This window comes from Rhodovulum sp. PH10, assembly GCF_000293785.1.
Classification (GTDB): domain Bacteria; phylum Pseudomonadota; class Alphaproteobacteria; order Rhizobiales; family Xanthobacteraceae; genus Rhodoplanes.
In genome coordinates, this window is record NZ_AKZI01000011.1 from 1 (window position 1) to 55,866 (window position 55,866).

The 55,866-nt window shown below is 70.1% G+C and carries 54 protein-coding genes and 1 other RNA gene (1 of these 55 only partly in view); 27 read left to right on the plus strand and 28 right to left on the minus strand.

Annotated elements, in window-relative coordinates; genetic code table 11:
• Positions 1-332 precede the first annotated feature (332 nt).
• Both A33M_RS02480 and A33M_RS02485 read right to left on the minus strand, forming a co-directional pair.
• A complete protein-coding gene (locus tag A33M_RS02480) occupies positions 333-1,115 on the minus strand; it encodes a DsbA family protein (RefSeq protein WP_083850269.1) in 783 nt (260 codons plus the stop codon).
• 17 nt (positions 1,116-1,132) lie between these two features.
• Positions 1,133-2,545, minus strand: coding sequence for a M48 family metalloprotease (locus A33M_RS02485; protein WP_040619001.1), 1,413 nt, complete (start codon positions 2,543-2,545; stop codon positions 1,133-1,135).
• A 209-nt stretch (positions 2,546-2,754) separates the two neighbouring features.
• On the opposite strand from A33M_RS02485, the gene A33M_RS02490 reads away from it, so the two are divergent.
• The 3 genes from A33M_RS02490 to ispG all read left to right on the plus strand — a co-directional run bounded on the left by A33M_RS02490 (position 2,755) and on the right by ispG (position 6,084).
• A complete protein-coding gene (locus A33M_RS02490; protein WP_040619002.1) occupies positions 2,755-3,948 on the plus strand; it encodes a pyridoxal phosphate-dependent aminotransferase in 1,194 nt (397 codons plus the stop codon).
• 137 nt (positions 3,949-4,085) lie between these two features.
• Positions 4,086-4,565: a transcriptional repressor gene (locus tag A33M_RS02495; protein ID WP_008383088.1), complete on the plus strand. Its 480-nt coding sequence runs from the start codon at positions 4,086-4,088 to the stop codon at positions 4,563-4,565.
• A gap of 271 nt (positions 4,566-4,836) precedes the next feature.
• Complete coding sequence (gene ispG / locus A33M_RS02500; RefSeq protein WP_237718252.1) at positions 4,837-6,084, plus strand: flavodoxin-dependent (E)-4-hydroxy-3-methylbut-2-enyl-diphosphate synthase; 1,248 nt, start codon at positions 4,837-4,839, stop codon at positions 6,082-6,084.
• 276 nt (positions 6,085-6,360) lie between these two features.
• On the opposite strand, the gene murD is transcribed toward ispG, so the two are convergent.
• The 4 genes from murD to A33M_RS02520 form a co-directional block, all read right to left on the minus strand.
• Entirely contained in the window at positions 6,361-7,755 is a 1,395-nt protein-coding gene (gene murD / locus A33M_RS02505; protein WP_008383091.1) for a UDP-N-acetylmuramoyl-L-alanine--D-glutamate ligase, read from the minus strand.
• Between the two features lie 73 nt (positions 7,756-7,828).
• Entirely contained in the window at positions 7,829-8,914 is a 1,086-nt protein-coding gene (gene mraY, locus A33M_RS02510) for a phospho-N-acetylmuramoyl-pentapeptide-transferase (protein WP_008383094.1), read from the minus strand.
• Between the two features lie 2 nt (positions 8,915-8,916).
• The gene (locus A33M_RS02515; protein WP_008383096.1) at positions 8,917-10,356 is read right to left on the minus strand and encodes a UDP-N-acetylmuramoylalanyl-D-glutamyl-2,6-diaminopimelate--D-alanyl-D-alanine ligase; all 1,440 of its coding nucleotides are present in this window, start codon (positions 10,354-10,356) and stop codon (positions 8,917-8,919) included.
• Entirely contained in the window at positions 10,353-11,807 is a 1,455-nt protein-coding gene (locus A33M_RS02520) for a UDP-N-acetylmuramoyl-L-alanyl-D-glutamate--2,6-diaminopimelate ligase (protein WP_008383098.1), read from the minus strand. The genes A33M_RS02515 and A33M_RS02520 overlap by 4 nt, the downstream gene beginning before the upstream one ends.
• A 232-nt stretch (positions 11,808-12,039) precedes the next feature.
• Between A33M_RS02520 and A33M_RS02525 the strand changes: the two genes are divergently transcribed.
• Positions 12,040-12,435 (plus strand): hypothetical protein, encoded by a 396-nt coding sequence (locus tag A33M_RS02525; protein ID WP_008383100.1) that lies wholly within the window; start codon positions 12,040-12,042, stop codon positions 12,433-12,435.
• A 121-nt stretch (positions 12,436-12,556) separates the two neighbouring features.
• Here A33M_RS02525 and A33M_RS02530 read toward each other — a convergent pair whose 3' ends face one another.
• The 6 genes from A33M_RS02530 to A33M_RS02560 all read right to left on the minus strand — a co-directional run bounded on the left by A33M_RS02530 (position 12,557) and on the right by A33M_RS02560 (position 17,271).
• Entirely contained in the window at positions 12,557-12,907 is a 351-nt protein-coding gene (locus tag A33M_RS02530) for a helix-turn-helix domain-containing protein (protein ID WP_008383101.1), read from the minus strand.
• Complete coding sequence (locus A33M_RS02535; RefSeq protein WP_040619004.1) at positions 12,904-13,278, minus strand: type II toxin-antitoxin system RelE/ParE family toxin; 375 nt, start codon at positions 13,276-13,278, stop codon at positions 12,904-12,906. Before A33M_RS02535 ends, A33M_RS02530 begins: the two co-directional genes overlap by 4 nt.
• Positions 13,279-13,356: 78 nt before the next feature.
• Positions 13,357-15,186 (minus strand): peptidoglycan D,D-transpeptidase FtsI family protein, encoded by a 1,830-nt coding sequence (locus A33M_RS02540; protein WP_008383105.1) that lies wholly within the window; start codon positions 15,184-15,186, stop codon positions 13,357-13,359.
• Positions 15,183-15,779 (minus strand): cell division protein FtsL, encoded by a 597-nt coding sequence (gene ftsL, locus A33M_RS23400; protein ID WP_008383108.1) that lies wholly within the window; start codon positions 15,777-15,779, stop codon positions 15,183-15,185. Before ftsL ends, A33M_RS02540 begins: the two co-directional genes overlap by 4 nt.
• 2 nt (positions 15,780-15,781) lie before the next feature.
• On the minus strand, positions 15,782-16,798 hold the full coding sequence (gene rsmH / locus A33M_RS02555; protein ID WP_008383110.1) for a 16S rRNA (cytosine(1402)-N(4))-methyltransferase RsmH: 1,017 nt from the start codon (positions 16,796-16,798) through the stop codon (positions 15,782-15,784).
• A complete protein-coding gene (locus A33M_RS02560; protein WP_008383112.1) occupies positions 16,795-17,271 on the minus strand; it encodes a division/cell wall cluster transcriptional repressor MraZ in 477 nt (158 codons plus the stop codon). The genes rsmH and A33M_RS02560 overlap by 4 nt, the downstream gene beginning before the upstream one ends.
• Positions 17,272-17,499: 228 nt before the next feature.
• Between A33M_RS02560 and A33M_RS02565 the strand changes: the two genes are divergently transcribed.
• From A33M_RS02565 to A33M_RS25200, 5 genes are all read left to right on the plus strand, one after another.
• Positions 17,500-18,240, plus strand: coding sequence for a metallophosphoesterase family protein (locus A33M_RS02565; RefSeq protein WP_008383114.1), 741 nt, complete (start codon positions 17,500-17,502; stop codon positions 18,238-18,240).
• Between the two features lie 58 nt (positions 18,241-18,298).
• A complete protein-coding gene (locus tag A33M_RS02570) occupies positions 18,299-19,747 on the plus strand; it encodes a serine/threonine protein kinase (protein ID WP_008383116.1) in 1,449 nt (482 codons plus the stop codon).
• Positions 19,748-19,921: 174 nt separating this feature from the next.
• A complete protein-coding gene (locus tag A33M_RS02575) occupies positions 19,922-20,503 on the plus strand; it encodes a PRC-barrel domain-containing protein (protein WP_008383118.1) in 582 nt (193 codons plus the stop codon).
• A 304-nt stretch (positions 20,504-20,807) separates the two neighbouring features.
• Positions 20,808-21,605 carry an N-acetylmuramoyl-L-alanine amidase gene (locus A33M_RS02580; RefSeq protein ID WP_040619024.1) on the plus strand — a complete coding sequence of 266 codons (798 nt, stop codon included), beginning with the start codon at positions 20,808-20,810 and terminating at the stop codon, positions 21,603-21,605.
• Between the two features lie 126 nt (positions 21,606-21,731).
• Positions 21,732-21,863 (plus strand): hypothetical protein, encoded by a 132-nt coding sequence (locus A33M_RS25200; RefSeq protein ID WP_272943317.1) that lies wholly within the window; start codon positions 21,732-21,734, stop codon positions 21,861-21,863.
• Positions 21,864-21,929: 66 nt separating this feature from the next.
• Here A33M_RS25200 and A33M_RS02585 read toward each other — a convergent pair whose 3' ends face one another.
• Positions 21,930-22,859, minus strand: coding sequence for a LysR family transcriptional regulator (locus A33M_RS02585; protein WP_008383123.1), 930 nt, complete (start codon positions 22,857-22,859; stop codon positions 21,930-21,932).
• Positions 22,860-22,961: 102 nt separating this feature from the next.
• Here A33M_RS02585 and A33M_RS02590 point away from each other — a divergent pair, with 102 nt between their 5' ends.
• From A33M_RS02590 to A33M_RS02640, 12 genes are all read left to right on the plus strand, one after another.
• Positions 22,962-23,168, plus strand: a complete 207-nt coding sequence (locus tag A33M_RS02590) for a hypothetical protein (RefSeq protein ID WP_008383125.1) — start codon at positions 22,962-22,964, stop codon at positions 23,166-23,168.
• 315 nt (positions 23,169-23,483) lie between these two features.
• Positions 23,484-23,702: a hypothetical protein gene (locus tag A33M_RS02595; protein WP_008383127.1), complete on the plus strand. Its 219-nt coding sequence runs from the start codon at positions 23,484-23,486 to the stop codon at positions 23,700-23,702.
• Positions 23,703-23,828: 126 nt separating this feature from the next.
• An RNA gene (gene rnpB, locus A33M_RS22080) (RNase P RNA component class A) lies at positions 23,829-24,238 on the plus strand.
• Positions 24,239-24,544: 306 nt separating this feature from the next.
• Positions 24,545-24,949, plus strand: coding sequence for a DUF1236 domain-containing protein (locus A33M_RS02600; protein WP_008383128.1), 405 nt, complete (start codon positions 24,545-24,547; stop codon positions 24,947-24,949).
• A gap of 376 nt (positions 24,950-25,325) precedes the next feature.
• The gene (fldA, locus tag A33M_RS02605; RefSeq protein ID WP_008383131.1) at positions 25,326-25,808 is read left to right on the plus strand and encodes a flavodoxin FldA; all 483 of its coding nucleotides are present in this window, start codon (positions 25,326-25,328) and stop codon (positions 25,806-25,808) included.
• On the plus strand, positions 25,787-26,203 hold the full coding sequence (locus A33M_RS02610; RefSeq protein WP_040619011.1) for a DUF2023 family protein: 417 nt from the start codon (positions 25,787-25,789) through the stop codon (positions 26,201-26,203). Before fldA ends, A33M_RS02610 begins: the two co-directional genes overlap by 22 nt.
• Before the next feature lie 648 nt (positions 26,204-26,851).
• On the plus strand, positions 26,852-28,000 hold the full coding sequence (ftsW, locus tag A33M_RS02615; protein WP_008383137.1) for a putative lipid II flippase FtsW: 1,149 nt from the start codon (positions 26,852-26,854) through the stop codon (positions 27,998-28,000).
• Between the two features lie 21 nt (positions 28,001-28,021).
• Entirely contained in the window at positions 28,022-29,176 is a 1,155-nt protein-coding gene (gene murG, locus A33M_RS02620) for an undecaprenyldiphospho-muramoylpentapeptide beta-N-acetylglucosaminyltransferase (RefSeq protein WP_008383139.1), read from the plus strand.
• A 117-nt stretch (positions 29,177-29,293) separates the two neighbouring features.
• A complete protein-coding gene (murC, locus tag A33M_RS02625) occupies positions 29,294-30,706 on the plus strand; it encodes a UDP-N-acetylmuramate--L-alanine ligase (RefSeq protein ID WP_008383141.1) in 1,413 nt (470 codons plus the stop codon).
• Positions 30,707-30,740: 34 nt separating this feature from the next.
• The gene (locus A33M_RS02630; RefSeq protein WP_008383142.1) at positions 30,741-31,442 is read left to right on the plus strand and encodes a glutamine amidotransferase; all 702 of its coding nucleotides are present in this window, start codon (positions 30,741-30,743) and stop codon (positions 31,440-31,442) included.
• Positions 31,439-33,202: a hypothetical protein gene (locus A33M_RS02635; protein ID WP_008383146.1), complete on the plus strand. Its 1,764-nt coding sequence runs from the start codon at positions 31,439-31,441 to the stop codon at positions 33,200-33,202. The genes A33M_RS02630 and A33M_RS02635 overlap by 4 nt, the downstream gene beginning before the upstream one ends.
• Positions 33,203-33,323: 121 nt before the next feature.
• Positions 33,324-35,576 (plus strand): AsmA family protein, encoded by a 2,253-nt coding sequence (locus A33M_RS02640; protein WP_008383149.1) that lies wholly within the window; start codon positions 33,324-33,326, stop codon positions 35,574-35,576.
• Between the two features lie 27 nt (positions 35,577-35,603).
• On the opposite strand, the gene A33M_RS02645 is transcribed toward A33M_RS02640, so the two are convergent.
• Positions 35,604-36,338, minus strand: a complete 735-nt coding sequence (locus A33M_RS02645; RefSeq protein WP_008383152.1) for a DUF4396 domain-containing protein — start codon at positions 36,336-36,338, stop codon at positions 35,604-35,606.
• 501 nt (positions 36,339-36,839) lie between these two features.
• Here A33M_RS02645 and A33M_RS02650 point away from each other — a divergent pair.
• A complete protein-coding gene (locus A33M_RS02650; RefSeq protein WP_008383154.1) occupies positions 36,840-38,405 on the plus strand; it encodes a 2-isopropylmalate synthase in 1,566 nt (521 codons plus the stop codon).
• Positions 38,406-38,606: 201 nt separating this feature from the next.
• On the opposite strand, the gene A33M_RS02655 is transcribed toward A33M_RS02650, so the two are convergent.
• From A33M_RS02655 to A33M_RS22065, 12 genes are all read right to left on the minus strand, one after another.
• Entirely contained in the window at positions 38,607-39,224 is a 618-nt protein-coding gene (locus A33M_RS02655) for a GNAT family N-acetyltransferase (protein WP_008383156.1), read from the minus strand.
• Between the two features lie 83 nt (positions 39,225-39,307).
• Entirely contained in the window at positions 39,308-39,583 is a 276-nt protein-coding gene (gene minE / locus A33M_RS02660; protein WP_008383158.1) for a cell division topological specificity factor MinE, read from the minus strand.
• Positions 39,580-40,395 (minus strand): septum site-determining protein MinD, encoded by an 816-nt coding sequence (minD, locus tag A33M_RS02665; protein ID WP_008383160.1) that lies wholly within the window; start codon positions 40,393-40,395, stop codon positions 39,580-39,582. The genes minE and minD overlap by 4 nt, the downstream gene beginning before the upstream one ends.
• A gap of 22 nt (positions 40,396-40,417) precedes the next feature.
• Positions 40,418-41,047 carry a septum site-determining protein MinC gene (gene minC, locus A33M_RS02670; RefSeq protein ID WP_237718253.1) on the minus strand — a complete coding sequence of 210 codons (630 nt, stop codon included), beginning with the start codon at positions 41,045-41,047 and terminating at the stop codon, positions 40,418-40,420.
• Positions 41,048-41,326: 279 nt separating this feature from the next.
• On the minus strand, positions 41,327-42,694 hold the full coding sequence (gene flbD / locus A33M_RS02675; RefSeq protein WP_008383164.1) for a sigma-54-dependent transcriptional regulator FlbD: 1,368 nt from the start codon (positions 42,692-42,694) through the stop codon (positions 41,327-41,329).
• Positions 42,695-42,848: 154 nt separating this feature from the next.
• A complete protein-coding gene (fliN, locus tag A33M_RS02680; protein ID WP_008383166.1) occupies positions 42,849-43,208 on the minus strand; it encodes a flagellar motor switch protein FliN in 360 nt (119 codons plus the stop codon).
• A gap of 14 nt (positions 43,209-43,222) precedes the next feature.
• The gene (locus A33M_RS02685; protein WP_008383168.1) at positions 43,223-43,864 is read right to left on the minus strand and encodes a FliH/SctL family protein; all 642 of its coding nucleotides are present in this window, start codon (positions 43,862-43,864) and stop codon (positions 43,223-43,225) included.
• 10 nt (positions 43,865-43,874) lie between these two features.
• On the minus strand, positions 43,875-44,957 hold the full coding sequence (fliG, locus tag A33M_RS02690; RefSeq protein WP_008383171.1) for a flagellar motor switch protein FliG: 1,083 nt from the start codon (positions 44,955-44,957) through the stop codon (positions 43,875-43,877).
• A gap of 16 nt (positions 44,958-44,973) precedes the next feature.
• Positions 44,974-46,611 (minus strand): flagellar basal-body MS-ring/collar protein FliF, encoded by a 1,638-nt coding sequence (gene fliF / locus A33M_RS02695; protein ID WP_008383174.1) that lies wholly within the window; start codon positions 46,609-46,611, stop codon positions 44,974-44,976.
• A gap of 634 nt (positions 46,612-47,245) precedes the next feature.
• A complete protein-coding gene (gene sciP / locus A33M_RS02700) occupies positions 47,246-47,521 on the minus strand; it encodes a CtrA inhibitor SciP (protein ID WP_008383176.1) in 276 nt (91 codons plus the stop codon).
• Between the two features lie 593 nt (positions 47,522-48,114).
• On the minus strand, positions 48,115-48,789 hold the full coding sequence (locus A33M_RS02705; RefSeq protein WP_237718254.1) for a flagellar hook assembly protein FlgD: 675 nt from the start codon (positions 48,787-48,789) through the stop codon (positions 48,115-48,117).
• 66 nt (positions 48,790-48,855) lie between these two features.
• The gene (locus A33M_RS22065; protein ID WP_008383179.1) at positions 48,856-50,505 is read right to left on the minus strand and encodes a flagellar hook-length control protein FliK; all 1,650 of its coding nucleotides are present in this window, start codon (positions 50,503-50,505) and stop codon (positions 48,856-48,858) included.
• 338 nt (positions 50,506-50,843) lie between these two features.
• Between A33M_RS22065 and mnmA the strand changes: the two genes are divergently transcribed.
• Together mnmA and A33M_RS02720 are read left to right on the plus strand one after the other, a co-directional pair.
• Positions 50,844-52,079, plus strand: coding sequence for a tRNA 2-thiouridine(34) synthase MnmA (mnmA, locus tag A33M_RS02715; protein WP_008383182.1), 1,236 nt, complete (start codon positions 50,844-50,846; stop codon positions 52,077-52,079).
• Between the two features lie 35 nt (positions 52,080-52,114).
• Positions 52,115-52,783, plus strand: coding sequence for a class I SAM-dependent methyltransferase (locus A33M_RS02720; RefSeq protein WP_008383184.1), 669 nt, complete (start codon positions 52,115-52,117; stop codon positions 52,781-52,783).
• A 14-nt stretch (positions 52,784-52,797) separates the two neighbouring features.
• On the opposite strand, the gene A33M_RS02725 is transcribed toward A33M_RS02720, so the two are convergent.
• Positions 52,798-53,157 carry a HepT-like ribonuclease domain-containing protein gene (locus tag A33M_RS02725; protein ID WP_008383187.1) on the minus strand — a complete coding sequence of 120 codons (360 nt, stop codon included), beginning with the start codon at positions 53,155-53,157 and terminating at the stop codon, positions 52,798-52,800.
• Positions 53,154-53,615, minus strand: a complete 462-nt coding sequence (locus A33M_RS02730) for a nucleotidyltransferase family protein (protein ID WP_202801768.1) — start codon at positions 53,613-53,615, stop codon at positions 53,154-53,156. Before A33M_RS02730 ends, A33M_RS02725 begins: the two co-directional genes overlap by 4 nt.
• Positions 53,616-53,779: 164 nt before the next feature.
• On the opposite strand from A33M_RS02730, the gene A33M_RS02735 reads away from it, so the two are divergent.
• The 3 genes from A33M_RS02735 to treZ all read left to right on the plus strand — a co-directional run.
• On the plus strand, positions 53,780-54,763 hold the full coding sequence (locus A33M_RS02735; protein WP_040619014.1) for a quinone oxidoreductase family protein: 984 nt from the start codon (positions 53,780-53,782) through the stop codon (positions 54,761-54,763).
• Positions 54,764-54,838: 75 nt separating this feature from the next.
• Complete coding sequence (locus A33M_RS02740; RefSeq protein WP_202801769.1) at positions 54,839-55,315, plus strand: DUF6496 domain-containing protein; 477 nt, start codon at positions 54,839-54,841, stop codon at positions 55,313-55,315.
• 170 nt (positions 55,316-55,485) lie between these two features.
• Positions 55,486-55,866, plus strand: partial view of a malto-oligosyltrehalose trehalohydrolase gene (treZ, locus tag A33M_RS02745; RefSeq protein ID WP_052026815.1) — the 5' portion only. Its footprint extends 1,578 nt past the window's final position; 381 of the gene's 1,959 nt are visible here — the first part of the coding sequence; the start codon lies at positions 55,486-55,488; the stop codon falls past the right edge of the window.

The window sequence follows — 55,866 nt, forward strand, 5'->3', positions numbered from 1 at the left end:
TTTGTTCAGGTTGATGGATCGCCGGGTCGAAGCCCGGCGATGACGGAGGAATTTTGGAAGCCTTCGCGACTCCCATTGATACCAGCGGCGGAAAACTATGACCTCATCCCGGGGGCCGCGAAGCGACCGTCTCGAAGGACGAGGCCCGCACCGTGGCCTCGCCCTTCGAGACGCACTCCTGCGGAGTGCTCCTCGGGACGAGGTCGGACTCTGTCGCCGTTGGGATGGTTCTTTCGTCGTCTGCGTCAGCGAAAAAAAACAGCGAAAAAAAACGCGCCGGCCTTTTTTCGGGCCGGCGCGCGAAGCGAACCTTTGCGGAGAAGAGAACGCCGTCAGCAGCTGGTCTGGCCGCAGCGCGCCATGTTGATGCGCTGCGACAGCGCCTCCCGGCCGACCGCGCCCATCACCACCTCGGTGCCGACCACATAGGTCGGGGTGCCGGTGAGGCCGAGCGCCTCGGCGAGCTTCATGTTCTCCGCCAGGCTGTCGCGCACCTCCTTGGAGGCGAGGTCGCGCTCGAGCCGGGCCATGTCGAGCCCGGCGGCCTGCGCGGCGGCGAGCGCGCGCGCCTTGTCGGCCTGGCCGCGGCCGCCGAGCAGCCGCTTGTGGAAGTCGAAATACTTCTCGCCCTTCGGGTCCTGCATGCGCACCGCGACGGCGACCTTGGCGGCCTCCACCGAGCCCTCGCCGAGCACCGGGAATTCCTTCAGCACCACGCGCAGCTTGGAATCGTCGGCGATGAGCGCCTGGAGGTCGTCGAGCGCGCGCTTGCAGTAGCCGCAATTGTAGTCGAAGAATTCGACCAGCGTGACGTCGCCCTCGGGGTTGCCGACCACCACCTGGTGCGGCGAGTTGAACAGCTCGGCCGCGTGCGTCTGCACCGCGGCCTTGGCCTTGGCGGCCTCGGCGAGCGCCTGGCGCTTCTCCAGCTCGGCCAGCACCTCCTGCAGAATCTCCGGACGCTTGAGCATGTAGTCGCGCACGATCGTCTCGATCTCGGCGCGCTGCGCGGGCGTGAAGCTCTGGGCGAGCGCCGGCATCGCGGCGGCGGACGAGACGAAGGCGGCCGCCACGACCGCGAGGGCTCGTGGCGCGCGAAGCAGGCGGAGACGCATGGGGGAGTCCTCGTTGGCTAACGGTTGCCGGAGCGTGACGCGGGCGGCTTGAAGGCGGCGATGTCGTCGGCCTTCACCCAGCCCGGCGATCCGACCGGGAATCGGGTCTTAGCACGGGCGGCGAGCTGACGCGCGGTGCGCGTATCGCCGCGGGCGAACGCCGCCTGTGCCGCGGCGAGATCGGCCTGGGCGATGTCGCCCTTGCGGCCGTAGGCCTTGGCGAGATGGTCGTAGCCGTCGGCGATGTCGGGGTCGGACAGCAGCGCGCGGCGCAGATATCCGATCGCCTCGTCGGCCGAGCGCGCGTCGCCGGTCTCGATCAGCGCATGGGCGAGCAGCACCTGGATCAGCACCGGGTTCGGCGCCATCGACACCGCCTTGCGCAGCGGCGCCACCGCCGCCGCCGGATTGCCCGACTCGAGCAGCGCCTGCCCCTTCAGCTCGTAGAAATAGGGGTTGCCGGGCTCGCTCTGGATCAGCCCGTCGATCTGATCGATCGCCGTCCGCACGCCGCCGTAGCGATAGGCCGAGATCGCCCGCGCATAGCGCGCCGGCAGGCTGTCGTCGGAGCGCGGATAGAGCCGCGCCACCACGCCGGGCTGATCCATGAAGCCGTGCAGCTTGGCCCGCATCATGTCGTGGCGGAGCTGCAGCGCCGGCGGGTCCTTCTTGTCCCAGTAGGGCGTCCTCGCCATCACCTCGAGCGCGGCGATGCGGTCGGCCGCCATCGGGTGCGACTGCAGATACGGGTCCGAGCCCTGCGAGGCGAAGAGCTGCTCGTCGGCGAACCGCTTGAAGGTCTCGTACATGCCGCGCGCCGACTGGTGCGTCGCGGTGAGGAACTTCACGCCGGCGCGATCGGCCTGCTCCTCGTGCTGGCGCTGATAGGCGAGCAGCGAGCGCTGCATCATCGCGGTCGGCGCTCCGAGCGCGACGGCGGCCGGGTTGCCGCCGACCTGGCCGGAGCGGGCGCCGGCGATCGTCGCGCCGACGCCGAGCAGCATGCCGATCACCGCCATCGTGCTGGCGTGCGACAGCTCGGTGCGCAGCTTGGCGAGATGGCCGCCGGCGATGTGGCCGGTCTCGTGCGCCAGCACCCCGATCAGCTGGTTCGGCGTCTCCGACTGCATCAGCGCGCCGGCATTCACGAAGATGCGGCGGCCGTCCATCACGAAGGCGTTGAACGCCCGGTTGTTGATGATCGTCACCTCGACGTTCTGCTGGGACAGCCCGGCGGCCCGCAGGATCGGCCGGGTGTAGTCGCGCAGCAGATTCTCGATCTCGGCGTCGCGGATCACCGGCAGGCCACGCTGGGCGAAGGCCGCCTGCGGCATGCTCGCGATCACGACGGCGCAGGCCACCACGAGGGCGACCGCACGGGAGGCGCGCAGGCAGAGCCGGCGCTTGACAGGTGCGTTCGGTGCGCTCATTCCGAACCGATGCTCGGTGATGACCGGTGCTCGCAGCCCCGACGCTCGGACACGCGACGCTCGGACACCGAACGACAGCAATCCGGGGCGCGGGCGATCCGGTGCGGTTCCGTGGGCCGCGGCGCGACCCTTCCCGCCTCCAACAACCCGCAGAATGCGGCAGCAGCACGGCGTTCCCGCCGCCAGAGACCGCGATTCCAGAGACCGCCATGAGACCCGACCGTGCGAGCCTGTGCCTCCCGTCCCGGCGCAGCGACGTTCCCCCGTTCATGGTGATGGACGTGATGTCCGCCGCCGCCCGGCTCGAGCAGGCCGGCCGGCACGTCGTCCACATGGAGGTCGGCCAGCCGGCCGCACCGGCCCCTGCGACCGCCATCGCCGCGGCCGCCGCCGCGCTCGCGGGCAACGCCACGGGGGCCGCGCTCGGCTACACCGAAAGCCTCGGCATCCCGACCTTGCGGGCACGGATCGCCCGCCATTACGCCGAGACGTATGGCCACGCGGTCGATCCGGCGCGGATCGCGGTGACCACCGGCTCGTCGGGCGCCTTCGTGCTCGCCTTCCTCGCGCTGCTCGAGCCGGGCGACCGGGTGGCGCTCGCGGTGCCGGCCTATCCGCCCTATCGCCACATCCTCACCGCGCTCGGCTGCGAGCCGGTGCTGATCCGCACCCATGCCGAGACGCGCCACGCGCTCGAGCCCGAGGCTCTTCTCGCCGCTCACCGCGAAAAGCCGCTGAAGGCGGTGCTGATCGCCTCGCCCGGCAACCCGACCGGCACGATGATGGGCCGCGAGGCGCTCGCCGCGCTGATCGCCACCGCCGAGGACGCCGGGATCGCGGTGATCTCCGACGAGATCTATCACGGGCTCGACTACGCCTTTCCGGCGACGACCGCGTGCGCGGTGTCCGACCGCACGGTGGTGGTGAACTCGTTCTCGAAATATTTCTGCATGACCGGCTGGCGGGTCGGCTGGCTGGTGCTGCCCGAGGTTTTGGTGCGTCCGGTCGAGCGGCTGCACCAGAACCTCGCGATCTCGGTGCCGACGCTGTCGCAGATCGCCGCCGAGGCCGCCTTCGAGGGCCGCGCCGAGATGGAGGCGGTGAAGGCGGGGTACCTGCGCAACCGGCAGATCCTGGTCGAGGGCTTGCCGGCCTGCGGCATCGAGCGGTTCCTGCCGGCCGACGGCGCGTTCTATCTCTATGCCGACGTCTCCGAGTTCACGCCCGACAGCCACGATTTCGCCCGCGCGCTGCTCGCGGACGCCGGGGTCGCGGTGACGCCGGGGCTCGATTTCGATCCCGACCTCGGCCACCATTACGTGCGCTTCTCCTATGCCCGCTCGGAGGCCGACATGGCCGAGGGCGTCGCCCGGATCGGCGCCTGGCTCAAGGGAACCGGCTGAGAGCGTTCGACCGCCGCGCCTGGCGCCGCGCCGCCGGCGGTGGAAGGCGGCCGCAACCGGGTCGCGACCCGGCCGGAAACGGTGCAGGACGGCCGGCCGGCTTTGAAAAACGCCTGCGGACCCGATAAATAGGCGTCATGGCCGCGACCTTCCCGTCTCCCGACCACGATCACGCCCGCTGCAGCGCCGCCGTGCTCTCGCACGCCGAGGCGGTGTGTCGTGAGCGGCACGAGCGCCTGACGCCGATGCGGCGGCAGGTGCTGTCGATTCTCGCCGACAGCCACAAGCCGCTCGGCGCCTACGAGATTCTGGAGCTGGCGGCGCCCGACGGGCCGCGCCCGGCGCCGATCACCATTTATCGCGCGCTCGACTTTCTCATCGAGCAGGGGCTGGTGCACCGGATCGAGAGCCGCAACGCCTTTCTCGCCTGCGGCCAGCGGCACGAGAACGGGGCGCTGGTCGCCTTCCTGATCTGCGAGAGCTGCGGCGCGGTCGGCGAGGCGCCGGCCGAGGCGATCAGCGAGGCGATCGCGACCTCGGCGAAGAGCTTGGGGTTCTGCCCGAAGATGTCGGTGATCGAGGTGACCGGAACCTGCGCCCACTGCCGGCGGCGATGAACCGGCGGCCGGGCTCGCGGCCCGAACCGGGTGCCGGGCGGCGGGACGGGTGGCGGTACGGGTGGCGGCGCCGTCGTCGCCCGGTCACGGTCGCGGCGCCATAACGCGGGTTCGCCGCGGACGGCGGGCGCGATGAGGTGCTATAGGTGCGCGGCTCGGGACCGGGCACGGGCGGCGCGAGACGCGACGGTTCCGCCGGGTTCCAGCGGGTTCCGATTGACGGGCGGCGCGTGCCGGTGGCACTCCGCTCGCGGAAAGAATGGAGATGTCGATGAGTGAGCTGGCAGGCCCGGCGATGCGCCGCAAGACGGTGGCCGTGAAGGTCGGCGACGTCACGGTGGGCGGCGGCGCGCCGATCGTCGTCCAGTCGATGACCAATACCGACACGGCGGACGTCGATTCGACCGTCGCCCAGGTCACCGCGCTCGCCCGCCAGGGCTCCGAGCTGGTGCGGGTCACGGTCGACCGCGAGGAGGCCGCCGCCGCCGTCCCGCACATCAAGGAGAAGCTGCTCCAGCGCGGCGTCACCGTGCCGCTGATCGGCGACTTCCATTATATCGGCCACAAGCTGCTCGCCGAGTATCCGGCCTGTGCCGAGGCGCTCGACAAGTATCGCATCAATCCCGGCAACGTCGGCTTCAAGGAGAAGAAGGACCGGCAGTTCGGCGCCATCGTCGAGACCGCGCTGAAGAACGGCAAGCCGGTCCGCATCGGCGCCAATTGGGGCTCGCTCGACCAGGAGCTTCTGACGCACCTGATGGACGAGAACGCCAAGAAGCCGAACCCGATGGACGTGCGCGCCGTCACCCGCGAGGCGATGGTGCAGTCGGCGCTGCTCTCCGCCGCCCGCGCGGAAGAGATCGGCCTGCCGAGAAACCGCATCATCCTGTCGGCAAAAGTGTCGTCGGTGCAGGATCTGATCGCGGTGTATCAGGATCTGGCGGCGCGCTCGGACTACGCGATCCATCTCGGCCTCACCGAGGCCGGCATGGGCTCGAAGGGCATCGTCGCCTCCTCCGCCGCGCTCGGCATCCTGCTGCAGCAGGGGATCGGCGACACCATCCGCATCTCGCTCACCCCCGAGCCCGGCGGTGATCGCACGCTCGAGGTGAAGGTCGGCCAGGAGCTTCTGCAGACCATGGGGTTTCGGGTGTTCGTGCCGCTGGTGGCGGCGTGCCCGGGGTGCGGCCGCACCACCTCGACCATCTTCCAGGAGCTGGCGAAGGAAATCCAGGGCTTCATCCACGAGTCGATGCCGGAGTGGAAGACCCGCTATCCGGGCGTCGAGACGCTGGCGGTGGCGGTGATGGGCTGCATCGTCAACGGCCCCGGCGAGTCGAAGCACGCCGATATCGGCATCTCGCTGCCCGGCACCGGCGAGAGCCCGACCGCGCCCGTGTTCGTCGACGGCAAGAAGGTCGCGACGCTCCGCGGGCCGACGCTCGCCCAGGACTTCAAGGCGATGGTGATCGATTACATCGAGCGCCGTTACGGCGGGGCGCGGACCGCGGCGGAGTGATCCCGGCGGCGACAGCGCCGTAGGGCGGAACAGCGCAGCGTGTTCCGCCAGGTGCCTCGCGGGCGCCGCCGGCGGATCACGCCGCTTCGCGCCCGATCGGCCCTACGTCTCAACGCCTCATTCCGTAGGGCGGAACAGCGCAGCGTGTTCCGCCGTGTGCCTCGCGGGCGCCGCCGACGGATCACGCCGCTTCGCGCCCGATCCGCCCTACGTCGACGTCTCGTTCCGTTGTCTCGTAGGGCGGAATAGCGCAGCGTATTCCGCCGGCGGCCTCCGTCACCCCGTCACGCCGGGCAGGGCGCGGACGAGCTTGCGAAACACGTCGCCGCGCACCTCGAAATTCTTGAACTGGTCGTAGGACGCGCAGGCGGGCGACAGCAGCACCACCGCCTGCTGGAGGTTGGCGGCGGCGGCGTCCGCGGCGGCCTGCTCGACCGCGGCCTCCAGCGTGCCGGCGATCACGTACGGCGCCTTGCCCTCCAGGGTTTTGGCGAACTCTTCCGCCGCCTCGCCGATCAGATAGGCCTTGCGGATCCGCGGAAAGAAGCCGTCGAGCGAGGTGATTCCGCCCGATTTCGGCCGCCCGCCGGCGATCCAGAAGATGTCGGAGAAGCAGGCGAGCGCGCGCGCCGCCGCGTCGGCATTGGTGGCCTTGGAATCGTTGACGAACAGCGTCGAGCCGTAGCGCCCGACCTCTTCGATGCGGTGGGCGAGCCCCGGAAAGGTGCGCAGGCCCGCCTGGATCGCCTTCGGCTCCATCCCGAAGGCGAGCGCCACGGCCGACGCGCAGGCGGCGTTCTGGGCGTTGTGGACGCCGCGCAGCGAGGCGATGCCGCCCAAAAGCGCGATCTCGCGGGAGGCGGCGGCCTGCGCCTCGAGAATCCGCCCGGCCTCGACGTAAACGCCGTCGGCGAGCGGATGCACCACCGAGATGCGCACCACCCGCTTGCCGGCGCGGGCGATCCGGTCGGCCGCGGCCTGGCACCACTGGTCGTCGACGCCGACGATCGCGGTGCCGTCCTCCTGCACGCCGGCGACCATCCGCTCCTTGAGGCCGGCATAAGTCTCCATCGTGCCGTGGCGGTCGAGATGGTCCTCGGTGACGTTGATCAGCACGGCGACCGAGGGATCGAGGCTCGGCGCGAGGTCGATCTGGAACGACGACACCTCGATCACGTGGACGCGCCCCGCCTGCGGCGTCTTCAAGGACAGGATCGCGGTGCCGATATTGCCGCCGATCTCGACCTCGTGGCCGGCGCTCTTCAAAAGGTGGGCGATCAGCGTGGTGGTGGTCGACTTGCCGTTGGTGCCGGTGATGGCGACGAACGGCGCGTGCGGCGCATGCGCGCGGCGCTCGCGGCAAAACAGCTCGATGTCGCCGATCACCTCGGCGCCGGCGGCGCGGGCGAGCCCGACCGTCCAGTGCGGCGCGGGGTGGGTGAGCGGCACGCCGGGGGCGAGCACCAGGGCTGCGATGCGCGACCAGTCGATGTCGTGCAGGTCGGCGGTCGGGATGCCGGCGGTGGTCGCGTAGGCGATGCGCTCCTCCGAGTCGTCCCAGGCGACGACGTCGGCGCCGCCGGCGAGCAGCGCGCTCGCGGTGGCGAGCCCGGAGCCGCCGAGCCCGAACAGCGCCACCTTGCGGCCTGCGAGCGTGGTGACCGGAATCATCGGAAAACGTCCTCTTGGTGGTCCGGCGGGATGGAGGGACACCGCGCGCACCGTGCGGCGCGCGGCGCCGAGATCAGCGCAGCTTCAGGGTGGACAGGCCGGCGAGCGCCAGGATCACCGAGATGATCCAGAAGCGGATCACGATCTGCGGCTCGGTCCAGCCGAGCTGCTCGAAATGGTGGTGCAGCGGCGCCATCAGAAACACCCGCTTGCCGGTGAGCTTGAACGAGGCGACCTGGATGATGACGGAAATCGCCTCCACCACGAACAGTCCGCCGATGATGCCGAGCACGATCTCGTGCTTGGTCACCACCGCGATGGTGCCGAGCAGGCCGCCGAGCGCGAGCGAGCCGGTGTCGCCCATGAAGACCGACGCGGGCGGCGCGTTGAACCACAGGAAGCCGAGCCCCGCCCCGAGGATCGCCGCGCACAACACCGCGAGCTCGCCGGCGCCGGGGACGAAGTTGAGCTGCAGATAGTCGGCGAACACCGCGTTGCCGACCACCCAGGCGATCGCCGCGAAGCTCGCCGCGGCGATCATCACGGGGACGATCGCCAGCCCGTCGAGCCCGTCGGTGAGGTTCACCGCATTGCCGGCGCCGACGATGATGAAGGCGCCGAAGGCGATGAAGAACCAGCCGAGATCGATCACCACGTCCTTCACGAACGGCAGCACCAGCGAGGTCGCGAACGGCTCGCGGCCGAGAAACGACAGCGCGAAGCACGCGCCGACCGCGATCACCGTCTCGAGCGCGAGCCGCGTCTTGCCGGAGAAGCCGGCATGGGTCTGCTTGGTGACCTTCAGATAGTCGTCGTAGAAGCCGATCAGCCCGAAGCCGAGCGTCACGCCGAGCACCACCCAGACATACGGGTTCGACGGGTTCGCCCACAGCACGGTCGAGACCGTGAGGGCGGTCAGGATCATGATCCCGCCCATGGTCGGCGTGCCGGTTTTCGTGAGGAGGTGCGACTTCGGCCCGTCCTTGCGGATCGGCTGGCCCTTGCCCTGCTTCAGCCGCAGCGTGCGGATCAGGCGCGGCCCGAACAGAAAGACGAACAGGGCGGCCGTGACGATCGCGCCGGCGGCGCGGAAGGTGATGTAGCGGAAGACGTTGAGGCCGGTGAAGACGTCCGAGAAGTCGGCGAGCCAGTAGAACATTGTCAGCCCTGTGCAGGAGTGCCTTCGCCCGGCGCGCGGACGGGATAGCGGCGCGCCAGCGCCTTCACGATCGGCCCCATGCGCGAGCCGAGCGAGCCCTTCACCATCACGGCGTCGCCGCCGCGCACCGCGGCGAGCACCTGCGCCTCGAGCTCCTCGGCCGAGCCGGCATAGCCACCGCGGCGCTCGGCGGGAAGCGCGTCCCACAGATGCGCCATCAGCGGCCCGGCGCAGAAGACGAGATCGACGGCATTCTCCGTCACCGCCGCCGCGAGCCCCTGGTGCAGCGCGGCGCCGGAATCACCGAGCTCCAGCATGTCGCCGAGCACGGCGATTCTGCGGCCGCGCGCGCCGACCTGCGCGGTGCCGAGCACCGCCAGCGCCGCCCGCATCGAGGTGGGGTTGGCGTTGTAGCTCTCGTCGATCAGGAGCGCCCGGCCGCCGGCGACCTCGAGCGTGGTGCGCACGCCGCGCCCCGCCGCCGGCCGCTGGCCGGCGAGCGCCAGGGCGCCGAGCGCGAGGTCGGCGCCGACCAGCGTGACCGCCGCGAGCACCGCCAGCGAGTTGATCACGAAATGGCCGCCCGGCGCGCCGATCCGGTAATCGACCGGGATGCCGAGAATGTTGGCGGCGACCGTCGAGCCGTCCGGCAGCAGCACCGACTTGAGGAGCCGCGCATCGGCGCGGGCGTGCTCGCCGAACGAGACGATCTTTGCGCCCGCCTGCCGCGCCCGCCGCTCGAGTCTCTGGAAGTGCGGGTTGTCGTGGTTGAGCACCGCGAAGCCGCCGGGCTCGAGGCCGAGAAAGATCTCCGCCTTGGCGTCGGCGATCGCCGCGACCGAGGGGAAGAATTCGAGATGCACCGGCTCGACCGTGGTGACGATCGCCACGTGCGGGCGCACCAGCTTCACCAAAGGCGTGATCTCGCCCGGATGGTTCATGCCGATCTCGAACACCGCGTAGCGCGCGGTCTCCGGCAGCCGGGCGAGCGACAGCGGCACGCCCCAGTGATTGTTGAACGAGGCGCTCGACGCGTGGGTCTCGCCGTCGGCGCGCAGCGCCAGCCGCAGCGCCTCCTTGGTCGAGGTCTTGCCCACCGACCCGGTGACTGCGACGACCTTTGCCGGCGAGCGGGCGCGGGCCGCGCGGGCGAGGCTTCGCAACGCCTCCAGCACGTCGGGCACCACCAGCAGGCGGGCGTCGGCGGGCAGCGTTTCGCGCTTGTCGGCGGCGACCACCGCGAGCGCCGCGCCGCGCTCCAGCGCGGCGTCGACGAAGGCGTGGCCGTCGTGCCGGTCGCCGGCGATCGCGAAGAACGCCTCGCCGGGTCCGATGGTGCGGCTGTCGATCGAGATGCCGCCGACCGTCTCGGGCAGGGCGCCGACGCGCGCAGCGCCCATCGCGTCGGCCATCGCGGCGACGGTCCACAGCGGAGGGCTCATGCGTTCTTCTCCCGCAGCACGTCGGCGGCCACGTCCTGGTCGCTGAACGGCAGAGTCTTGCCGGCGATCAGCTGGCCGGTCTCGTGGCCCTTGCCGGCGATCACCAGCACGTCGCCCTCGCACAGCGTGTCGATCGCGTGGCGGATGGCGGCGGCGCGGTCGCCGATCTCCTCGGCGCCCGGTGCGGCGGCGAGGATGGCGGCGCGGATTTTTTCCGGGTCTTCGCTTCTCGGATTGTCGTCGGTGACGATCACCCGGTCGGCCTTCTCGGCGGCGATCGCCCCCATCAGCGGGCGCTTGCCCTGGTCGCGGTCGCCGCCGCAGCCGAACACCACGACGAGGCGCCGGCCGGCATAGGGCCGCAGCGCTTCCAGCGTTTTCGCGAGCGCGTCCGGCTTGTGGGCGTAGTCGACGAAGACCGGAGCGCCGTGGCGATGGCCGACCAGCTCGAGCCGGCCTTTGGCGCCTTCGAGGCCTTCGAGCTGGTCGAACACGGCGTGCGGCTCGCAGCCGGTGGCGATCGCCTGGGCCGCGGCGACCAGCGCGTTCTCCACCTGGAAGGCGCCGACCAGGGGCAGCCGGATCCGGTGGGTGCGGCCCTCGTGCTCGATGGTGACGGTCTGCGAAAAACCGTCGATCGTCACCTCGACCGCGCGAATGTTTGCCGGGCCGCGGCCGACCGTGAGAATGTTCACCCCCCGCGCGCGGGCGGCGGCCAGCATCGCCTCGGCGCCGTCGTGGTCGATCTCGATCACTGCGGTGCCGTCGGCCGGCAACAGCCGCTCGAACAGCTGCCGCTTGGCGGCGAGATAGGCCTCGACCGTCTTGTGATAGTCGAGATGGTCGCGGCTGAGATTGGTGAAGCTCGCCACCGACAGTCGCACGCCGTCCAGCCGGTGCTGGGCGATGCCGTGCGAGGAGGCCTCGAGCGCCAGATGGGTGATGCCGCCATCTGCCAAGCGGTCGAGCGTACGATGGAGCGCGATCGGGTCGGGCGTGGTGAGCGAGCCGTACTGCTCCTCGTCCGGCGTCACCAGGCCGATGGTGCCGATCGAGGCCGCGCGGAACCCGAGCGCCGCCCAGATCTGCCGGGTGAAGGCGGCGACCGAGGTCTTGCCGCTGGTTCCGGTGACGGCGGCGATGGTCGCCGGCTGGCGGGCGTAAAAACGCGCGGCGGCGAGCGCCAGCGTCTGTCGCACGTCGTCGACCAGAACGAGCCCGATGCCGGGCGGCAACGGCTCCGCCGGCGGCTTTTCGGCGATCACCGCAACCGCCCCGCGGGAGAGCGCCGCGGCTACGAAGGCGAGGCCGTCGGCCCTCTCGCCGGGCACCGCCGCGAACAGGAAGCCGGGCTCGACCGTCCGGCTGTCCGCCGTCAGGCCGGAGATGGGAAGATCACCGAGGGGGCCGTCGAGCCGGGCCTCCGGGCCGAAGAGATCGCGTAGCTGCATTCCGTGCCGCCGTGCCGAGGCCGAAGCGGCCGCTCCGGCGGCTTCCGTGTAGCATGTTCGCCGGAGGGGAGCAGCATTCCGGCCATGATTTTGCTGCGCTGCAACCGCGTGGTAGGATGTGGGGCTGGCCGCTGCAGGGGGACCGTGGGGGACGACCGGGCGGGCGGCACGCCGGGAGCGGGCTTCTTCGAGGTCTGATCATACCGGCGGCTCACAACAGTGGAGTTGCGCCGTGGCCACGCTCGGATCGCAGACCTTCGTCGGACAGTCGGGAACCGAGTACGAGTTCCTGCTCTTTCAGCGCGACACCGAGTTCAAGCAGGCCGGCGCCGTCTATGTCGTGACGATCCGCTACCCGTCGCCGAGCGGCGGCTTCAGCTTTCGCAACGTCTTCATCGGCGAGACCCGCGACCTCTCCGAGCGTCAGCTGAACCACCGCCGCACCGGCTGCTTCGACGCGGTCGGCGCCAATCACGTGTTCGTCTGCCTGGAAGGCAAGGAGGACCGCCGCGAGGCGATCAAGGCCGACCTGCTCGCCGCCTACGAGACGCCCTGCAACGCCAACGGCGACGGCGTGTGCGTCTACCCGAACAACGGCTGCCCGCGGGTGTGGCCGTGGGGACAATGAGTGGCGAGTAGCGAGTGGCGAGTGGCGAGTAGGGAGTAGCGAGTGGCGAGTAGCGAGTGGCGAGTAGGGTAGGGGTCGGGCGAAGAACATTCGCCATTCGCCATTCGCTATTCGCTATTCGCTATTCGCCAGTCGCTACGGGCTGCACCACCACCGACATCCGTCCGGTGCCGGCACGATCGCCGCGGCGTGTGGTCGGCTTCACGGTGATCTCGACGTCGCGGCCGAGGATGGTCAGGAACTCGATCAAGCGACCGATCGAGATCGAGGTCGGCTTGCAGCGCATCAGCGCCGAAACCTGTGGCTGGGTGGTGCCGAGAAGCGCGGCCGCTTCCGACTGGGTCGTCTTGCGGGCGACCAGCAGCCGGTGAATCTCGACCGTCAGCTCGGCTTTCGTCAGCTCGCGAGCCGAGTCCGCGAAGCCGAGATCGGCGAATACGTTGCCGCTGCTCTCCTCGAAAACCTTTGTCATGTCTCGCTCCTCCGGGCTGTGTCGCGGTGGATCGCCTCGGCCGTCCTCAGCCGCTCCTCGATCAGGTCGAGGTCGCGGCGCGGCGTCGCGATGCCGTGCTTCGATTTCTTCTGGAAGACGTGCAGAACGTAGACTGCGGTGGCGAAGCGAACGGTGTAGACTGCCCGATAGGTGCCGCTGCGATCGTCCTCGAGCAGCTCCAAGACGCCGGCTCCACCGAAACCCTTCAGCGGCTTGGCGATCGGCGGGGTGACGCCGGCCTGGGCCGCATAGAGAGCTAGGCCGAAGGTGCGCCGGACGCCCGTCGGCAGGGCCTGCATGTCGCGCCGGGTCGATGCAATCCACACCAATGTTTTCAGCGGGTCGCTCACCTGCCGATTATATAATTTATTATATAGATGCCGCAACCGGCTCCGAGCCTCGGCTCCTCCCCACTCGCTCCTCGCCCCTCAATGCCCGTGCGAGGAGCGCACCGAGCCGGTGACGTCGGCGCTGGCGGTGCGGCCGCCGCGGCCGAGGATCAGCTGGTCGGCGGGCGGCAGGTCGAAGCGCGGCTGCAGGCCGAGCAGCGGTGCGATGCGGGCGATGACCTTGCCGGCCACCGGCGCAGCGTTCCAGCCCGCATTGGCGAACCCGTAGGAGTCCGACGTCGGATGCGGTTCGTCGAGCATGATCAGCACGGCGTAGCGCGGCTTGTCGGCCGGCAGAACGGCGATGAAGTCGGTCAGCAACTTGTTGTGGGCGTAACGACCTCCGACCACCTTCTCGGCCGTGCCGGTCTTGCCGCCGACATAGTAGCCCGACACGTTGGCCTTGCGGCCGGAGCCGACCTCGGCATTGAGCCGCATCAGGTAGCGCATCGCGACCGATGTCTCGGGCTTGATCACCCGCTTGGCGAGCTTCTTTGCCTCTTCCTCGGAGCGCGCGAGGAAGGTCGGCCGGATCAGCCAGCCGCCGTTCACCAGTGCGGCGATGCCCATCAGCGCCTGCAGCGGTGCGACCGACAGGCCGTGGCCGAACGAGATCGTGATGGTGTTGAGCTCGCCCCAGCGCTTCGGCACGATCGGCTCGGCGCTCTCCGGCAGCTCGGTGCGCAGCCGGTCGAGCTGGCCCATCTTGCGCAGGTACGCCTTGTGGCCCTCGACGCCGACCGCGAGCGCCAATTTGGCCGCGCCGATGTTCGACGAATAGGTGAACACCTCGGGCAGCGTCAACGTTCGGTTCTGGGCGTGCGAGTCGTGGATCTTGAATCTGCCCCAGTGCATCGGGCCGCGGGCGTCGACGGTCGAGTTGAGCGAGAACTTGCCGCCGTCCAGTGCCATCCCGAGGGTGAGCACCTTGAAGGTCGAGCCCATCTCGAACACGCCCGTGGTCAGTCGGTTGATGCGGTCGGGGTCGAGCGCCTCCTTCGGATTGTTGGGGTCGTAGTCCGGATAGGAGACGAGGGCGACGATCTCGCCGGTGTTGACGTCGAGCACGACGCCGGCGGCCGCCTTGGTCCGGTAGCGAGCGTACGCCTGTTCCAGCTCGTCGTGCAGGGCGTGCTGGACCCGCAGGTCGACCGACAGGCGCAGCGGTTCCTGCTGGCGGTCGGAGGCGAAGCCGGCGCGGTGGAGGTCGGCGAGCCCGTTGCTGTCGAGATATTTTTCCAGGCCGGCGATGCCCTGGTTGTCGACGTTGACGTGGCCGATCAGGTGCGACACCTCGCGGCCGTTCGGATAGACGCGCTTGTTCTCCTTGAGGAAGCCGACGCCGGGAATGCCCAGCCGGTGGATCTCCTTCTGCTGCTTGGGGGAGATCTCGCGCTTCAGCCAAGCGAAGCCGCGCTTGGAGCCGAGCCGCTCGCGCAGCTCGTGGGTGTCGAGGTCCGGCATCACGGCGGTGAGCAGCTCGACCGCCTCGTCGGCATCGATCAGCCGGCGCGGCTCGGCGAACAGCGAGGGCACCTTGAGGTCGGTCGCGAGGATCTCGCCGTTGCGGTCGAGGATGTCGGGGCGGGCGGTCGCCACCGCGTCGCTGCCGCCGACCCGGCGGCCGATATGGGTGTCGGGCACCGCGGCGTACAGCACCAGCCGGCCGGCGATGATCGCGTAGATCGAGGCGAAGACGAGGGCGGCGAGGCCGATGCGGGCGCGCGCCTTGCGGGTGCGGTCGATCGAGCGGTCGTAGAGAAGGTGCTGGATGACGCGGCGGTGCCACGGCATCTGCTCGGCTTCACCGGAATGCGGGGCACCGGGATGCGGGCTGCCGGTGGCGGGCCGGGGGTCGGACGGCGTCATGGCTTTCTCCCGAACAGCGGATCGGCGGCCGGGGCGACGATGCCCGAGGCCGGCACCAGCGCATCGAGGCCGGCGGGGAGGCCGGCGGCGACGCCGGTGCTCGGCGCGGATCCGGTGGTGGGCGGGGTCGTGCCGGCGTCCGCACGCGCGGCGGGCGCGGCGGCGGAGGCGTCGTCCGGGACCGTCTCGGACGAGACCGGCCCGGCCGAGCCCGTGTCGGACGCCGCCGCGGGCGAGCCCGCGGGCCGGCCGATGCTGCCGGTGATGCCGGCGCCGGCGAGGATGTCGGCGATCGGGTCGACCGGCGGCTCGGGCGGGGCGGGGCGCATCGGGATCTTGTCGACCGGCTCCATCTGGCGGCCGTCGAGCAGCTGGAGCGTCAGATGGCGCTGGGCGAGCGCCTGGATGCGGGCGGGATTGTCGAGCTTGGCGGCTTCCGCGCGCAGCGCCGCGGCGGCCTCGCGCTCGTGGGCGATCTCGGCGCGCAGCTTGCCGACCTGCTCGGCCTCCACCGTCGCCTCGAACTTGATCTTGTAGACCCAGGCGGCGGCCGCGATCAGCAGGATCGCCACCACGAGATTGAGGAGCCGCATGGTCAGCCTCGCAAGATGTCGTCGAGGGTGGGCACCGAGGGCAGCGGGGGCTCGCGCCGCTGGGCGGCGGCGGTGGTGCGCTCGCCGGCGCGCAGCTTTGCCGAGCGCGCGCGCGGATTGGCGGCGACCTCCGCCTCGTCGGCGATCACCGGCTTCTTGGTCAGCACCGTGAAGGAGGGCGGCTCGCGCACCGCCTCCGGCTGGTGGCGCGACACGCCGGGCCCGCCGGCGCGGTCGGCGAGGAAGGTCTTCACCATCCGGTCTTCCAGCGAGTGGAACGAGACGACCACCAGCCGGCCGCCCGGCGCCAGCACCCGCTCGGCGGCGACGAGAGCCGCGGCGAGCTCGCCGAGCTCGTCGTTCACCAGCATGCGCAGCGCCTGGAAGGTGCGGGTCGCGGGGTGGATCTCGCCAGGACGGGAATGCACCACCGAGCCGACCACCTCCGACAGCGCGCGGGTGGTGCGGATCGGCGATTCCGCGCGGGCACGGGCGATCGCGCGGGCGACCGAGCGGGCGTAACGCTCCTCGCCGAGCGTCCCGATCACATGGGCGAGGTCGCGCTCGGAGGCGTTGGCGACGACGTCGGCGGCGGTCGGGCCGTCGGCGCCCATGCGCATGTCGAGCGGGCCGTCGTTGCGGAAGGAGAAGCCGCGGTCGGGGTCGTCGATCTGCATCGAGGAGACGCCGAGATCGAGCACCACGCCGTCGACGAGACCTTCGGTGACCTCGTCGAGCACGGAGAAGGTGGATTCGATCAGCGTCAGGCGGCCGCCCGAGGCGTCCACCAGCCCGAAGCCGCCGGCGATCGCGGTGCGGTCGCGGTCGAGGCCGATCACCGTCGCGCCGGGCGCGGCGTCGAGGATTTGGCGGGTGTAGCCGCCCGCCCCGAAGGTGCCGTCGATGTAGCGCCCGCCGTCGCGGACCCCGAGAAAGGAGACCGCCGCCGGGGCGAGCACGGGAACGTGGCGGACCGGTCCGCCAGCGACACCCTCGGGGGTGTCGCGGCCCGCCGTCATTCCCGTGCTCCGTCGCCCGCGGCGCGGCGCTCGGAACCCAGCCGCTTCGTCGTGGCGCGCACCGTTGCAGTGGCCTTTGCTAGATGCGCGCGGAAGGCTTCCGGTTCCCAGATTTGAAACTTGTGACCCAGTCCGACGAACGTCACCGCGTCCCGGACCCCCGCGTGGCTTCTCGCCATCTCCGTCAACACCACGCGCCCCTCGCCGTCGATCCGCAAGGTCTCGCTCGTGCCGTAGAGCGCGACCAGAAATTCCTCCCGCTCGTCCGAGTAGGGCGGAAACCGTGCGATCAGGCTGTCGATCTCGGCGAGCAGCGCGTGCCCGCCGGCGTCGACCGCCGGTCGGTCCAGACTCGGATAGCAGTACAACCCCTCGAACCCGTCGCGGGCGAGCACCGCACGGAAGGGCGCCGGAATCGACACCCGTCCCTTCGAATCGAGCCGCGCCGTGAAATTCCCCACGAAGCGGTCCATCCGAGCGCGCACTCCACTCCCGTACGACGCGTGCCCCGTACGCCCCCCGACCGCCCGCCGCGCCGGCGGAGACGGATCGACACATTAACGCTGGGTAATGTTGGGATACCATGGGACTGTATGGGCGTCAATGGATTCCCGGGTGCGCTCCCGCCGAACACGCGACACCTCGATTAGCAGCGGTTAAACTTAAGGAAGTGTTGCGGGCCGCGGGGGGCGACGGCGACCATGCGGATTGCTCTGATCAGCGACATACACGCCAACCGGGAGGCGCTCGAGGCGTGCCTCGCCCACGCGGCGCGGGCGGGCGTCGACCGCTACGTGTTTCTCGGCGATTATGTCGGCTACGGCGCCGACCCCGAATGGGTGCTCGACACGGTGATGGAGCACGTCGCGCGCGGGGCGGTGGCGGTGCTCGGCAACCACGACGCCGCGGCGATCGGCTCCAGCGAGGGCATGAACGCGCAGGCGACCGAGGCGATCGACTGGACGCGCGGGCGGCTGTCGGCCGCGCACCGCGACTTTCTCGCGAAGCTGCCGCTGACGGTGGAGCAGGGCGCCGTGGTCTATGTGCACGCCAATCCGGTGGCGCCGGCCGGCTGGGACTACGTGTCCGACCTGTTTTCCGCCTCGCGCTGCCTGATCGGCACCTCCGCCCACGTCACCTTCTGCGGCCACACCCACCTGCCGAGCCTCTTCCACATGTCGGCGACCGGCAAGTTCGCGAGCTTCGATCCGGTCGACCGGGTGGAGATCCCGCTCACCACGCGGCGGCGCTGGCTCGCGGTGATCGGCTCGGTCGGGCAGCCGCGCGACGACAACCCGGCCGCCTGCTACGCGCTGTTGGACGATTCGACCTTCGTGCTGACCTATGTGCGGGTGCCCTACGACATCGACACGGCGGCCGGAAAAATCCGCGACGCCGGGCTGCCGCTCGCTCTCGCCTATCGGCTCTACAAGGGGAGGTGAGGGTGGCACCGCCGGCCGTGCGCAACATCGTCGTCCGTAAAAGACATCCGGTGCCGTGATGGACGTGCGCTCGCTCGCGGTCGGCCGGGTGATCGACGGCTTTCGCCTCGAGGCGCAGCTCGAGCCCGGCGGCATGGCCGATTTCTGGCGCGTGTCTCGCGCGCCGTCGGCAGAGGAAAACGGCGGGGCGCAGCCGGCGACCAGTGCCAATAAAATTCCGCTCCTTATGAAAATTCCGCTGATGCGGCGGGGCGACGACCCGCTCACCATCGTCGGCTTCGAGCAGGAGCAGATGATTCTCTCGCGGCTGTCCGGCCCGCACGTGCCGAAATTCGTCGCGGCCGGCGATTTCGAGCGCCCTTATATCGTGATGGAGGAGGTGCCCGGCCGCTCGCTGAAGGCTTTGCTCGGGCAGACGCCGCTGTCGGCGGAGGAGGTCGCCCATATCGGCGCGGCGATCGCCGAGGCGTTGCACAGCATCCATCATCAGCACGTGACGCATCTCGACGTGAAGCCGAGCAACGTGATTCTGCGCGAGGACGGCACTGCCGTGCTGATCGATTTCGGCCTGTCGCGTCACGACCAGCTGCCCGACCTGATCGCCGAGGAGTTCGACGAGCCGGTCGGCACCGGCGGCTATGTCGCGCCCGAGCAGGTGCGCCGCGTGCGCGGCGATCCGAGGAGCGACATTTTTTCGCTCGGCGTCACGCTCTATTTCCTCGCCACCGGCGAGCGGCCGTTCGGCGAGCCCGAGCGCGAGGTCGAATGGCGCCGCCGGCTGTGGCGCGATCCGTTTCCGCCGCGCCGCTGGAACGCGCTGGTGCCGCCGTGGCTGCAGGAGATCGTCCTGCATTGCCTCGAGATCGAGCCCGACGCGCGCTACTCCACCGCGGCGCAGCTCTTGTTCGATCTGCAGCATCCCGAGCAGGTGGTGCTGACCGAGCGCGCGGCGCGGCGCGACCGCGACCGCCCGCTCGCGGTGTTCTCACGCTGGCTCGGCGCCCGGCATTCCGTGACCAGAAAGGCGCGCAGCATCGCCGGCGTGCTCGACCGCTCGCCGATCGTGATGGCGGCGATCGACCTGACGGCGGCCGACGATCTCGCCGACACGCTGCTGGTCGCGCTGCGCCGTCTGCTCGAGACCGAGCCGGACGCCCGGCTCGCCTGCGTCAACGTGCTGAAGACCTCGCGCATCGCGCTCGATCCGCTGGAGGACGTGCAGGGCCGCAATCCGCATCTCCAGCGTCTGGTCGAGCTGAAGCACTGGGCGCGCGTGCTGCCGCTCGATCCCGGCCGCATCACGTATCATGTCTTCGAGTCGCCCGATCCCGCCGCGGCGATCGTCGAGTACGCGCGCAACAACAAGGTCGATCACATCGTGATGGGCGCGCGCGGAAGCTCGCCGCTACGACGTTACCTCGGTAGCGTGTCGGCGCAGGTGGTCGCGCAAGCCCCCTGCACCGTGACGGTGGTACGTCGCTCCACCGCGTCCGGCGGGGCCGAGTGAGCGTTCGCCGCCGGGATGCGCCGGCGTCTTTCCGTGTGTGCGACCACTCGGTGGGACCACTTGGCGGCGACGTCGCGAAACGAGGTGCGGAACTGCCTTCCGGCCGCCGGGTTGTCTGGGCACGGGACGTGGACACGCGATCCCGTTCGGTTCATCGACCAGGAGGCAATCCATATGATCCGCACTCTCGTGACCGCCGCGGCGGTGAGTGGTCTCATGATGTCGACCGCGCTCGCGCAGGCTCCCTCGACCGGCGCGCAATCGCCGGCGGCGAAATCCGGCATGCAGAGCAGCCAGTCCGGCTCCGCCAACGCGCAGGCGATCACCCAGCAGGGCCCGAACCAGTGGCTCGCCTCGAAATTCATGGGCACCGACGTGATCGGCACCGACGACAACAAGATCGGTGACGTGAGCGACGTGCTGTTCGACAAGCAGGGCAAGGTCGAGGCGCTGGTGGTCGGCGTCGGCGGCTTCCTCGGCATCGGCCAGAAGGACATCGCGCTGCCGCTGTCGTCGTTCGACGTGATCGCCGCCAAGAGCGGCAGCAACAACACGAGCTCCGATCAGCTGCGGCTGTCCATGACCAAGGATCAGCTCACGCAGCTCGCCGAGTTCAAGAGCAAGGACGACCAGTCCTCGACCACCACCGGCTCTGCCCCGAACGCCACCGGCACCGGTTCGTCGACCGGCACCGGCACGGGCACCGGCATGGGCGCGGGTGGCGGCAGCAACACCACGACGCCGTCGAGCCGCTGATCGGGTCTCGCTCTCACCGACGATCGCGTGGGGCGGCCGGGGATGTTTCCCCGCGCCGCTCTGCGCGTTTTGGTGTGTCGAGTTCGTGTGTGGCGCCTGCGCCGCGGCCGTGGCGGCCGACGCGCGGCGGGGATAAAACGTCCGTCACGAGAGGCATCGGCGGCTCGACGAGAACGGACGTCATGATGAAAACGACGACGGTGCGCAGGCGCCTCGCCGGCCGCACGGCGGGGACGGCACAGGGGGCAGGGGCCGCGGTCGGGCGGGCAGACGTCGCGGGGGCGGAGGGCGCATCGTGTCGGTGATGCCGAACGAGCCGCCCGATTCGCCGCTCGTCGCGCGCGTCGTTCCCTCGCCCAATCGTGAGCCGCGGGTCGGCGTTTCCGCGCCCGACATTCTTCTCCTGCACTACACCGGCATGGCCGACACCGACGAGGCCCTCGCGCGGCTGTGCGATCCGGCGGCGAAAGTCTCGTCGCATCATCTCGTGCGCGAGGACGGCACCGTGCTGCAGCTCGTCCCCGAGCATTTGCGCGCCTGGCATGCCGGGCTGTCGTCGTGGGAGGGGGTGGCCGACGTCAATTCCCGCTCGATCGGCATCGAGATCGCCAATCCCGGCCACGATTTCGGCTGCCCGCCGTTTCCCGAGCGGCAGATCGCCGCGGTGATCGCGCTCTGCGCCGACATCTGCCGGCGCTGGCGCATCCGCCCCGACCGGGTGCTGGCGCATTCCGATGTCGCGCCGACCCGCAAGCGCGATCCCGGCGAGACATTTCCGTGGGAGAGTCTCGCACGCGAGGGCGTCGGGCTGTGGGTCGCCTCGGCGCCGCTCGACACGCCGGGGGCGGCGCTGTCGCCGGGCGACGCGGGGGACGCGGTGCTCGCGCTGCAGCGCGACCTCGCCGCCTTCGGCTACGGCGTGGCGCCGACCGGCCGCTACGACGATCTCACCGTCGCGGTGGTCACGGCGCTGCAGCGGCACTTTCGTCCCGCGCGGGTGGACGGAGTGGCCGATGCCTCGACCCGGCAGACGCTTTCGCGCGTGCTCGAGATGTCCGGGTCGATTCTGCGGGTGACGGAGGCCCGGCCGGGCCTTGCCTGATTCGTTGATTGCGTCCTTCGGTTCACAGGGTTCTTGCATCGCGGCATCTTTGTCGCGCGGCTGGGGACGACTAGATGCCGGGCAGCGGCTGCAATCCCCGGCAGTCGACGTCCAAGGAATGAATTGATGTCCGTAAATTCTGTCCGTACCCAGGCCGACGCCCAGAGCCGAGAGAGCAAGACGAAGGGCTGGGCGTCGCGCGCGCTCGCGGCGTTCCTGGCGTCGTCCCATGCGCATTACAACGGCCCGAACATCTGAACACCGCTCGCGCCGCGCCCGGCGATCGGCCGGGCGTGGCGGGCAGTCGGCCCGGTCGACCGCGCGTCAATCCTCCGGCCGGCTCCAGCCGCTCGCCTTGGCCCGCCACGGCGCGTCGGAGAAGCGCTCCACCAGAAAGTCGATGAAGACGCGCACCTTCAGCATGCGGTGCCGGCCCTGCGGATAGACCGCCGACAGCGGCACCGGCTCGACCAGGTGATACTGCGTCAGGAGCGGCACCAGCTCGCCGCGCCGCACCGAGTTCCCCACCAGAAGATCGCTCAGATGGACGAGGCCGGCGCCGCCGACCGCCAGCCGCAACGCCGCCTCGGCGTCGTCCACCACCAGCCGGCCGCGCGCCTCGAAGGTGCGAATCTCGTTGCCGTCGCGAAACGGCCACTGGTTGATCGACGGCACCGAGCTCAGCACGATGCATTCGTGGCCCTCGAGGTCGGCCGGCGTCTTCGGCATGCCGCGTGCCTTGAGATAGGCGGGGGCGCCGAAAATGCCGCGCTCGGTGGTCGCGAAGCGCCGCGCCACCAGCGAGCGGTCGGCGATCGGGCCGAGGCAGATCGCCACGTCGGCGTTCTCGACCAGGTTGTCGACCCGGTCGGTGACCCTGATCTCGATCTCGATCTCCGGATAGCGCGCGAAGAAGTCGGGCAGCTCGCGGGCCAGCTCGTGCAGCATGAACGCCGATCCGGAGTTCAGCCGCAGCAGGCCGCGCGGCGTGGTGCTCGCCCGTGCGACCTCGGTCTCGGCGTCGTCGATCGCCGACAGGATGTCGCGCGCGCGCACGAGATAAGTCTCGCCTTCCGGGGTGAGGGCGAGGCGCCGCGTTGTGCGGTGCAACAAGCGGACCCCGAGGCGGTCCTCGAGGCGGGACACCAGCTTCGACACGGCCGACGGCGTGAGGTCGAGATCGTCCGCCGCGGCCGAGAAGCTGCCGCGCTGGATCACCTGGACGAAGGCGCGCATGTCGGAAATCTGGTCCATAATTCGTTCCGCAAATTCGCGAATGGTTTTCTTGCGTGATGGATTATATCACGACCGTTTTCGAATACATTCTCCCCAACGACGTTATCAAGGATTTCCATCATGTCCGACACCGCATACCGGCCGACCGCCGCGCGGACCCCGCTCCGAGCCGGCAAGGCCGGCGACGCCACGCGCGCCAAGAAGGGTCTTTTCCGCACTGCAAACGACCTGCTCCACACCGCCTTCGGCGCTGCACACTACGACACCGCGACCGCCCGCAAGAACCCGCGGCCGATCCGTACCTGGACGCCGAACGGCTGGTGCTGAGCGCACGCTGATCGTCTCGTCGACCGGGCACGTCGGGCGTCTGCCCCCGCCCTCGAGGCTCGGTCGCGCGAAAGGCCCGGTGGGGTGACCCGCCGGGCTTTTTCGATTCCATGGCAGGGGCTCGGGCAGGGGCTCGCCGGCGAAGCTCTGGTTCATTGTTTCGCCGCGGCACGGTCCGGACGCGATTCGTTTCGCCGTCGGCCCATTTCGCGAAATTCGATCCGCCCGTTCCAAGATCGCTTTCCGCGCCGCACCATTGTTCTTTGCGGCCGGTGAATTATCGTAACAGTTCAGAACTTCGTCGAGGAGATCGTCATGCACCCCCGTCATCCCTTGTCTCACGCCGCGGCCCAGGGGCTGATGCATCGCGCCCGGTTCGATCAGCCGCTCGGCCTCGCCACCCTCGCCAAGACCGGCTACTGCGCCGCCGGCGAGTTCTTCCGCGACACCTTCCGGGCCGCCCATTTCGCGCCCTCGCCGCTGCGGGTGCGCCAGAAGCTCGCGACGCCGCGCATCCTCGGCCGGTCGATCTGACCCCGGAGGCGCAGGAAAAAATTCTCGGTCGGCGCGGTGCGGGCCCCCCGTCCCGCGCACGCCGGCCGAACAGGAGGGGGAGGCGCGGTCTTGACGTCGCAGCCGCGCCTCCCCATTCCTTGTCCGTCAGTCGGCCGGACGGCCGTCCCGGCCATCGCCGAAAGGCGGCCGGGGAGGAAAGTCCGGGCTCCATGGACATACGGTGCCGGATAAGGTCCGGCGGGGGCGACCCCAGGGACAGTGCCACAGAGAACAGACCGCCGCGGCGCGTTGCGTTTTTGTCGCGGTAAGGGTGAAACGGTGCGGTAAGAGCGCACCGCGCGTCCGGCAACGGAGGCGGCACGGCAAACCCCACCGGGAGCAAAACCGAATAGGGACGACGTCGCGGTGCAAGCCGCGGGACCGATGTCCGGGTCCAGTCGTCCGGGTTGGTCGCTAGAGGCGCCGGGCGACCGGCGTCCCAGAGGAATGGCCGTCGCGCGGAGCGGGTTTCCCGCCCCGCCCTACAGAACCCGGCTTACAGGCCGGCTGATCGTTTGGGGGCCCGACCGGGAGACCGGCCGGGCCCCCGCCCGTTTTCGGGCCATCTGCTTCTTTCGAGCGACCTGCTTCTTTCGAGCCACGTGCTTCGATCCCGCCTTCGCAATTCACCGTGCCGGCGGGTCGCGAACGATGCCGAACACGTGATCGCCCGATTCATGCCGCCTTCCCGTCACGGTGATGAACGCCCGTTCACGCGCGCGCTCGGTCGCCGAAGGGGGCCGGCGAATTCGCCGGGAACGACCTCCGCCGCCTCACGTTCACCCGGTGCGTATGTGCGACGCAATCCAGAGGAGGCATTCATGCACAAGCAGACGTTTGCAGCGGCGGCCCTCGCGCTCGCCCTGGCGGCGCCCTCGCTGGCGTACGCCCAGAACGATCCGGTGAGCGGCGCGGCGGTCGGCGCCGAGCGTGGCGGAACCACCGGCGGCCCGCTCGGCGCGGCGGTCGGTGCTGCGGCCGGTGCGGTCGGCGGCGCCGCCAACATGGTGCTCGGCCCGCCCCCGGCCGAGGTTCGCACCTATGTCGTGAAGGAGCGGTCTCCGTCGGTTCGGGTCGAGGAGCACATCGCGGTCGGCGAGACGCTGCCGCCGCGGGTGACGCTGCACAAGGTGCCGAAGCACACCTCGTACAGCTACGCCGTCGTCAACAACCGCCATGTCGTGGTCGATCCGCGCACCCGCCGGGTGATCGAGATCTACGACTGACGCTTTTTCGCGACCCTGTCCGGGTCGTGACACGGTGATGCGAGACGCCCGTCGGGACGCCGTCCCGGCGGGCGTTTCGTCGTATCGCGCTTTTTTCGGCGCAGCTTCGAGCCGTTCCAAACGAGCGAGCGTATTTGTCGGTTTTCGGCGCGGCGGATTGTCGGGTATCGCCTCTTTAGAAGCGTTCTTTCAGCGAACCTATTGTAGTCTGTACGGACCCCTTCGAGGTAAAAACCGGTTGAACGCCGGGCGCGTCCGAATTATCCACGGTTCCATTCAAGAGTTCTGGAAGAGAGCCGCGTCTCGACCTTGGCGCGGACCGAAGAACTGTTGCCGACCGCCGAGTTGAAGAACGACGAGTTGAAGAGCGAAAGAGATGAGCGTCAACGTGATTTTCGGCTCCGACGGTGGAGCCACCAAGGCGGTCGCCTCGCGCATCGCCAAGCGCGTCCAGGGCAAGGCGATCGACATCGCCGCCGCCACCCCGGCCGATTTCGAGAATTGCAGCCTGCTGATCCTCGGCTCGCCGACCTACGGCGCCGGCGACCTGCAGGCCGACTGGGAGGACCATCTCGACAAGCTGACCGGCGCCGATCTCGCCGGCAAGAAGGTGGCGCTGTTCGGCACCGGCGACCAGATGGGCTATCCCGACAGCTTCGTCGACGCGATGGGCATTCTCTACGACCACGTGGTGGCGCAGGGCGCGACCGTGGTCGGCTTCACCGACACCGCGGGCTACGACTACATCGCCTCGAAGGCGGAGCGCGACGGCAAGTTCGTCGGGCTGGCGCTCGACGAGGACGGCGAAGCCTCCAAGACCGACAAGAGGATCACGGCATGGATCAGCAGCCTCGCCTGAGCTCCGTCATGGGCATCTTTCAGCATCACCTCTACGAGCTGTCGAAGGGGATGCGGCCGCTGGTGCTGATGACGCTGACCGGCGAGACGGCGCCGCCGGTGGTCGCGCGGCTGAAGTCGGCCGGCATCGCCCATTACGTGCACGAGGCCTGCCACACCCGGCTCAACGTGGTGTTCGGCCGGCCGGCGGCGGTCGAGGCGGCGCGGCGCTTCATGGTGGGGCCGCTGTGCGACCTATCGCCCGAGCACGACTTCATGCTGGGCGTGCTGCTCGGCTACGACCGCGAGCAGCAGTGCCAGCGCTATCTCGCCCGCGCCGAAGCCGCCGCCGCGCCGGCCGGTCCCGGAGCGGTGGAGGAGCACGCTGTGCCCGCCGGCCCGGTGGTGATTCACTGAATCGTCGCTCGGGACGAGACGGCGAGTGGCGAGTGGCGAATGGCGAGTGTCGTCGACCCGTCATCCCGAGGTGCGAGCCGAGCGAGCCTCGAAGGATGTCCGTCAGAGCGCCCGGCCATCCGGGACGACGCCCGGGCCCCTGTGATCGGAGCGAGACCGAGAAAAGAATTCGTGACGGCCGGCATCTCGGTTCCCGCCGGTCGCACGGAGCCGGTGCCCGGACGGCGTGTTGTTCGCGCCGCTCCGGGCGACCGGCGCTGTTTTGGCAAGGAAACCAACGGCGACAGAGTTCGACCTCGTCCCGAGATCGGCACTTGTATGCCCAAGTCGGCTACAGCCGACCTGGGTGCCCGCGTCTCGAAGGGCGAGGGCACTGGCCGGGCCTCATCCTTCGAGACGGCCGCTTCGCGGTCCCCGGGACGCGGTCACAGTCTCTCGCCGTTGGCATGAGACAGCCTCCCTAGAAGTCGGCCTGCAAGAGCCAAAAAAGTCTCCATCTCCCTCGTCCCCGCCGATGCGGCGACCCAGGAGCCACACGCGCCGCCCTCCGCCGCCCCAGCTCCCGCGCCTTCGAAATTTTTCGTTAAGATCCGCGCAACCATAATGCCGCCGGACCGGCTCCGAGCGCCGGGCGTCCGAGGAGACCTCATGGTATCGCGCGCCGAACGCACCCCGTTCGCCGACTGGTGGTGGACGGTGGACCGCCTCATGCTGGCCGCGGTCGCGGCCCTCATGCTGGCCGGCATCATCTTCTCGCTGGCCGCCTCGCCGCCGGTCGCCGGCCGCCTCGGGCTCGACGCCTTCTATTTCGTCAACCGCCACATTCTCTACCTGATCCCGGCGACCGCGGTAATGCTGGGCGTGTCGATGCTCGCGCCGCGCACCATCCGCCGGGTGGCGCTGATCGTGTTCGTCGTCAGCGTGGCGATGACGGTCGCGACCCTCTTTTTCGGCGCCGAGGTGAAGGGCGCGCGGCGCTGGATCATCCTCGCCGGCGTCAACATCCAGCCGTCCGAGTTCGTCAAGCCGTCCTTCGTGATCCTGGTGTCGTGGCTGTTCGCCGAATCGCTGCGCAAGTCCGACGTGCCGGCCAACACGCTCGCCTTCGTGCTGCTCGCCACCGTGATCGTGCCCCTGGTGATGCAGCCCGATTTCGGCCAGACCCTGCTCGCCACGCTGGTGTTCTGCGCGCTGTTCTTCATGGCCGGGATGCGCTTCGTCTGGGTGCTGGCGCTGGCCGGCATCGGCGGGGTGGGCGGCTTCGTCGCCTACGAGACGATCCCGCACGTGGCGCGGCGAATCAATCGCTTCCTCGATCCCTCGTCCGGCGATACCTTCCAGGTCGACGCCGCGGTCGAGTCGTTCGTGCGCGGCGGCTGGTTCGGGCGCGGCCCGGGCGAGGGCACCGTCAAGCGGATCCTGCCCGACAGCCACGCCGACTTCGTCTTCGCGGTGGCGGCCGAGGAGTTCGGCATCGTGGTCTGCCTGATGGTGGTGGCGCTGTTCGCCTTCATCGTGCTGCGGGCGCTGCTGCGCGCGCAGCGCAGCGACGACCCGTTCGCCCGCTTCGCCGTCACCGGCCTGGCGATCCTGTTCGGCACCCAGGCCGCCATCAACATGGCGGTCAATCTCGCGCTCATCCCCGCCAAGGGCATGACGCTTCCCTTCATCTCTTACGGCGGCTCGTCGATGATCTCGCTCGCCTACGGCATGGGCATGCTGCTGGCGCTGTCGCGCGAGCAGCCGCGGGCGGAGCTCTTGAGCTCCGACCTCGCGCTGGCGGGACGGCCGCTGTGACCCGCACGAGGATTCCATGACATGCCCGACAGCGATCCGCCGCTGGTGGTGGTGGCCGCGGGCGGCACCGGGGGCCACCTGTTTCCGGCCGAGGCGCTCGCCTGTGCGCTGAAGGCGCGCGGCGTCACCGTCGACCTCGCGACCGATTCCCGCGCCTTCCGCTACGGCGGCGCGTTTCCGGCCCGCGCCACCCACATCGTCCCGAGCGCGACGCTGCAGAGCAAGCGCCCCGCCGACCTCGCAAGAACGGCTTTCACCCTCGGCCGTGGCATCCTCCAGGCGTTCCAGTTGTTCGGGCGGATCACGCCGCGGGCGGTGGTCGGCTTCGGCGGCTACCCGACGCTGCCGCCGCTGCTCGCCGCGACGCTGCGCGGCATCCCGACCGTGATCCACGAGGCGAACGGCATCGCCGGCCGCGCCAACCGCCTGCTCGCGCCGCGCGTGAGCGCGCTCGCCACCGGCTTTCCCGGCATTTTCGGCCACGACCCGCGGCTCGCGGCAAAAGCGACCCACACCGGCAACCCGGTGCGCCCGGCGGTGGTCGAGGCGGCCGCGACGCCCTATCCGGGGGCCGACCAGCCGTTCCGCATCCTGGTGTTCGGCGGCAGCCAGGGTGCCCGCATCATGGCGGAGATCGTGCCGCCGGCGCTCGAGCTTCTGCCCGTGGTGGTGCGCTCGCGCCTCGAGGTGGTGCAGCAGGCCCGCGAGGAGGACCTCTTCCCCGTCGAGGAGGCCTATTCGCGTGCGAGCATTGCCGCCGAGGTGAAGCCGTTCTTCCGCGACCTGCCGGCGCGGATCGCCGCCGCGAATCTCGTGATCTCGCGGGCCGGTGCCTCAACCGTCGCCGAGCTCGCCGCGATCGGCCGGCCGTCGATCCTGGTGCCGCTGCCGCACGCGCTCGACCAGGACCAGATGGCCAATGCCGGCATGCTGGAGAAGGCGGGCGGCGCGCTGCGCATCAAGCAGACGGCGTTCACGCCCGAAAACCTTGCCGCCGAGATCGCCCGGCTCGCCACCGAGCCCGACACGCTGCCGCGCATGGCGGCCGCCGCCAAGGAGATCGGCGTGCTCGACGCCGCCGAGCGGCTGGCCGACCTGGTGCTGAAGATTTCCGGGATTTCGGCGTCGACGCCAGCCGCTGCGAAGGCGGAGGGGGCCGCGCACAAGTCCGCGTAGTGTCGGCGCATCGAATTCGCTAAACAGCGCCGGACGCACGGCGCGTCCGCTTCCCTCTCCCCGCACGCGGGGAGGCGGGGGCGGTGCATGCGGGCGAAGCCCGCCAGGAGAAGACCCATGAAGCTGCCGCACGATATCGGGCCGGTGCATTTCGTCGGGATCGGCGGCATCGGCATGAGCGGCATCGCCGAGGTTCTGGCCAATCTCGGCTACACGGTGACCGGCTCCGACGTCGCCGAGAACGCGAACGTCAAACGTTTGCGCGGCAAGGGCATCCGCGTCGCGGTCGGCCATGCGGCGGAGAACGTCGACGGCGCCGACGTGATCGTCGTCTCCTCCGCGATCCGGCGCGACAACCCCGAGCTGGTGGCGGCGCGAGCGAAACGCCTGCCGGTGGTGCGGCGCGCGGAAATGCTCGCCGAGCTGATGCGGCTGAAGCGCTGCGTCGCGGTCGCCGGCACGCACGGCAAGACGACGACCACCTCGCTGGTCGCCTCGCTGCTCGACGCCGGCCATTTCGACCCGACGGTGATCAATGGCGGCATCATCAACGCCTACGGCACCAATGCCCGGCTCGGCGGCGGCGACTGGATGGTGGTGGAGGCCGACGAGTCGGACGGCACCTTCCTGAAGCTTCCGGCCGACGTCGCGATCGTCACCAATATCGACCCCGAGCATCTCGACCATTTCAAGACCTACGAGGCGGTGCAGGAGGCGTTTCAGACTTTTGCCGAGAACGTGCCGTTCTACGGCTTCGCGGTGATGTGCATCGACCATCCGGTGGTGCAGACCATGGTCGGCCGCATCGAGGACCGCCGGGTGATCACCTATGGCGAGAACCCGCAGGCGGACGTGCGTTTGGTGTGCCGCGATTTCGCCGACGGCCGCTCGCGCTTCGACATCGTCTTCCACGCCCGCCCCGGCAGCGCGCCACACGAGATTTCCGATCTCGTGATGCCGATGCCGGGCCGCCACAACGCGCTCAACGCCACCGCGGCGATCGCCGTCGCGCGCGAGCTGGGCGTCTCCGACGAGCTGATCCGCAAGGCGCTCGCCGGCTTCTCCGGCGTCGGCCGGCGCTTCACCCGCACCGGCACGTGGAACGGCGTGACCGTCATCGACGATTACGGCCACCACCCGGTCGAGATCGCCGCCGTGCTGAAGGCCGCCCGCGAGACCGCGAAGGGCAGGGTGATCGCGGTGATGCAGCCGCACCGCTACACCCGGCTCGAGTCGCTGTTCGAGCAGTTCTGCACCTGCTTCAACGACGCCGACACCGTGGTGGTGGCGCCGGTCTATCCGGCCGGCGAGGCGCCGATCCCCGGCATCGACCGCGACGCGCTGGTCGCCGGCATCCGCGCCCGCGGGCATCGCCACGCGGTGCCGCTCGACGGCCCGGCCGACCTCGCCGGGATCGTGCGAGGCATGGCGAAGCCGGGCGATTACGTCGTCTGCCTCGGGGCGGGCAGCATCAGCCAATGGGCGAACGCGCTGCCGGGCGAGCTGAACGCCGTGGAGCCGGCCGCCTGACGAAAAGACCTTTCCGCCGGAGGAGCGCCGAACCGTGAAGACCTGTCTCGCCGTCCGCCACGTCGCCTTCGAGGATCTCGGCCTGCTGGCGCCGCTCGTCGCCGAGCGCGGCTTTTCGGTGCGCTATCTCGAGGCCGGCGTCGAGCCGATCACCGACGAGGCGCTGGTGACGCCCGACCTCGTGGTGGTGCTCGGCGGGCCGATCGGCGTCTACGAGGAGGACGCCTATCCGTTCCTGGTGCCGGAGACCGCCGCCGTGAAGGCGCGGCTCGAGGCGGACAAGCCGACGCTCGGCGTCTGCCTCGGCGCGCAGCTGATGGCAAAGGCGCTCGGCGCCGAGGTGAAGCCGGGGCCGGCCAGGGAGATCGGCTATGCGCCGCTCACCGTCACGCCGGAGGGCGAGGCGGCCGGGCTCGGGCCGTTCGCCGAGACGCCGGTGCTGCATTGGCACGGCGACGCCTTCGCCTTGCCGGCCGGCGCGACGCGGCTCGCCTACACCGCCGTCTGCCCCAACCAGGCGTTCTCGATCGGCCCGAAGATTTTGGGGCTGCAGTTCCACATCGAGGTCGATCCGGCGCGGCTCGAGACCTGGCTGATCGGCCACACGATGGAGCTGTCCAAGGCCGGCATCGACCCGCGCACGCTGCGCGAACAAGCCCGCACCATCGGCCGGACGACCGCGGAGAAGGGGCGGGCGACGCTCGCGCGCTTCCTCGACGGAGTTTTTTCCGCGTGACGGGGCTCGTCTCGCTGCTCGGGGCGTCGGCCGCCGCGCTGACCGCCCGGAAAAACGGCCCGAGTCTCTACGACCTGTGCGACCCGCTGCTGCGCGGGGCGGGGCCGGGCGACGCGCATCTGCGCACCTTCTACAAAACGGCGGTCGCCAATCCGGCGCTGCGGCCGCTGCTCGGCCGCGCCGGGCTGCCGGTGCTCGCCGATCGCCAGACCTTTGCCGGGCTCGAGGCGGCGATCCGCTCCGCCCGCGACGACGCCGCGCCCGACTGGGCGGCGATCGGCCGCGAGGTGGCGCCGCTGATCGACGCGGTGCCGCAGCATCACCCGGTGCGCCCGCCGCTCGCCGGCACCCCGCCGATGCCGCCGCCGGCGGAGATCGAGTACGTTCTCCGCGGCTGTGCAAAACATCTCATCGACGCGCACCGGCGGCACGGCGGCTTCCTGCCGGGCTATGCCGCGTTCAACTTCGCCGGCGATCCCGATTTTCACGGCCGCGATCTCGTCACCGCGCTGACCGGGCTTCAGGCGCGCACCTACAAGAACGCGACGCTGCTGTTCAATCTCGCTCGCGCCTTCGTGCTGCCCAACCAACCGATCGCGCGCCTGTTGAACCCGCCCTGGTCCGGCTTTGCCGAGCCGATGTGGGAGCCGGTGCAGATCCGCCACCGCTGCGCCTATTACGATGCCTTCTTCGCCGAGGCCTTGATGGACTATCTCGGCTCCGGCCTCGCCCGGCCGGAGGAGACCGGCCCGGCGCGCCAGGCGATCTCCGGCATGATCGATTTTTGCCTGAAGACCAGCCGCGAGGAGGTGAAGCATCCGGACGACGGCACGCCGTTTTCGGTCGTCACCGCGCTGGTGCCGCCGCCCGACGTGCGGATGTCCGACTTCTTCTGGAAGCTCAAGCAGGACCTCGGCTTCGGCACCTATGTGCCCGACTGCGACACCACCGCCTGCTCGCTCTCGGCGGCGACCCAGTTCGGTGTCGAGGACCCGATGCTGGAGCAGCCCTTCGTCGACTTCTATGCCGGCTATCAGGTGCGGGACGGCTCGAACCGCCCGCCGCCGTCGGTCGACATCAACGCCCCCGAGCTGAACTTTTCCGGCGGCATCGTCACCTGGATCGAGAGCGCGAAGGGCGAGACGCCGTTCGGCAACGACCTCGATCCGACGCTGAATCTCGACGTGCTCGAGGCTGCGTTCCGCAACCATGCCCGCTGGGGCATCGTCGACACGCAGCGCCGCCGTGATTTCCTGCGCGATGTCCTAAGATTCCACCTGCGGCTGGTGACCTCGGGCGTCTTCACCGACCCTCGCGCGCACATCTACTACCTGCCCGAGCTTTACGCCGCCTATGTCGGCCGCTGCCTCGCCGCCTTCCGGGCGATGCCGGCGGAGGTGCGCCGCGCGGTCGACCCGGACGGCGCCTTCGAGACCATCCGGAAAATCGTGCTCGACTATGTGCAGGACGACCTCGCCGCGCACGAGATGAACCCGTTCGATGCGGCGCTGGCGCTCTTGGCGCTCGCCAAGCTCGGTGGCGAGCGCGCGGCCTATGCCGCGCCGCTCGACGTCTTGGTGAAGAGCTTTGGCGAGGGCGGCCGCAAGGCGCCCTACAAGGCCTACGAGTGGAACAAGATGAAGACGCCGACCCGCATCCTGGTCGGTGGGCCGGAGGTGACCTCGGCCTTCGTGCTGTCGGCGCTGGTGCACGCCCGCGCTGCGCTGACGGGGATGAACGTGTCCGGCCGGGCTGCGTGATCCGCGCCGGGGACCCCTCGGCGGCCGTGTGCGGAAGATCACAGTTCGGCGACAAGTCCCGGTTTATCCAGGACCGTCGTCTTATCGTCGTGTCGCGCTGCGTCGAGCAGGAGGCCCCGTCATGACACCGAGGAAGGTCGCCGCCCTCGCCGGTGGTGCGGTGGTTCTCGCCGGTCTGCTCGTGGCGATCCACGGGATTCCCGCGCGAAGTCTCGTCGAGACCGCCGTCCGGCAGCCGCTCGCCGACGAGGGGCTCACGCTCGAGATCGGCGGCGACGCCCGCCTCACGCTGTGGCCCGCCACGCTGGTGCTCGAGCGGGTGACGCTGCGCGACGAGGCGGCCGATGCCCCGCTGGTCGCGGTCGACCGCATCGAGGCCGACGTCTCGCTCGGCGCGCTGTGGCGCGGACGGGCCGACGTTTCCACCCTCACCCTCACCCGCCCGGTGGTGCGCACGCAGACGCTGTTTCGCCGTGCCGCCCGCGAGGCCACCGCCCGCTCGGACGGCGACGAGAAGGCGGGCGCGCCCGCCGGCATCGCGATCGACGCCGTTCGCGTCACCGATGGCACCATCGTGCTGCAGGATGCGGGCCGCACCGCCGAGCTGCCGGTCGATGCGCTGCGGGTCGCCACCGTGCCGGCGCCGGGTGGCCGCTCGACGCTCCATCTCGACGCCCGCTCCGGCGATTCGGCGCTGCGCCTCACCGCGCCGGCGGATGGCCCCGCCCGGCTCGGCCAGGGTGAGGCGGTGCCGATCGAGATGACGGTCGAGGCACCGAGATTGTTTCGCAGCCCCGCCACGCTGTCCGCCACGGTGCGGCGCACCGGGCCGGTGCTGCGCGCCGAGGGCGTCAGCGGCATGATCGATCAGGGCCGGCTGCGCGGCACGGTCTCGGTGAGCGTCGCCAGCGGAAAACCGTTCGTCGATGCAAAGCTCGAGTCCGAGCGACTCGACCTGTCGGGCCTGATCGCCGCCGTGCCGCCGGCCCAAAGGACCGACGCCGCCGGCACCGCCGCCGCGGCCGCCTGGAGCGAGCAAAAGCTCGATCTGTTCGGGCTCGGGCTGGTCGACGCCGATCTGAGCCTCGTCGCCCGCGAGGTGCAGGTCGATGCGCTGAAGATCGCGCCGGCGACCGTCGAGGCGACGCTGCTGTCCGAGGTGCTGACGGTGACGCTGGCGCGCGCCGGCCTCTATGGCGGGCAGGCGACCGGCACGCTGACGCTCGACCGTGCACACGGCGCGCCGGCGGTCGGCCTGAAGGCGCAGTTCGCCGATGTCGGCGCGCTGCCGTTCCTGCGCGACACCACCGGCTTCGAGACCCTCGAGGGGCGCGCCCGCGGCAGCCTCGACGTGAAGGGGGCAGGCGACAGCCCGCGCGGCGTGGTCGCCTCGCTCGCCGGGCACGCCGAGGTCGCGATCAGCGACGGGGCGGTGCGCGGCGTCGACCTGCCGGGCATGCTGCGCTCGCTGGTCGATACCATTCTGTCGGGCTGGCAGGGCGAGGCCGGCGACCGCACCCGCTTCACCACTTTCAGCGCGTCCTTCACCGTCGAGAACGGCATCGCCCGCACCACCGATGCGGCGCTCGCCGGGCCGTCGCTGGTGGCGAGCGCGGCCGGCAACATCGACCTCGTCGATCGCACGCTCGACCTGCGCGCCGACCCGCGGCTGGTGATCGTCGCCGCCGGCGACGACCGCCCCGAGCCGTGGGGCATCGGCGTGCCGGTGGTGGTGCAGGGGTCTTGGGCGGCGCCGCGCATCTATGCCGACACGCCGAACATTTTGTCCGACCCCGACGGCGCGCTGAAAGGCTTGCGCGAGGCGCTCGGCGGCAGCGCCGGCATTGCAAGGATGATCGAAGGGTTCGGCCGCGCGCTCGGCGCCTCCGGTGCGGCGGGGACGGGTGAGACGGCGTCCGGTGGGCCGGCGTCCGACGATCGCCATGGCGGCACGCCCGACGCGACGCGCCGGCCGGGCATTCTCGCCGACGAGATCATGCGCGCCCTGAAGCGGGCGCCCCACGAGGCGCCCGGTGCGGCGGCAGCGCCGCCGGTGCGCACCCGGACCATCCGCCCGATCGACGACGCCGCGGCCGAGCCCGCGGCAGAGCCCGCGCCGGTGCCGTCGCCCGCATCGCCGCCGCCGGCGCGGTCCGCCACGCGGGCGCTGCCGCAGGCGGCGGGCGGGGAGGCCGGCCCTGCGGCCTCGCGCGATGCTTCGGCCTCGGCCTCCGCTGCGGACGATCCTCCTCCTCCGCCGCGCGGCCGGCCGCGCAGCGGCGCATGGCGCGAGCCGCGTCCGCCGCCGGAGCCGACCATCCGCGAGATCGAGCAGGGCGCGCGCGAATTCTTTCGTGATCTGCTCGGGCGGTGACGGCTCGCGCGGAAGAAAGCGCGGCGATCACATGCTCTCCTTGATGCCGCGCCTGATCAGCCACCAGTTGACCGGATAGCTGGTGGCGAAGCCGGCCAGCATCGCGATCTGCATGGTGAACCAGAACTCCGGCGTGTTCGGCTCCACTCGCGTCCCGAACAGCGGCAGGAAGATCAGAAACTGCGCGATCGCCATGAAGCCGTACATGCCGACCTGCCAGGCGGTGAGCGACAGCACGTCGGCCTTGATCGCCTGCACGAGGCCCTGGCCGACCGACAGGTTCCGCATCGGCACGATGGTGAAGTACTGGAACATGATCCCGAGCGCGAAGGCGAACAGATAGTCGACGATCCACACCGCGAACATCTTGTCGGAGAACACCGTGTGCCAGCCGAACCAGACGGCGACCGCCGGCACCAGAAAGGCCAGCCACTCGGCGATGATGTCGCCGAGCGTGCAGCCGGCGCCGCAATGGGTCGCGCCCTTGCCGACTTTTACCGGGAACGGCGTCAGCGCCTTGTGGGGCGGCGTCTCGTCGTTCTTCATCGCCGGCATCGCCTTCTCGTGGGTCGCCAGCCGCCCGTATCGCAGATAGCCCCACAGCACGATCACCGTGCCGAACAGCGCGGAGAGCGGCCACACCACGTTCATGATCCCCATGTGCTGCGGGTGCCGCATCACGTCGATCGCGATGCCGATCGCGATCGCGAAGCCGGCGAGAAGCGAAACGATCGAGAGAACGTGCAGCCAGGTCGGTATCATGCGCGATGGTCGTCCGTCTTGCGGGTGAAAAGGTTCTCGAAGGGCGAACTCGAGCACCGGCGGCCTCGTTCCGGCGGCAAGCGGCGTCGGCCGTCGCTGCCTGCGCCGTTTCCGCCGATTTCGTACGCGAGCGCACGGACTCCCGGCTCAGCCGGCGGCACCGGCCTCGCGATGCGCGCGATCCGCACCGCCCCCTTGCTCTGTCCGCCGCCACACGTTACAAGAGCGCTCGCGCTGCCGGTTGACGCCTCCTTCATCTTTTCGGGCGAGGCTGGCGAGAGGGACAACGAGGATTTGGCATGACGCCGCGCTGCATTCATTGCGCGCCGTACGGGTGGGCCGCCGAGGCCCCGCCCGCGCCTGTCCTGCTGTCCGGGCTTCTTCTGCTCCTTACCAGCCCCTGAGGGCCGTCAGGGCGCGTCGCGCCTGGGCGCTCAGGGGATCGAACGGAACCCCGGACGCGCCCTCTGGCGCATGCATTTTCCCGAAGGAGCTCTTTCCATGAGCGTCGCAACCGAGTCCGAGAAGGACCGCGTCGTGATTTTCGATACCACCCTGCGCGACGGCGAGCAGTCGCCCGGCGCCACCATGACCCACGAGGAGAAGCTCGAGGTCGCCGAGGCGCTCGACGAGATGGGCGTCGACATCATCGAGGCCGGCTTCCCGATCGCCTCCGAAGGTGACTTCCACGCCGTCCACGAGATCGCCCAGCGCACCAAGAACGCCGTGGTGTGCGGCCTGTCGCGCGCCGCGCCGAAGGACATCGATCGCTGCGCCGAGGCGATCCGCCCGGCCAAGCGCGGCCGCATCCACACCTTCATCTCCACCTCGCCGGTGCACATGAAATACAAGCTCCAGATGGAGCCCGAGCAGGTCTACGAGATGGTCGTCCAGCAGGTGACGCGGGCGCGCAACCACACCGACGACGTCGAGTGGTCGTGCGAGGACGGCACCCGCACCGAGCACGACTTTCTGTGCCGCTGCGTCGAGGCGGCGATCAAGGCGGGCGCCACCACCATCAACATTCCGGACACCGTCGGCTACACCACGCCGGAGGAATATTTCGCACTGTTCCAGATGGTGCGCGAGCGGGTGCCGAATTCCGATCAGGCGCGCTTCTCGGTGCATTGTCACGACGACCTCGGCATGGCGGTCGCCAACTCGCTGGCCGGCGTGCGCGGCGGCGCGCGGCAGATCGAATGCACCATCAACGGCATCGGCGAGCGGGCCGGCAACGCCGCGCTCGAGGAGGTGGTGATGGCGCTGAAGGTACGGCACGACGCGATGCCGTACGTGACCGCCGTCGACGGCACCAAGCTGACGCGGGTGTCGAAGCTGGTCTCCGCCGTCACCTCGTTCCCGATCCAGTACAACAAGGCGATCGTCGGCCGGAACGCTTTTGCGCACGAGAGCGGCATCCATCAGGACGGCATGCTCAAGCACACCGAGACCTACGAGATCATGACGCCGGAAAGCGTCGGCGTGAAGCAGACCTCGTTGGTGATGGGCAAGCATTCCGGCCGCCACGCCTTCGTGCACAAGCTGCAGGAATTGGGCTACGAGCTCGGCCCCAATCAGGTCGAGGACGCGTTCGTGCGGTTCAAGGCGCTCGCCGACCGCAAGAAGCTGGTCTACGACGAGGACATCGAGGCGTTGGTCGACGAGGAGATCGCCACCGCGCAGGACCGCATCAAGCTGGTGTCGTTGTCGATCATCGCCGGCACGCACGGGCCGCAGCGCGCCACCATGAAGCTGGCGATCGAGGGCCGCACGGTGATCGAGGAGTGCGAGGGCAACGGGCCGGTCGATGCGACCTTCAACTGCATCAAGGCGCTGGTGCCGAACGAGGCGACCCTCGACCTCTATCAGGTGCACGCGGTGACCGAGGGCACCGACGCGCAGGCGGAAGTGTCCGTGCGCCTGTCGGAGAACGACAAGACGGTGACCGCCAAGGGCGCCGATCCCGACACGCTGGTGGCCTCGGCAAAAGCCTATCTCGGCGCGTTGAACAAGCTGATGATCAAGCGCCAGCGCACGAAACCGGAGGCGATGGTCGTCGGGCCGTGAGGCTCTCCCGGTCGTGACTTCCGCCTCGTCCCGAGGGCGCCGAAGGCGCGTCTCGAAGGACGGGGCGGCCCCATGGTTCGAGACGGCCGCTACGCGGCCTCCTCACCACGAGGCCGTGACAGCACCGAGTGCGTAGTGCGTAGGGTGCGCAAAGGCGCATCGCGCCGTGCGCACGCGAGGGGCTGTCGGCGGCCGACGTGATCAGAGATCCCGCCACATCACCAGCGCGTCGACGTAACCGTGCGTCGGGTGCGCGAATGCGCCCGGGAGGCGGCCGACAGTGGCAAAGCCCATCGCCTGCCACAGTTTGACCGCGCGGTCGTTGGTGGCGATCACGAAGTTGAACTGCATCGCGTGAAACCCGCGCGCTTTTGCGCGCTCGAGCGAGAACGTGCACATCTGCCGGGCGACGCCACGGCCGGTGGCGCCTCGCGCGACCATGTAGCCGCAGTTCGCCACATGGGCGCCGCCGCCGCTCTGGTTGGCCTTCAGATAGAACGTGCCGATTATTCTCTCGTCAGGGCTCTCCGCATCCCCGGCAGCGCCCTCGGACGCCTCGGCGTCCCCTCCGGCACCGGCCTCGGCCTCGGCCGTCCCGGCCGCCGGTCCGTCGTCGGTCGCGACAAACACCTCGTGGGCGGGCGAGAGCCAGTAGGCGAGGGCGTCTTGGCGGGAAAGATCGCGCGGCAGCGGATAGGTTTCGCCGGCGCGGATCACCGGCTCGAGGATGCGCCACAGGGCATCGGCGTCGCTCTGGCGGGCGGGGCGGATCATGGCGGCCGGCAAGAGAAAGCCGCGGCGAGCGCGGCGGTAAAACATCGGGAGCGAAGACGACAGAAACCGGCACGCCCGGGGGGGCGGGTGCCACCCGGAGCGGCCGGGCTCGACGGAGCGGGCCTATCTCACGAGGCGCGCGCGACCAGCGGCGGAGCGACCATGTTGGGGATCTCGATCTCGATCTCGAGGGTCGAAATCTGCTCCCCGCGGTCCATCTTCACCTGCACGCTGTCGGGCTCGACGAAGACGTGCCGCGAGATCGCCGCAAGGATGTCCTCCTGCAGCACGGAGATCAGGTTGGACGAACGCCCGAGCGGCGATCGCTCGTGGGCGAGCAGGATCTGCAGCCGTTCCCGCGCCACCGGCGCGGAATTGCGGCGCTTGAACAGGGTCCAGATCATGCGGCTCTCCTGCCGAACAGTTTCGTGAGCAGGCTCTTCTTCTCGGTCGGGACGACGATGTCGAGGTCCTCGCCCTCGAGCCGCCGGGCGGCCTCGAGATAGGCGCGGGCCGGGGTGCTGGACGGGTCGCTCAACACGACCGGCGTCCCCAGGTTCGATGCGCGCAAAACCTCCTGGCTCTCGGGGATGATGCCGAGCAGCGGCAGCGACAGGATCTCGACGATGTCGGCGATGCCGAGCATCTCGCCCTTGGAGGCGCGGGCGGGATCGAAGCGGGTCACCAGAATGTGCTTGCCGATCCGCTCGCCGCGCTCGGCGCGCTCGGTCTTGGCGTCGAGGAGGCCGATGATGCGGTCGGAGTCGCGCACCGAGGAGACTTCCGGATTGGTGACGATCACCGCCTGGTCGGCGTGGCGCATGGCGAGCTGGGCGCCGCGCTCGATGCCGGCCGGGCTGTCGCACAGCACCCAGTCGAAGCGGTTGCGCAGCTCGCCGATCACCTGGGCGACGCCCTCGTCGGTCAGCGCATCCTTGTCGCGGGTCTGCGAGGCGGGCAGCAGCCACAGCGTCTCGATGCGCTTGTCGCGGATCAGCGCCTGCTGCAGCTTGGCGACCCCCTGCACGACGTTGATCAGGTCGAACACCACGCGCCGCTCGGCGCCGAGCACGAGGTCGAGATTGCGCAGGCCGACGTCGAAATCGACCACTGCCACCGTCTGGCCGGTCTGAGCCAGGGCTGCGCCCAACGCGGCGGTGGTGGTGGTCTTGCCCACGCCGCCTTTTCCGGATGTCACCACGACCACGTTGGCCATCGTCTTCTTCCTCCTCCCTGCCTCAGTCGAAGGCAGCAATCAGCATGGTCTCTCCGTCGAGCCAGGCCTGCACGGGCTTGCTCCGGAGCTCCGGTTCGAGATCGTCGACGGTGCGATAGTAGCCCGCGATCGCCAACAGCTCGGCGTCGATGCGCCGGCAAAAGATGCGCGCCTTCATGTCGCCGTCGGCGCCGGCCATCGCGCGGCCGCGCAAGGTGCCGTAGACGTGGATCGAGCCGCCGGCCACCACCTCGGCGCCGGACGACACCGCGCCCAGGATGATCACGTCGCCGCCCGGATGGTAGATGGTCTGGCCGGAGCGCACCGGCAGGTCGATCATCAGCGAGGCGGCGGGCGGCGGCGCCTTGGCCTGCTCGGAATTCTCGTTGGAGGCGGCGCGGCCGCTGGTCAGCACCGGCGGCAGATCCGGCCCGGCCAGCCCGGGGGCGGCGCCTTCGAGCCCCATGATGCGGATGCCGCGGGTCTCCAGCGCTGCGATCAGGGCGACGATCTCGGCGGCCGGCAGGGTCAGGCCGGCGAGGTCGAGCACCGCCGGGCGGCCGACGAAGAACCCCGGCGAGCGCGCGATCGCGCCGTCGAGGTCGTCGAGCCAGTCGGCGACCGGCGGCTCGGGCGCCAGCGCGAACGCCATGTAGGACCGCCCGCGGAACCGGACGGGACGGGGTTTCGGTCTCATCTGAACGACGGTTCTCATGTCCGGCTTTCCCACGACGCGGAGCCCGGCGCGGGCACCCACGCACCGCGGCGTTCCGTCGTGGCCGGACCGCGCGTACCGTATCGGCGGCGAAAGACTCTGGCCGATTCGCCCCCGCTTGAAACTGAAAATACGACCGTGGCGACATCGAGTCGGTCGAATTCGACTCGAATGCCACGGTTCGGCGGTAGCGGGGTCATGATGGGGTGGTTTCGGTCAACCGGCCATGCGGACGTCGCCGCCGTGCGGGGCGGGCACCGCGACGCCGTCGGAGGCGTACTCGTTGAGCTTGTTGCGCAGCGTGCGGATCGAGATGCCGAGAATGTTCGCGGCGTGCGTGCGGTTGCCGAAGCAGTGCTTGAGCGTCTCGAGGATGAGGTCGCGCTCGACGTCGGCGACGGTGCGGCCGACCAGCGCTCTAGTCACCGCCTCGGCGGCGAGCGCCGCGTGCTCCACCGCCGCCGGCCGGGTCTGGTCGAGCCGCTCGCCGTCCGGGGTGAGGATGGCGTCCGGGCCGATCTCGTCGCCGGAGGCGAGCAGCACCGCGCGGTGAATCGTGTTCTCCAGCTCGCGCACATTGCCGACCCAGCGGTTGAGCGAGAGCTGGTGCTTGGCCTCGACCGACAGCGGCCGCACCGGCACGCCGTTCGCGTGGGCGTACTTCGTGGCGAAGTGCTGGGCGAGCTCGATCACGTCGCCCGGCCGCTCGCGCAGCGGCGGGATCTTCAGGTTCACCACGTTGAGGCGGAAGAGAAGGTCCTCGCGGAAGCTTCCCGACCGCACCGCATCGCCGAGGTTGCGGTTGGAGGTGGCGAGAATGCGGATGTCGACCGGCACCGGGCGGGTGCCGCCGACCCGGTCGATCACCCGCTCCTGGATCGCCCGGAGGAGCTTCGCCTGCAGGCGGACGTCCATCTCGGAGATCTCGTCGAGCAGCAGCGTGCCGCCGTTCGCCTCCTCGAATTTTCCGACGCGCCGCGCCACCGCGCCGGTGAAGGCGCCCTTCTCGTGGCCGAACAGCTCGCTTTCGAGCAGCTGCTCGGGGATCGCCGCGCAATTGACCGAGATGAACGGCCCGCGCGCCCGGTTCGAGCGGGCATGGACGTAGCGGGCCAAGACCTCCTTGCCGGTGCCGGACTCGCCGGTGATCAGCACCGAGGCGTCGGAGGGAGCGATCTGCTGGGCGAGCCGGACCACGTTGGCGGTCGCCTGGTCGCGATAGACCAGCTCGCGCGAATCGTCGGCGACCGCCGCCAGCACCGCCGCGATCATCTCGGGATCGGGCGGCAGCGGGATGTACTCCTTCGCCCCCGCATGGATGGCGGCGACCGCGGCGCGCGCGTCCGAGGCGACCCCGCAGGCGACGATCGGCACGTGGATGCGCTCGGCCTCGAGCTTGATCACGAGGTCGCGGATGTCGAGCGCGACGTCGACCATCAGAAGGTCGGAGCCGCGGCCGGACCGTAGCACCGCCATCGCCTGCTCGGTGCTCTCCGCGTGGGTGACGCTGGCGCCCTTGTCCATGGCGATCTTGGTCGCGACGGTGAGCTGGCCCTTCAGGGTGCCGACGATCAGGAGGCGCATGGGGTCACTCCTCTACTGGGAAATTGCCGCGCCGCCCGGCGGGGCGCGTGAGGCCGGCGGCAGCTCCACCTCTCCCCGCCTGCGGGGAGAGCGAGAGCCGACGCCGTTCGCGTTCCGGCGAACCGGGCGGTGCACTGGTTGCGGGTCGCGGTCATCAGCCGCGGTCCGCCTTGATGATCTCGGTCATGGTGATGCCGAGCTTGTCCTCGACCAGCACCACCTCGCCGCGGGCGACCAGGCGATTGTTGACGTAGATGTCGATCGCCTCGCCGACCCTGCGGTCGAGCTCCAGCACCGCGCCGGGGCCGAGCTTCAAGAGCTCGCCGACCTCCATGCGGGCGCGCCCGAGCACCGCCGACACCTGCACCGGCACGTCGAACACCGCCTCGAGATCGGCCGCCGCGTGGCTGGCCTCGGCCTCGGTGTCGGTCGCGCCGTCCTCGGCGGCGTGCTCGACCACGCCGTTCTCGGCGTCGAGATTGGGGAAGGGCACCTTGCCGTCTTCGTTCGCCATGACGGTTCCTTTCGTCACGCGGGCTCGCCGGTCCGCTCGGCGATCCAGCGGGCGACGGCGTCGGCGATCGCCGCCTCCACCGCTGCGTGATCGCGAACGATGCCGCCGTCGGCCCATTCGATGCGGCAGTCGCCGGGTGCGATCTCCGCCTCTCCCAGCACCACCAGCCGGCCGTCGAAGCCGCGGGCGCGGGCGATGTCGCCGAGCCGCTCGCGGGCGAGCTCGTAAAGTCCTTCGCCGACCCGCACGACCACGTGCGGGGTGCCGATCAGCTCGCGGAAGCAGCCTTCGACCAGCGCCGCGATCTCGGCGAAGGGCTGCGTCTCGATCAGCGCCGGGGCGAGCTTGCGTCCGACCGCGGTGGCGACCTCGACCGATTGCGTCTCGATCCGCTTCGACAGCGCCGGCAGCTCGTTCGCCAGCACCGCGAGCGAGCCGGCGATCCGCTCGAACGCCGCGGCGGTCTGCCGCTCGGCCTGGGTGCGCGCCTGCACCTCGGCGGCGGTCACGCCCTTCTGGTAGCCGCGCGCCTCCGCCGCCTTCAGCGCCGCCTCGTGCTCGGCGAGCGCCACGGTCCGTTCTTCCTCGGCCGCCGCGGCGGGTTTTGCCGGGGCAGCGAAGTCGAGGTCGAACAGGAACTTGGCCGGTGCGCTCATCGACACGTCCTCAGTACACCAGCTCTTCGTCGGCGCGGTTCTTGGTGATCATGATCTCGCCCTTGCCGGCCAGATCCTTGGCGAGGTTGACCAGGAGCGCCTGCGCCTCGTCGACCTCGCGCAGCCGCACCGGGCCGAGCGCCTCCATGTCGTCGTTGAGCATCTTCGCCGCGCGGCTCGACATGTTGGACTGGAAGAACGCCCGCACCGGCTCGGAGGCGCCCTTGAGGGCGATCGCCAGCTTGTCCTTGTCGATGTGGCGCATCAGCGTCTGCGCCGAGGCGTTGTCGAGCTTGATCAGGTCGTCGAAGGTGAACATCAGGCTCTTGATGCGCTCGGCGCTCTCGCGGTTGGTCTCCTCGAGGGCGGTCATGAAGCGCGTCTCGGTCTGGCGGTCGAAATTGTTGAACACCTCCGCCATCATCTCGTGGGCGTCGCGCCGGCGGGTCTGCGACAGCGACGACATGAACTCGGTGCGCAGCGTCGCCTCGACCCGCTCGATCACCTCCTTCTGCACCGACTCCATCCGCAGCATGCGGTTGACGACGTCCATGCCGACGTCCTCGGGGAGGATGCCGAGCACCTTGGCCGACTGCTCGGGGCGCAGCTTGGAGAGGATGACGGCGACCGTCTGCGGGTATTCGTTCTTGAGGTAGTTGGCGAGCATCTCCTCCTGCACGTTGGAGAGCTTCTCCCACATGTTGCGGCCGGCCGGCCCGCGGATCTCGTCCATGATGCCGCTGACGCGCTCGGGCGGCAGATACTGCTGGAGCAGCCGCTCGGTCGCGTCGTAGGTGCCCATCAGCGCGCCGGAGGCCGACAGGCGCGAGACGAACTCGAGCATCAGCTCCTCGACCGACTCCGCCTGCACCGTGCCGAGGCTCGACATCACCATCGACAAAGAGCGCAGCTCATCGTCGTCGAGCAGCTGCCAGATCTTCGAGCCGTACTGGTCGCCGAGCGCGAGCATCAGCACGGCGGCCCGCTCCGGGCCCCGCAGCTTGCGGGCGACGCCCTCGGCCGGCTGGCGGGCGGCCAGCGTCGCCACCACGTTCTCGATGTCGGACTTGGGCTTCGCGATCGGTGTGCTCATCGGTCCTCGGCCTGTCTCAGTTGGTCTCGTGCAGCCATTGGCGGATGATCGAGACGGTCTCCTGCGGGTTGCGGTCGGCCAGCTCGCCGACCTTCTGGATCGACTGGGCGTGGACGCTGCCCTGCACCTGCGCGAAGTCGATCATCTTGGAGGTGGCGGTCGACGCCAGCGCCTCCTCCTCGGTCACCGGCAGGCCGTGGGTCTCGCCGCTCGGCAGCGCCGCCACCAGCGGCGGCTCGGTGGCCCCGGTCAGCGCCGCGAGCTGCTCGGGAGTGACGATGCGGCGGATCAGCGGGCGCACCACCATCAGGAGCACCAGCAGGCCGAGCAGCAGCATCACGCCGAGCTCGACGAAGCGCATGATGTCGTCCTTGGTGAAGTCGAAATAAGCCATCCAGCCGGTCGGCTCGGGAATGGTGAGGTCGGGCATCTCGGCGAACCGCAGATTGACCACCTCGACCTGGTCGCCGCGCTTCTCGTCGAAGCCGATCGCCGAGCGCACCAGGGCGGCGATGCGGTCGAGCTCCTCCTTGGAGCGCTCCTGATAGACCAGCTCGCCCTTGTCGTTCTTGGTGTAGACGCCGTCGACCAGCACCGCGACCGAGATGCGGTTGACCCGGCCGCCCTCGATCACCTCGGTGCGGGTGGTGCGGGAGATCTCGTAATTGTTGATCTCCTCGTTCTTCTTGGTCTGGTCGCGCGGGCCGGCGGTCGGGTTGCCCTGGTTGGCGTTCGGCAGCTCGGTCGCGACCGAGACCTGGCCCTGCGGGTCGACCACCGTGGAGCTTTCCTCGCGGGTCTGGCTCGAGCGCAGCACGCGGCCGTCGGGGTCGTACTTGTCCTGGGTCTGGGTCACCCGGTTGAAGTCGAAATCGGCGGCGAGCTGGACGCGGGCGCGGCCCGGGCCGACCACCGAGCCGACGATCGACTCCACCTGCTGGCGCAGGTTGCGCTCGTAGGCGAGCTTGCGCTCGTCGCCGCTCGTGCCGTTGCCGCCATTGGCGTCGCCGGCGGCGCCGTCGGCGAGCAGCCGGCCGGTCTCGTCGACGATCGAGATGCGCTCGGGCTTGAGCCCGTTGACCGCCGAGGCGACCAGGTGGCGGATCGCCCGCACCTGCTGCGCCTCCAGCGTGCCGCGCACCTTCAGGACGATCGAGGCGGACGGCTCCGGCCGGTCGCGCGAGAACAGGGGGCGCTCCGGCAGCACCAGATGGACGCGCGCCGCCTGCACCCGGTCGATCTCCCGCACGGTGCGGGCGAGCTCGCCCTCGAGGGCGCGCAGATGGTTGATGTTCTGGACGAAGCTGGTGGTGCCGAGGGCATCCGACTTGTCGAAGATCTCGTAGCCGACGCCGCCGCCCTTGGGCAGGCCGCCCTCGGCGAGCTTCATGCGCAGCCGCCCCACCATGTCGCGCGGCACCATGATGATGGCGCCGTCGTTCTTCATCTCGTAGGGGATGCTCTGCCGCTCGAGGTCCTTGACGATGGCGGCGGAGTCCTCGAGCGTCAGGTCGGTGAACAGCGGGCTCATCTGCGGGGCCGTCACCCGCAGGATGATGAAGGCGAAAAAGCCGATCAGCCCCGCCGTCACCGCTCCCATGGCGGCGATTCGGGCGGGCCCGAGCGTCTTCACGAATGTGACGAGACCTTCCACCGGGTCGATCCTGGCCGTGGGGGGACTTCCAAGCCGTTATTTCGTCGAACGAAAACCGGGCCACTCGGCAAGTTTTGCCGGGTGCATGGTTTCCAATTGGTTAACGGTGGGGGGCGCCGGGCCGCCGCAGCGCAAATTTGACCGCGCCGTGGCGCCCGGGACGCGTCCCGAGCCGCGCCGGGACGCGTCCCGAGCCGCGCCGGAACGCGTCGGGAACCCTCCGCAAGCGACCGGACAATGCGGGCGGGCCACGCGCGGTTCTGGCGGGTTGCGCGGACGGTTAGCGAAACCTTGCGGCGCTCGTCGGCAGGACGGCCGGCACCGGAGGCGACGACGGGCGAACAGGGGGACGAGTGGAGGGGGCGAGGAGAAGGAGGCGAGCAGAGGATGCGAGCCGGGAGGCCGAGTGCGGCGGGCGGCGGGCGGCGAAACGCCTCGCCTCGACCCCTCGGCGCAAATAAAAAGGCCGCCGGGGGAGGGCGGCCTTTTTGTCGACCCGATCTGTAACACGACGGGCCGACTTGTCGGACGGGATTGGGGGGCTGGGGGATGACCGGTCCGACACTCTCTCAACGTGCATCCGGAACGCGGGTTCCGGGGGCCGTCGAAAAAATCCGCCGAGCGACGCGGCGGTTCACTGGCGATATTGCTGCAGTCTCGTGGTGCGCAGGCCGGCGAGGCCGTGCCGATCGATCGAGTATTGCCAGGCGAGGAACTCCTCGACCGTGAGGGTGTAGCGGCTGCAGGCTTCCTCCAGCGAGAGGAGGCCGCCGCGCACGGCCGCGACGACTTCGGCTTTCCGGCGGATCACCCATCGCTTGGTGCCGGGTGCGGGCAGGTCGGCGATCGTCAGCGGGCTACCGTCCGGCCCGATGACGTATTTGACCCTCGGGCGATGGGGCTCGGTCATGGATGAACTCACGCTACAAACTGAACAACACCCGTGCACTCTAGGAAGGGTGGCTTAAAAATTGCCTAAGCGTCCGTAAAGAAAGGGGAAACGTTTCCCTTCGAAGGCCGCCCTTTCCCTTGCCTCGAATGTGCGACAAAGGCTTGCGGCACAACGGGAACCCGGCCGCGGCGGCGAGCCTCCGCCGGCCGCCGGGATCGGTGCCGCGCCGGCCGAGGACGCACGGGACCGGCGGCCGCTCCGGCGGGCGCCGGGCGACGGGGACGGGGTGCGAGGAGGGACTGCGGGGGCGGGTGGGCGCGCGGCGCAAGCGGCGAGGCGTGGCCGCGCCTGCCCGCGCGATGGCGAAGAAGAGAAGAAGAAAGGTGAAGAAAAAAGAGCGGCGGCGCCGGTCGGCCACCCGCGGTCGTCGCCGGTCCACGACGGCGGACGTGTTCGGTCGGGGCGATGCCTACCGCTCGCCTCCTGGACGGGCGGCGCGGCGCTCCGGCGGCCCTGGGGCCGGTCACCCTGGGACCGGTCGCCCTGGGTCCGGTCGTCCGGAGGCCGGTCGCCCTGGGTCCGGTCGTCCGGGGCCGGTCGCCCGGGCGAGGTCAGCTCGGCCGGACGATCCGCCGGATCTTGTCGAGCGTGTAGGTGTCGCCGTTGATCGTCAGCACCGGCGGGTTGGTGCCGACATCGACCTCGTCCACCACGCCCTGCACCTCGGTCGAGACCGCCACCGGCTGGCCGAGCGCGTCGGTCGCCGTCACCGTCATCTTGTAGGTGCCGTCCGGCCAGGCGGTACCGTTGTTGCCGTGGCCGTCCCACTTGAACTCCTGCTCGCCGGCCTGCATCGGGAAGGTGCCGCTGTAGACCGTCGCGCCGCTGGTGTTGGTGATCGTCACGGTCGCGCTCGACGGCTTCGACACCTTGAAGTTCCAGGCGGCGTAGCTGTCCTTCAGCTCGGCGGTGGAGCCGTCCACCGAGACGGTCGCCCCGATATAGCCGAGCGCCTGGGTCTGCTGGGCGGTCTCCTGAAGCGACACCAGGGCCGACAGCTGGTCGTTCATCTTGAGCTGCTGCTCGACCTGCGAGAACTGCACGAGCTGGGCGGTGAACTGGTTGGTGTCGAGCGGATCGAGCGGGCTCTGGTTCTGCAGCTGGGTGGTGAGCAGCGTCAGGAAGGTCTGGAAATTGCTCGCCAGCGCCTGGGTGTTGACGGCCGAGCCGTCCTTCGCCGTCGCCTTGTCCTGATTGACCACCGCCGCCTTGACGGGCGCGGGCATTCCGGTCGTCGGGTCGATCGCCATGTCACACCTTTCTGGTCGGACGCTATCTGTACGCGAGCCGGCTCACACGCGAATGTCGACGCCGCCGAGCCGGCCGAGCAGGCGGCCATAGGCGGCTCCGACGTCGATCGGATGGGTTTCCGGCAGGTCGCCCGGCATCGGCGTGGCCTGCCGCGCCTGCGTCTGCGCGTCGGGGTTCGGCTGCCGCTGGCCGCTGCCCTGGTCGCGCAGCGAGAACTGCATCGCGCCCTGGTCGGTCTTCAGGCCGGCGTCCTGCAGCGCGCGCTCGAGCTGGGCGGCGTCGCGGCGCAACAGATCGAGCGTGTCGGAGCGGTCGGCGCTGACGTGCGACACCACCTGGCCGTTGCGGTCGACCTCGAGCCGCACATGGACCCGCCCGAGATCGGGCGGATCGAGCCGGATCTCGAAGCTCTGCCGGCCGGATTTCGCCTGCGCGGTGATCTGGACGCCGAGCTCGGACAGCGACACCGCCCGTTCGGACGTGTCGATCCGGGTGGCGCCGGCCTGCGGCACCTGCGGGCTCGCGCCGGCGGCGGCGACCGACAGGCCGTCCGCCCGGATCGGCACGGCGGCCGGTTGCCCGGCCTGCTGCCCGATTTGGCCCGGCGGGTTCTGCGCGGGGGCCGCGCCGCCATTGGCGGCGGCCGCGTCCGGACGGGCGTCCGGCTGGAGGCCGGCCGCGGCGATCTGCGCATGCGTGCCGGGCGCGCCCGTGACGGTGCCGTCCGGAGTGGTCGCCGGCGGCGTCTGGTGATTGGTGGGCCGCGCCTGGCCGGCCGTCGGGTCGGCCGGCTTTGCGGCGGTGCCGTCGCCGGTCTTGGTGGCGTCGCCGGTCGCGGAGGCCTTCGTCTCGGCGGCTGCCTTGAACGTCTCGGCGCCGCCGGTGCCGGCCGCCTTGCCGTTTGCTGCGGCCGCAGTCGCCGCGGTGTCGGGTGCGGCGGCCTTGCCGGTCGCTTGCTGCGCCGCGTCCTTCGCGGCGGCGGGGTCGGTTGCGGTGCCGGCCGGGGGCGTCGAGGCGAGCTGCGGCGCCGCGCCGATCGCCTCGTCTCCGGCTGCACCGGGGGCGGCGAGCGCCGGATCGGTCGGAACGCCTGGTGCGGCGACCGGAACCGGCGGGGTCGCCGTCGCCGCGACGGCCTGGGCGGCGGCCTGGGCCGCGGCCTGGGCAGCTGCCGCTTCCGCATCGTTCTCGGAGGCGTCGCTGCCGTCCGTGGCTCCGTCCGTCGTGTCGCCGGCGGAGTCGCCGGTCGTCGTGTCGCTGCCGTCCGTCGCCTTCGTTTCCGTGCGGTCGCTGCCGTCCGCGGTCTTCGCATCGGGGGCGGAGTCGGTGGACTCAGTCGCGTCGCCATCGTTCGCCGCGGCCCGCTCGCGCGGCGCGGCGTCGTCCTTCGGCGAGGTTTTGTCGGACCGCGCGCGGTCCGGCGCCTTGCGTCCGTCGTCGTCGTGGTCGGAGCGCGCCCGGCTTCTCGACGCGGAGTCGGACGGGCGCTCCGTCCGGCTCGTGTCGTCGCGCGCGCCGATGGCGGCCGGACGCGGCTGGGAGTCGCGGCTCGCCTGCGCGGCGGCGCTCGCGTCCACATCGTCGATCAGGCTGGCGAAGTCGGTGGCGGTGGACTTTTGTTGGGCCGCAGCGGTGCGGGCCGCGAACGCGGCGGCGGCAGCGGTGCTCGGCTCGATGGTGATGGTGGGCACTGAGCGTGACCTCGTGATTGTCCGACACCACGTCTGCAAGCGGCGGGCCACCGAGTTCCGTCAAAGAAAACGTAGCCGCGCCAATGCATTGGTTCCGGGGCACCGGCGCCTCGAAAGCCCCGGAGGCAAGGCTTGCAGGGGCGGCCGGGCAAGAACTGCCGGCTCCCTCCGGTCGACTGCCGGCCGCAGCCGGCCGACGGTCGGTCCGCCGGCGCGGAGCGGCTCGCCGCCGGGCGCGCTGGCGAGCGGACGGTCGGCTCCCTATAGTAAGGAGTGACGAAACCGCGGCGGGACGGAACCGGCAGCGGGCGAGGAGCGCGGCGGCGTCCGCGAACGGCATGCGAAATTCACTCGATCTCGACACGCGACCCGAAAGCACCCGCGTGGTGGTCGCCATGTCGGGCGGGGTCGACTCGTCGGTCACGGCGGCGCTCCTGAAGGCGGAGGGCTACGACGTCGTCGGCGTCACGCTGCAGCTCTACGACCACGGCGCGGCGACCCACCGGGTCGGCGCCTGCTGCGCGGGGCAGGACATCCACGATGCTCGCCGGGTGGCGGAGGCGATCGGCATCCCGCATTACGTGCTCGACTACGAGAGCCGCTTCAAGGAGGCGGTGATCGACCGCTTCGCCGAGAGCTACGTGTCGGGCGAGACGCCGGTGCCGTGCGTCGAGTGCAACCAATCGATCAAATTCCGCGATCTCCTCGACACCGCGAAGGATCTCGGCGCGGCGGTGCTGGCGACCGGCCACTATGTCGCCTCCCGCGAATCGTCCGACGGCCGGCGCGCGCTGTTCCGCGCCCGCGAGGAGGACCGCGACCAGAGCTACTTCCTGTTCGCCACCACCCGCGACCAGCTCGACCTGCTGCGCTTCCCGCTCGGCGACCGCACCAAGGCCGAAACCCGCGCGCTCGCCCGCCGGTTCGCCCTGCCGGTGGCGGAAAAGCACGACAGCCAGGACATCTGCTTCGTGCCGACCGGCCGCTACACCGAGGTGATCGAGCGCCTGAAGCCCGACGCGGCCGAGCCCGGCGACATCGTCGATCTCGACGGGCGGGTGCTCGGGCACCATCAGGGCATCATCCGCTACACCGTCGGCCAGCGCCGCGGCATCGGCATCGCCGCCGCCGAGCCGCTCTATGTCGTCGGCCTCGACGCCGCCCATCGGCGGGTGGTGGTCGGCCCGCGCGAGGCGCTGAAGACCCGGCGGATGCGGCTGCGCGACGTCAACTGGATCGGCGACGGCACGCTCGACGCGGCGCTCGCCGAGGCGCATACACCCGGCCGGCTGGAGGTGTTCGTCAAGGTGCGCTCGACCCGCCGTCCGCAGCCCGCCTGGATTTTTCGCGATCGTGCGGAGATCGAGGTGGAGCTGGTCGACGGCGAGGAAGGGGTCGCGCCCGGCCAGGCCTGCACCTTCTACGACGCGCTCGCCGGACAGGCGCGCGTGCTCGGCGGTGGTTTCATCCGGAGCGCGGCGTCCGCCGTCGCGGCGGCCGAGACGGGTGCCGAGTCGGGTGCGGAGTCGCGCGCGGAAACACGCGCGGCCGAGCCGGCCGCGGCCCGGCGCTGAAGCGCTCTTTTTTCTTTTCGGGAGACTGTTTTTCCATGGCTGACGATCTCGATCGCGACAAGGTCGCGAAAGCGTATGCGCGCTGGGCGCCGGTCTACGATCTCGTGTTCGGCACCGTGTTCGAGTGCGGCCGCAAGGCGGCGATCGCCGCGGTCGAGAAGGTCGGCGGGCGGGTGCTCGAGGTCGGCGTCGGCACCGGCATCTCGCTGCCGGACTATCGCCGCACCAACCGGATCGTCGGCATCGACATCTCCGCCCCGATGCTGCGCAAGGCGCAGGAGCGGGTGGCGACCCACGGCCTCGACAATGTCGAGGTGTTGTCGGTGATGGACGCCGCCAAGCTGGCGCTGCCAGATGCCTCGTTCGACGTGGTGGTGGCGCAATACGTGATCACCGCGGTGCCGGACCCGGAGGGGACGCTCGACGAGTTCGCCCGCGTGGTGAAGCCGGGCGGCGAGATCATCCTGGTCAACCATATCGGCGCCGAGACCGGCCCGCGGAAACTGTTCGAGGCGGCGTTCGCACCGATCGCGCGAAAGCTCGGCTGGCGGCCGGAGTTTCCGTGGGCGCGCCTCGCCCATTGGCTCGCCAAGACGCCGGGCGTCCACCTGATCGACCGCAAGCCGATGCCGCCGCTCGGCCACTTCTCGCTGATCCGGTTCGGCAAGGCTGCCGCCGCCCCGGGGCTGCAGGCGGCGGAGTAGGGGCGGGGAGCGGATCAGGTCTGGTCCGGCAGCAGCGGCGCAAGGGCTGCGATCAGCGGCCCGAGGTGTTGCTGCGTGACGGCCCAGACGAGATCGATGCGCACGTCGGCGTAACCATGCACCAAGCGGTGCCGCATCGCCGTCATGGTGCGCCACGGAATCTCCGGATGCGCCGCCTTGGTCGCCGCCGACACCTTGCCGGCGGCCTCGCCGATCACCTCCAGGGAGCGGATCACCGCATTCTGGTGCAGCCGGCTTTCGGAAAACCGGGTCTCGTCGAGATCCGTCACGAAACCCGCCGCGTCGCGGGCCGCCAGCAGCATGTCGATCAGCAGGGCCGCGTCGCGCTCGGGGATTTCTTGCTGCCCGCTCATGACAGAAGCGGCTCGGCCTCGGCGAGAATGCGCCGGCGGCGCAGCGCGTTGCGGCTCGCTTCGACCGCCTCCCGCTCGACCAGATCGACCGGTCGGCCGAGCAACGTTTCCACCGCGTCGTGAAACGCCGCGAAGGCGGCGAGATCGTTGCGGACCTCGGGTGCGAATGTCACCAGAAGGTCGATGTCGCTGCGGAGCGGATCGTAGTCGCGCCGCCGCGCGGCCGAGCCGAACACCTCCAGCCGCACGACACCGTGACGGCGACACAGATCTCGCAGCGCAGCACGATGTGTGGTGAGGATCGCGTCCACCCCGTCTCCGATGTGTGCCCGAACGTGTGCCGCCTCTTGCGTCGAACGATGAATAGCACGGTTCGTCTGCATTTGCTCGGCGGCACACCGCGCGTATTCCCGGCCGACCGCGCGGGCCTCGACCGGCTTGCACGCGCGCCCCTCCATACGAACACTCGCCGACCCTTGCGTTTCGACATGACAGAGCGGCGCGGCGGTGCATATCGGCTGCCGGCCCGGCTTGTTATGTCTTCTTCTCCCCTCGGCACGGACGGCGCCGACCCGTCGTGTGCCGTCGTCACGTCCATTCCCGGAACAGAGAAGTCACCAGCATGAGCAGCAAGGCACGGGTCGTCCGGTACGCGAAGGCGGGAGGCCCCGAGGTTCTCGCCATGGAGACCATCGATCTTCCCGATCCCGCCACCGGCGAGGTCCAGATCCGCCAGACGGTCGTCGGCCTGAACTATCAGGACTGCTATTTCCGCTCCGGCTTCTATCCCGCGCCGCTGCCCGGCGGGGTCGGCACCGAGGCGGCCGGCACGGTGGAAAAGGTCGGCGAGGGCGTCACCGACTTCAAGGTCGGCGACCGGGTCGTCTATGCCGGCGGCGCGTCCGGCTCCTATGCGGATCTGCGCAACATGCCGGCCGCGCGCGTCGTCGCGATCCCGGACGGCATGGCCGAGGAGGACGCCGCCGCCATCCTGATGAAGGGCATGACGGCGGAGTATCTGATCACCCGCTGCTATCCGATCAAGAAAGACGAGCTGGTGCTGTTCTATGCCGCCTCAGGCGGCGTCGGCCTGATCGCCGGCCAGTGGGGCAAGCACATCGGCGCGCGCATGATCGGCGTCGCCTCCGGCGCGGAGAAGTGCCGGAAGGCCAAGGAGAACGGCTACGAGTTCGTGATCGACCGCTCGCGCGAGGACGTGCTCGCCCGCGTGAAGGAGATCTCGGGCGGCGCCGGCCTGCCGGTGGTGTTCGACTCGATCGGCAAGGCGACCTTCGACACCACCGTCGAGTCGCTCGCGCCGCGCGGCATGTTCGTGTCGTTCGGCACCACCACCGGCGCCCCGCCGCCGGTCGAGGCGAGCCTGCTCCAGCACAAGGGCTCGCTCTATTTCACCCGGCCGACGCTCGCCACCTATTGCGCGACCCGCGAGCTGATCCTGATGTCGTCGAAGAAGCTGTTCGACCTCTTCCTCGCCGGCAAGATCAAGTCGAACATCGGCAAGCGCTACGCGATGAGCGACGCCGTGCAGGCCCACGAGGACCTCGAGGCCGGCCGGACGGTCGGCGCCTCGCTGCTGATCCCGTAAGAGATCGGCGCGCGTTCGAGACGGCTCCCCGCATCGCGGAGAGGAGAGGGTCGCCCCGGCGGGCGGCCCTTTTTCGTGTCGCCGACCACCGTCTGCGTCGCAGATGTGACGATCCTTCACATTCGCGGGAACCCGCCGCCGGTCTTCCGGTTGACGGACAGATTCCGGGAGGACCGTTCGATGGCGAAGCAGTCGAAAGCGCAAAAGGATACGATGGAGCGCGTCATGCACGAGTTCGAGCATGGCGAGCTGAAGATGCGCGGCGGCCGCACGGTGAAGAACCCGAAGCAGGCGATCGCGATCGGCCTGCAGGAGGCCGGGGCGTCGAAGGACCGGAGCAGATCACAAAACCGCCGCAGCCTGCAGCGCACCAAGCGCAAGGAGCGGCGCGGTGAGACCGCGCGCGCCGCCGCCGAAGGTCGCCGCAACGATCCGACCGCCAATCCCGACAAGAAGACCCGCGCCGCCCTCTATGCAGAAGCCCGCCGGCGCGACATTCCCGGGCGCTCGAAGATGAATCGCGACGAGCTCGCTCGCGCGCTCGGCCGTTGACGGGGTGGTGCGCCATGTCGCCGCCCGCGCCTTCCGGTGAATCCCCCGCGGAGCCCGTCGCCGACGGTGCTCTGCCCGCCGCGGTGGTCGGTGGCGGTTGCGAGCCGGCGGTCGTCGTGCCGCCGCTCGCCTCGCCTCGCACCGACCCTCTCGTTTCGGCGCCGACGCCGGTGCTCGTCGGCACGAAATCCGTCGTCCGCGCGATGCCGATCGGCGCCGAGCTTCAGCCCGACGGCGGGGCGCATTTCCGCGTGTTTGCGCCGCGTCCGAAAACCATCGTGCTGGTGGTCGACGACGAGGAGCATGGGCTCGCGGAAGAGCCCGGCGGCTATCGCAGCGCCTTCGTGCCGAGCGCGACGGCCGGCTCCCGCTACGGCTACCGGCTCGACGGCGAGGCGCGCATCCTGCCCGATCCCGCCTCGCGCTTTCAGCCCGACGGGCCGCACGGCCTGTCGGCGATCGTCGATCCCGCCGCCTATGCCTGGCGCGACGGGTCGTGGGGCGGCGTGCGGCGCGAGGATCGTCACGTCGTCTACGAGATGCATGTCGGC

Bases quoted from the DNA above. Each gene is read 5' to 3' on its own strand.
- A33M_RS02640 (WP_008383149.1), top strand. From the start codon at position 33,324: ATGACACCGAGGAAGGTCGCCGCCCTCGCCGGTGGTGCGGTGGTTCTC.
- A33M_RS02585 (WP_008383123.1), bottom strand. From the start codon at position 22,859: ATGGACCAGATTTCCGACATGCGCGCCTTCGTCCAGGTGATCCAGCGC.
- A33M_RS02730 (WP_202801768.1), bottom strand. From the start codon at position 53,615: ATGGAGGGGCGCGCGTGCAAGCCGGTCGAGGCCCGCGCGGTCGGCCGG.
- A33M_RS02705 (WP_237718254.1), bottom strand. From the start codon at position 48,789: ATGCCCGCGCCCGTCAAGGCGGCGGTGGTCAATCAGGACAAGGCGACG.
- A33M_RS02575 (WP_008383118.1), top strand. From the start codon at position 19,922: ATGATCCGCACTCTCGTGACCGCCGCGGCGGTGAGTGGTCTCATGATG.
- mraY (WP_008383094.1), bottom strand. From the start codon at position 8,914: ATGTTCTACTGGCTCGCCGACTTCTCGGACGTCTTCACCGGCCTCAAC.
- A33M_RS02610 (WP_040619011.1), top strand. From the start codon at position 25,787: ATGGATCAGCAGCCTCGCCTGAGCTCCGTCATGGGCATCTTTCAGCAT.
- A33M_RS02735 (WP_040619014.1), top strand. From the start codon at position 53,780: ATGAGCAGCAAGGCACGGGTCGTCCGGTACGCGAAGGCGGGAGGCCCC.
- ftsW (WP_008383137.1), top strand. From the start codon at position 26,852: ATGGTATCGCGCGCCGAACGCACCCCGTTCGCCGACTGGTGGTGGACG.
- fldA (WP_008383131.1), top strand. From the start codon at position 25,326: ATGAGCGTCAACGTGATTTTCGGCTCCGACGGTGGAGCCACCAAGGCG.
- A33M_RS02515 (WP_008383096.1), bottom strand. From the start codon at position 10,356: ATGAGCCCTCCGCTGTGGACCGTCGCCGCGATGGCCGACGCGATGGGC.
- murC (WP_008383141.1), top strand. From the start codon at position 29,294: ATGAAGCTGCCGCACGATATCGGGCCGGTGCATTTCGTCGGGATCGGC.
- A33M_RS02580 (WP_040619024.1), top strand. From the start codon at position 20,808: ATGCCGAACGAGCCGCCCGATTCGCCGCTCGTCGCGCGCGTCGTTCCC.
- A33M_RS02485 (WP_040619001.1), bottom strand. From the start codon at position 2,545: ATGAGCGCACCGAACGCACCTGTCAAGCGCCGGCTCTGCCTGCGCGCC.
- fliG (WP_008383171.1), bottom strand. From the start codon at position 44,957: ATGAGCACACCGATCGCGAAGCCCAAGTCCGACATCGAGAACGTGGTG.
- A33M_RS02480 (WP_083850269.1), bottom strand. From the start codon at position 1,115: ATGCGTCTCCGCCTGCTTCGCGCGCCACGAGCCCTCGCGGTCGTGGCG.
- A33M_RS02560 (WP_008383112.1), bottom strand. From the start codon at position 17,271: ATGGACCGCTTCGTGGGGAATTTCACGGCGCGGCTCGATTCGAAGGGA.
- fliN (WP_008383166.1), bottom strand. From the start codon at position 43,208: ATGGCGAACGAAGACGGCAAGGTGCCCTTCCCCAATCTCGACGCCGAG.
- murG (WP_008383139.1), top strand. From the start codon at position 28,022: ATGCCCGACAGCGATCCGCCGCTGGTGGTGGTGGCCGCGGGCGGCACC.
- A33M_RS02590 (WP_008383125.1), top strand. From the start codon at position 22,962: ATGTCCGACACCGCATACCGGCCGACCGCCGCGCGGACCCCGCTCCGA.
- A33M_RS02720 (WP_008383184.1), top strand. From the start codon at position 52,115: ATGGCTGACGATCTCGATCGCGACAAGGTCGCGAAAGCGTATGCGCGC.
- A33M_RS02725 (WP_008383187.1), bottom strand. From the start codon at position 53,157: ATGAGCGGGCAGCAAGAAATCCCCGAGCGCGACGCGGCCCTGCTGATC.
- A33M_RS02570 (WP_008383116.1), top strand. From the start codon at position 18,299: ATGGACGTGCGCTCGCTCGCGGTCGGCCGGGTGATCGACGGCTTTCGC.
- A33M_RS02685 (WP_008383168.1), bottom strand. From the start codon at position 43,864: ATGAGCGCACCGGCCAAGTTCCTGTTCGACCTCGACTTCGCTGCCCCG.
- A33M_RS02530 (WP_008383101.1), bottom strand. From the start codon at position 12,907: ATGACAAAGGTTTTCGAGGAGAGCAGCGGCAACGTATTCGCCGATCTC.
- A33M_RS02655 (WP_008383156.1), bottom strand. From the start codon at position 39,224: ATGTTTTACCGCCGCGCTCGCCGCGGCTTTCTCTTGCCGGCCGCCATG.
- A33M_RS02645 (WP_008383152.1), bottom strand. From the start codon at position 36,338: ATGATACCGACCTGGCTGCACGTTCTCTCGATCGTTTCGCTTCTCGCC.
- A33M_RS02565 (WP_008383114.1), top strand. From the start codon at position 17,500: ATGCGGATTGCTCTGATCAGCGACATACACGCCAACCGGGAGGCGCTC.
- mnmA (WP_008383182.1), top strand. From the start codon at position 50,844: ATGCGAAATTCACTCGATCTCGACACGCGACCCGAAAGCACCCGCGTG.
- A33M_RS02650 (WP_008383154.1), top strand. From the start codon at position 36,840: ATGAGCGTCGCAACCGAGTCCGAGAAGGACCGCGTCGTGATTTTCGAT.
- sciP (WP_008383176.1), bottom strand. From the start codon at position 47,521: ATGACCGAGCCCCATCGCCCGAGGGTCAAATACGTCATCGGGCCGGAC.
- A33M_RS02495 (WP_008383088.1), top strand. From the start codon at position 4,086: ATGGCCGCGACCTTCCCGTCTCCCGACCACGATCACGCCCGCTGCAGC.
- A33M_RS25200 (WP_272943317.1), top strand. From the start codon at position 21,732: ATGTCCGTAAATTCTGTCCGTACCCAGGCCGACGCCCAGAGCCGAGAG.
- ispG (WP_237718252.1), top strand. From the start codon at position 4,837: ATGAGTGAGCTGGCAGGCCCGGCGATGCGCCGCAAGACGGTGGCCGTG.
- flbD (WP_008383164.1), bottom strand. From the start codon at position 42,694: ATGCGCCTCCTGATCGTCGGCACCCTGAAGGGCCAGCTCACCGTCGCG.
- A33M_RS02600 (WP_008383128.1), top strand. From the start codon at position 24,545: ATGCACAAGCAGACGTTTGCAGCGGCGGCCCTCGCGCTCGCCCTGGCG.
- A33M_RS02540 (WP_008383105.1), bottom strand. From the start codon at position 15,186: ATGACGCCGTCCGACCCCCGGCCCGCCACCGGCAGCCCGCATCCCGGT.
- murD (WP_008383091.1), bottom strand. From the start codon at position 7,755: ATGATTCCGGTCACCACGCTCGCAGGCCGCAAGGTGGCGCTGTTCGGG.
- minE (WP_008383158.1), bottom strand. From the start codon at position 39,583: ATGATCTGGACCCTGTTCAAGCGCCGCAATTCCGCGCCGGTGGCGCGG.
- A33M_RS02490 (WP_040619002.1), top strand. From the start codon at position 2,755: ATGAGACCCGACCGTGCGAGCCTGTGCCTCCCGTCCCGGCGCAGCGAC.
- rsmH (WP_008383110.1), bottom strand. From the start codon at position 16,798: ATGACGGCGGGCCGCGACACCCCCGAGGGTGTCGCTGGCGGACCGGTC.
- minC (WP_237718253.1), bottom strand. From the start codon at position 41,047: ATGGCGTTCGCGCTGGCGCCCGAGCCGCCGGTCGCCGACTGGCTCGAC.
- ftsL (WP_008383108.1), bottom strand. From the start codon at position 15,779: ATGCGGCTCCTCAATCTCGTGGTGGCGATCCTGCTGATCGCGGCCGCC.
- A33M_RS02595 (WP_008383127.1), top strand. From the start codon at position 23,484: ATGCACCCCCGTCATCCCTTGTCTCACGCCGCGGCCCAGGGGCTGATG.
- minD (WP_008383160.1), bottom strand. From the start codon at position 40,395: ATGGCCAACGTGGTCGTGGTGACATCCGGAAAAGGCGGCGTGGGCAAG.
- A33M_RS02520 (WP_008383098.1), bottom strand. From the start codon at position 11,807: ATGCAGCTACGCGATCTCTTCGGCCCGGAGGCCCGGCTCGACGGCCCC.